The organism is Actinokineospora sp. NPDC004072 (assembly GCF_053604195.1).
On the sequence record NZ_JBSGHB010000007.1, the window covers coordinates 1 to 54091 of the forward strand.

Annotated in this window: 51 protein-coding genes; 33 read left to right on the top strand and 18 right to left on the bottom strand. The window is 72.9% G+C overall.

The window, feature by feature from the left end:
• Positions 1-276 precede the first annotated feature (276 nt).
• Positions 277-612 (bottom strand): hypothetical protein, encoded by a 336-nt coding sequence (locus ACWEPX_RS12380; protein WP_451897216.1) that lies wholly within the window; start codon positions 610-612, stop codon positions 277-279.
• A gap of 241 nt (positions 613-853) precedes the next feature.
• On the opposite strand from ACWEPX_RS12380, the gene rpmE reads away from it, so the two are divergent.
• From rpmE to prmC, 3 genes are all read left to right on the top strand, one after another.
• Entirely contained in the window at positions 854-1075 is a 222-nt protein-coding gene (rpmE, locus tag ACWEPX_RS12385; RefSeq protein ID WP_451897217.1) for a 50S ribosomal protein L31, read from the top strand.
• 81 nt (positions 1076-1156) lie between these two features.
• Positions 1157-2236 (top strand): peptide chain release factor 1, encoded by a 1080-nt coding sequence (gene prfA, locus ACWEPX_RS12390; RefSeq protein WP_451897218.1) that lies wholly within the window; start codon positions 1157-1159, stop codon positions 2234-2236.
• A gap of 289 nt (positions 2237-2525) precedes the next feature.
• On the top strand, positions 2526-3389 hold the full coding sequence (prmC, locus tag ACWEPX_RS12395; protein ID WP_451897219.1) for a peptide chain release factor N(5)-glutamine methyltransferase: 864 nt from the start codon (positions 2526-2528) through the stop codon (positions 3387-3389).
• Here the strand turns inward: prmC and ACWEPX_RS12400 are convergent.
• Complete coding sequence (locus ACWEPX_RS12400; RefSeq protein ID WP_451897220.1) at positions 3379-4074, bottom strand: hypothetical protein; 696 nt, start codon at positions 4072-4074, stop codon at positions 3379-3381. The genes prmC and ACWEPX_RS12400 overlap by 11 nt on opposite strands.
• Before the next feature lie 61 nt (positions 4075-4135).
• Here ACWEPX_RS12400 and ACWEPX_RS12405 point away from each other — a divergent pair, with 61 nt between their 5' ends.
• The 4 genes from ACWEPX_RS12405 to ACWEPX_RS12420 are packed head-to-tail and all read left to right on the top strand — an operon-like array spanning position 4136 to position 7268.
• Positions 4136-4951, top strand: a complete 816-nt coding sequence (locus tag ACWEPX_RS12405) for a tetratricopeptide repeat protein (protein ID WP_451897221.1) — start codon at positions 4136-4138, stop codon at positions 4949-4951.
• Positions 4952-4961: 10 nt separating this feature from the next.
• Complete coding sequence (locus ACWEPX_RS12410; RefSeq protein ID WP_451897222.1) at positions 4962-5612, top strand: L-threonylcarbamoyladenylate synthase; 651 nt, start codon at positions 4962-4964, stop codon at positions 5610-5612.
• 31 nt (positions 5613-5643) lie between these two features.
• Positions 5644-6798 (top strand): glycosyltransferase family 4 protein, encoded by a 1155-nt coding sequence (locus ACWEPX_RS12415; protein ID WP_451897223.1) that lies wholly within the window; start codon positions 5644-5646, stop codon positions 6796-6798.
• A gap of 20 nt (positions 6799-6818) precedes the next feature.
• A complete protein-coding gene (locus ACWEPX_RS12420; protein WP_451897224.1) occupies positions 6819-7268 on the top strand; it encodes a hypothetical protein in 450 nt (149 codons plus the stop codon).
• Here the strand turns inward: ACWEPX_RS12420 and ACWEPX_RS12425 are convergent.
• Positions 7265-7993: a class I SAM-dependent methyltransferase gene (locus ACWEPX_RS12425; protein ID WP_451897225.1), complete on the bottom strand. Its 729-nt coding sequence runs from the start codon at positions 7991-7993 to the stop codon at positions 7265-7267. The two genes, ACWEPX_RS12420 and ACWEPX_RS12425, sit on opposite strands and share 4 nt — an antisense overlap.
• A 533-nt stretch (positions 7994-8526) precedes the next feature.
• On the opposite strand from ACWEPX_RS12425, the gene atpB reads away from it, so the two are divergent.
• From atpB to ACWEPX_RS12470, 9 genes are all read left to right on the top strand, one after another.
• Positions 8527-9318: a F0F1 ATP synthase subunit A gene (gene atpB, locus ACWEPX_RS12430; RefSeq protein WP_451897226.1), complete on the top strand. Its 792-nt coding sequence runs from the start codon at positions 8527-8529 to the stop codon at positions 9316-9318.
• Positions 9319-9382: 64 nt separating this feature from the next.
• Positions 9383-9637 (top strand): ATP F0F1 synthase subunit C, encoded by a 255-nt coding sequence (locus tag ACWEPX_RS12435; protein ID WP_451897227.1) that lies wholly within the window; start codon positions 9383-9385, stop codon positions 9635-9637.
• 44 nt (positions 9638-9681) lie between these two features.
• On the top strand, positions 9682-10218 hold the full coding sequence (locus tag ACWEPX_RS12440; RefSeq protein WP_451897487.1) for a F0F1 ATP synthase subunit B: 537 nt from the start codon (positions 9682-9684) through the stop codon (positions 10216-10218).
• Positions 10219-10233: 15 nt separating this feature from the next.
• A complete protein-coding gene (locus tag ACWEPX_RS12445) occupies positions 10234-11049 on the top strand; it encodes a F0F1 ATP synthase subunit delta (protein ID WP_451897228.1) in 816 nt (271 codons plus the stop codon).
• A gap of 41 nt (positions 11050-11090) precedes the next feature.
• Positions 11091-12737 carry a F0F1 ATP synthase subunit alpha gene (atpA, locus tag ACWEPX_RS12450; protein WP_451897229.1) on the top strand — a complete coding sequence of 549 codons (1647 nt, stop codon included), beginning with the start codon at positions 11091-11093 and terminating at the stop codon, positions 12735-12737.
• A 6-nt stretch (positions 12738-12743) separates the two neighbouring features.
• Positions 12744-13694, top strand: coding sequence for a F0F1 ATP synthase subunit gamma (locus tag ACWEPX_RS12455; protein WP_451897230.1), 951 nt, complete (start codon positions 12744-12746; stop codon positions 13692-13694).
• Positions 13695-13697: 3 nt separating this feature from the next.
• Positions 13698-15131 (top strand): F0F1 ATP synthase subunit beta, encoded by a 1434-nt coding sequence (gene atpD / locus ACWEPX_RS12460; RefSeq protein WP_451897231.1) that lies wholly within the window; start codon positions 13698-13700, stop codon positions 15129-15131.
• 145 nt (positions 15132-15276) lie between these two features.
• Positions 15277-15642 (top strand): F0F1 ATP synthase subunit epsilon, encoded by a 366-nt coding sequence (locus ACWEPX_RS12465; RefSeq protein ID WP_451897232.1) that lies wholly within the window; start codon positions 15277-15279, stop codon positions 15640-15642.
• Between the two features lie 31 nt (positions 15643-15673).
• On the top strand, positions 15674-16105 hold the full coding sequence (locus ACWEPX_RS12470) for a DUF2550 domain-containing protein (RefSeq protein ID WP_451897233.1): 432 nt from the start codon (positions 15674-15676) through the stop codon (positions 16103-16105).
• Positions 16106-16215: 110 nt separating this feature from the next.
• Here the strand turns inward: ACWEPX_RS12470 and ACWEPX_RS12475 are convergent, their stop codons facing one another.
• The 3 genes from ACWEPX_RS12475 to ACWEPX_RS12485 form a co-directional block, all read right to left on the bottom strand.
• Positions 16216-16413, bottom strand: coding sequence for a hypothetical protein (locus ACWEPX_RS12475; RefSeq protein WP_451897234.1), 198 nt, complete (start codon positions 16411-16413; stop codon positions 16216-16218).
• The gene (locus tag ACWEPX_RS12480) at positions 16410-16631 is read right to left on the bottom strand and encodes a hypothetical protein (RefSeq protein WP_451897235.1); all 222 of its coding nucleotides are present in this window, start codon (positions 16629-16631) and stop codon (positions 16410-16412) included. The genes ACWEPX_RS12475 and ACWEPX_RS12480 overlap by 4 nt, the downstream gene beginning before the upstream one ends.
• Positions 16632-16920: 289 nt before the next feature.
• Positions 16921-17493, bottom strand: coding sequence for a cob(I)yrinic acid a,c-diamide adenosyltransferase (locus tag ACWEPX_RS12485; protein ID WP_451897236.1), 573 nt, complete (start codon positions 17491-17493; stop codon positions 16921-16923).
• A gap of 43 nt (positions 17494-17536) precedes the next feature.
• Between ACWEPX_RS12485 and murA the strand changes: the two genes are divergently transcribed.
• The gene (gene murA, locus ACWEPX_RS12490; RefSeq protein WP_451897237.1) at positions 17537-18823 is read left to right on the top strand and encodes a UDP-N-acetylglucosamine 1-carboxyvinyltransferase; all 1287 of its coding nucleotides are present in this window, start codon (positions 17537-17539) and stop codon (positions 18821-18823) included.
• Here murA and ACWEPX_RS12495 read toward each other — a convergent pair.
• Positions 18802-19446, bottom strand: coding sequence for a response regulator (locus ACWEPX_RS12495; RefSeq protein ID WP_451897238.1), 645 nt, complete (start codon positions 19444-19446; stop codon positions 18802-18804). The genes murA and ACWEPX_RS12495 overlap by 22 nt on opposite strands.
• Complete coding sequence (locus ACWEPX_RS12500; RefSeq protein ID WP_451897239.1) at positions 19443-20588, bottom strand: sensor histidine kinase; 1146 nt, start codon at positions 20586-20588, stop codon at positions 19443-19445. The genes ACWEPX_RS12495 and ACWEPX_RS12500 overlap by 4 nt, the downstream gene beginning before the upstream one ends.
• A gap of 135 nt (positions 20589-20723) precedes the next feature.
• Here ACWEPX_RS12500 and ACWEPX_RS12505 point away from each other — a divergent pair, with 135 nt between their 5' ends.
• From ACWEPX_RS12505 to ACWEPX_RS12515, 3 genes are all read left to right on the top strand, one after another.
• Positions 20724-21278 carry a hypothetical protein gene (locus ACWEPX_RS12505; RefSeq protein WP_451897488.1) on the top strand — a complete coding sequence of 185 codons (555 nt, stop codon included), beginning with the start codon at positions 20724-20726 and terminating at the stop codon, positions 21276-21278.
• Positions 21275-21466 carry a hypothetical protein gene (locus ACWEPX_RS12510; protein WP_451897240.1) on the top strand — a complete coding sequence of 64 codons (192 nt, stop codon included), beginning with the start codon at positions 21275-21277 and terminating at the stop codon, positions 21464-21466. The genes ACWEPX_RS12505 and ACWEPX_RS12510 overlap by 4 nt, the downstream gene beginning before the upstream one ends.
• Before the next feature lie 124 nt (positions 21467-21590).
• Positions 21591-23075, top strand: coding sequence for a chitinase (locus ACWEPX_RS12515; protein WP_451897241.1), 1485 nt, complete (start codon positions 21591-21593; stop codon positions 23073-23075).
• A gap of 72 nt (positions 23076-23147) precedes the next feature.
• Here the strand turns inward: ACWEPX_RS12515 and ACWEPX_RS12520 are convergent, their stop codons facing one another.
• The 9 genes from ACWEPX_RS12520 to ggt form a co-directional block, all read right to left on the bottom strand.
• Positions 23148-23915: an enoyl-CoA hydratase-related protein gene (locus ACWEPX_RS12520; protein WP_451897242.1), complete on the bottom strand. Its 768-nt coding sequence runs from the start codon at positions 23913-23915 to the stop codon at positions 23148-23150.
• A gap of 26 nt (positions 23916-23941) precedes the next feature.
• The gene (locus ACWEPX_RS12525; RefSeq protein WP_451897243.1) at positions 23942-25186 is read right to left on the bottom strand and encodes a lipase family protein; all 1245 of its coding nucleotides are present in this window, start codon (positions 25184-25186) and stop codon (positions 23942-23944) included.
• A 129-nt stretch (positions 25187-25315) separates the two neighbouring features.
• Positions 25316-26080 (bottom strand): ectoine/hydroxyectoine ABC transporter ATP-binding protein EhuA, encoded by a 765-nt coding sequence (gene ehuA, locus ACWEPX_RS12530; RefSeq protein WP_451897489.1) that lies wholly within the window; start codon positions 26078-26080, stop codon positions 25316-25318.
• 4 nt (positions 26081-26084) lie between these two features.
• On the bottom strand, positions 26085-26735 hold the full coding sequence (gene ehuD, locus ACWEPX_RS12535; protein ID WP_451897244.1) for an ectoine/hydroxyectoine ABC transporter permease subunit EhuD: 651 nt from the start codon (positions 26733-26735) through the stop codon (positions 26085-26087).
• Entirely contained in the window at positions 26732-27418 is a 687-nt protein-coding gene (gene ehuC / locus ACWEPX_RS12540; RefSeq protein ID WP_451897245.1) for an ectoine/hydroxyectoine ABC transporter permease subunit EhuC, read from the bottom strand. The genes ehuD and ehuC overlap by 4 nt, the downstream gene beginning before the upstream one ends.
• 4 nt (positions 27419-27422) lie before the next feature.
• Positions 27423-28304, bottom strand: coding sequence for an ectoine/hydroxyectoine ABC transporter substrate-binding protein EhuB (ehuB, locus tag ACWEPX_RS12545; RefSeq protein ID WP_451897246.1), 882 nt, complete (start codon positions 28302-28304; stop codon positions 27423-27425).
• 92 nt (positions 28305-28396) lie between these two features.
• Positions 28397-30421, bottom strand: coding sequence for a protein meaA (locus tag ACWEPX_RS12550; protein ID WP_451897247.1), 2025 nt, complete (start codon positions 30419-30421; stop codon positions 28397-28399).
• A 95-nt stretch (positions 30422-30516) separates the two neighbouring features.
• Positions 30517-30753, bottom strand: a complete 237-nt coding sequence (locus tag ACWEPX_RS12555; protein WP_451897248.1) for a hypothetical protein — start codon at positions 30751-30753, stop codon at positions 30517-30519.
• Between the two features lie 629 nt (positions 30754-31382).
• On the bottom strand, positions 31383-33125 hold the full coding sequence (gene ggt / locus ACWEPX_RS12560; protein ID WP_451897249.1) for a gamma-glutamyltransferase: 1743 nt from the start codon (positions 33123-33125) through the stop codon (positions 31383-31385).
• 185 nt (positions 33126-33310) lie between these two features.
• Here ggt and ACWEPX_RS12565 point away from each other — a divergent pair, with 185 nt between their 5' ends.
• Genes ACWEPX_RS12565 through ACWEPX_RS12590 form a run of 6 tightly spaced genes read left to right on the top strand, consistent with a single transcriptional unit; the run spans position 33311 to position 46355 of the window.
• Entirely contained in the window at positions 33311-36964 is a 3654-nt protein-coding gene (locus tag ACWEPX_RS12565; protein ID WP_451897250.1) for a DUF4132 domain-containing protein, read from the top strand.
• Positions 36961-40212, top strand: coding sequence for a DUF4132 domain-containing protein (locus ACWEPX_RS12570; protein ID WP_451897251.1), 3252 nt, complete (start codon positions 36961-36963; stop codon positions 40210-40212). The genes ACWEPX_RS12565 and ACWEPX_RS12570 overlap by 4 nt, the downstream gene beginning before the upstream one ends.
• Complete coding sequence (locus tag ACWEPX_RS12575; RefSeq protein ID WP_451897252.1) at positions 40209-41276, top strand: ATP-binding protein; 1068 nt, start codon at positions 40209-40211, stop codon at positions 41274-41276. Before ACWEPX_RS12570 ends, ACWEPX_RS12575 begins: the two co-directional genes overlap by 4 nt.
• A complete protein-coding gene (locus ACWEPX_RS12580) occupies positions 41276-43474 on the top strand; it encodes a DUF5682 family protein (RefSeq protein WP_451897253.1) in 2199 nt (732 codons plus the stop codon). Before ACWEPX_RS12575 ends, ACWEPX_RS12580 begins: the two co-directional genes overlap by 1 nt.
• Positions 43471-44577: a VWA domain-containing protein gene (locus tag ACWEPX_RS12585; protein WP_451897254.1), complete on the top strand. Its 1107-nt coding sequence runs from the start codon at positions 43471-43473 to the stop codon at positions 44575-44577. Before ACWEPX_RS12580 ends, ACWEPX_RS12585 begins: the two co-directional genes overlap by 4 nt.
• Entirely contained in the window at positions 44574-46355 is a 1782-nt protein-coding gene (locus ACWEPX_RS12590; RefSeq protein WP_451897255.1) for an SWIM zinc finger family protein, read from the top strand. Before ACWEPX_RS12585 ends, ACWEPX_RS12590 begins: the two co-directional genes overlap by 4 nt.
• A 990-nt stretch (positions 46356-47345) precedes the next feature.
• Here the strand turns inward: ACWEPX_RS12590 and ACWEPX_RS12595 are convergent.
• Positions 47346-47885, bottom strand: coding sequence for an NUDIX domain-containing protein (locus ACWEPX_RS12595; RefSeq protein ID WP_451897256.1), 540 nt, complete (start codon positions 47883-47885; stop codon positions 47346-47348).
• Positions 47886-47901: 16 nt separating this feature from the next.
• Between ACWEPX_RS12595 and nucS the strand changes: the two genes are divergently transcribed.
• From nucS to dhaM, 7 genes are all read left to right on the top strand, one after another.
• Positions 47902-48561: an endonuclease NucS gene (gene nucS / locus ACWEPX_RS12600; protein WP_451897257.1), complete on the top strand. Its 660-nt coding sequence runs from the start codon at positions 47902-47904 to the stop codon at positions 48559-48561.
• A 57-nt stretch (positions 48562-48618) separates the two neighbouring features.
• Positions 48619-49572 (top strand): hypothetical protein, encoded by a 954-nt coding sequence (locus tag ACWEPX_RS12605; protein WP_451897258.1) that lies wholly within the window; start codon positions 48619-48621, stop codon positions 49570-49572.
• A 103-nt stretch (positions 49573-49675) separates the two neighbouring features.
• Positions 49676-51349 carry a sodium:solute symporter family protein gene (locus ACWEPX_RS12610; protein WP_451897259.1) on the top strand — a complete coding sequence of 558 codons (1674 nt, stop codon included), beginning with the start codon at positions 49676-49678 and terminating at the stop codon, positions 51347-51349.
• Positions 51350-51359: 10 nt separating this feature from the next.
• The gene (locus tag ACWEPX_RS12615) at positions 51360-51596 is read left to right on the top strand and encodes a hypothetical protein (protein WP_451897260.1); all 237 of its coding nucleotides are present in this window, start codon (positions 51360-51362) and stop codon (positions 51594-51596) included.
• A gap of 92 nt (positions 51597-51688) precedes the next feature.
• The gene (gene dhaK, locus ACWEPX_RS12620; protein ID WP_451897261.1) at positions 51689-52690 is read left to right on the top strand and encodes a dihydroxyacetone kinase subunit DhaK; all 1002 of its coding nucleotides are present in this window, start codon (positions 51689-51691) and stop codon (positions 52688-52690) included.
• On the top strand, positions 52690-53286 hold the full coding sequence (gene dhaL, locus ACWEPX_RS12625) for a dihydroxyacetone kinase subunit DhaL (protein ID WP_451897490.1): 597 nt from the start codon (positions 52690-52692) through the stop codon (positions 53284-53286). Before dhaK ends, dhaL begins: the two co-directional genes overlap by 1 nt.
• Positions 53283-53945, top strand: coding sequence for a dihydroxyacetone kinase phosphoryl donor subunit DhaM (dhaM, locus tag ACWEPX_RS12630; protein ID WP_451897262.1), 663 nt, complete (start codon positions 53283-53285; stop codon positions 53943-53945). Before dhaL ends, dhaM begins: the two co-directional genes overlap by 4 nt.
• The last annotated feature ends 146 nt before the right edge of the window (positions 53946-54091 follow it).

Below are 54091 nucleotides of genomic sequence, written 5' to 3' on the forward strand. Positions count from 1 at the left end.
TCGCCGGGCGTGGACGGGCCTGCCCGCTCCGCCCTTCTCCACGCCCAGCGGTGCTTCGCTTAGGGGCCCCACGAAGGCGAATTCACCCCATCGGACCCACAACGCACATCGCGCAACCACACTCCGCACGACTCACCCGTCAGCAACCACCCACGCCCCCGCCACCCACCGCACAACCACCGCCACTCACCGAGAGGCGCCCCCAGCCCCTCGAACGAAAGTCAGCTCTCTGAGAGGCCCAGCCCTCCGAGAGGCACCCCAGCGCCGCCGCGCGCCTCACCGCTTCTGCCCCCGCCGCCACAGCAACCGAAGCAGCGTCGTCATCGCAGTCGCCCCCAGGCCCAATACCAGCCAAGTCGGCAGGATGACGCCGTCCAGCAGGAGTCCGCTCACCAGCAGGCCCACCGGATACGCGACCGACAGCACCACCCGCTGCCGCCGCGACCGCCAGCCCACCGCCTCCGCCAGCACCGCCGCGATCGCCGTCGTCGCCCCCGCGAGGCCGCTGGACACCGCCACCGGCCACGGCGCGGCGACCAGGAGGCCGCACAGCGCCGTTATCCCCAGCACGGCCGCGGCGAACACCAGGGGAGCCGCGAGCCACGCGGTCACCGAAAGCGGCCTGTCCACGACGCAGAGCACTTGGACAGTTTGCGGCGGCTGAATGGCCCAGTCGCGCAACCGTCGGTGAGTGGGCGATCACGCGCGGCGAGTGGTTGCTGGGCGGAGGTGAGTGGAATAGCTGTACCCGGCCGGGTGTTGCACGCAGAGCGTCTGGCAGACTGTCAGGTCGAAGTCCGGCTCCGGTTCACCTCCCGCGAGGACCCGGCGGCCATCCTGAGGAAGGCGACCAATGAAGAACGGCATTCACCCCGAGTACGTCCCCACCGAGGTGCACTGCGGCTGTGGGAACAGCTTCACCACGCGCAGCACCAAGAAGTCGGGGAACATCACCGTCGAGGTCTGCTCGGCTTGCCACCCGTTCTACACCGGCAAGCAGAAGATCCTGGACACCGGCGGCCGCGTCGCGCGCTTCGAGGCGCGGTACGGCAAGCGCACCAAGGCCGCGAAGTAGCTTCGCCGACGGCGCCCGCCCCGACCCGGGGCCGGGCGCCGTCGCCGTGTCCGGGGAAGCAGAGCCGAGGGAGGAACGACAGTGGATGCGTCGCAGCTGGCGGAGCGGGTGCGGGAGTACGAGGAGCTGGAGGCGGCGCTGGCCGACCCCGGCATCCACGCCGACCAGGACCGCGTGCGCAAGCTGGGCCGCCGCTACGCCGAGCTGACCCCGGTCATCCGCACCATGCGCGAGCTGGAGACCGCCCGCGAGGACCTGGAGGCCGCCCGCGAGCTGGCCCGCGAGGACGACACCTTCGCCGCCGAGGCCGACGAGCTGGCCCGGCGCATCCCCGAGCTGCAGTCCCGGCTGACCGAGCTGCTGCTGCCCCGCGACCCGCACGACGGCGCCGACGTGGTGCTGGAGGTCAAGTCCGGCGAGGGCGGCGAGGAGTCCGCCCTGTTCGCGGGCGACCTCCTGCGCATGTACCTGCGCTACGCCGAGCGCCACGGCTGGAAGTCGGAGATCCTCGACGCCACCGACTCCGACCTCGGCGGCATCAAGGACGCCACGGTCGTCATCAAGAGCAGCGGCACCGACCCCGAGGGCGTCTGGGCCCGGCTGAAGTGGGAGGGCGGCGTGCACCGCGTGCAGCGCGTGCCCGTCACCGAGTCCCAGGGCCGCATCCACACCTCCGCGGCGGGCGTGCTGGTCTACCCGGAGGCCGAGGAGGCCGCCGAGCTGGGCGAGATCCCGGACAAGGACCTGCGCGTGGACGTCTACCGCTCCTCGGGCAAGGGCGGCCAGAGCGTCAACACCACCGACTCGGCGGTGCGCATCACGCACCTGCCGACCGGCATCGTCGTCTCCTGCCAGAACGAGCGCTCGCAGCTGCAGAACAAGGCCCGCGCCATGCAGGTCCTGCGCGCCCGCCTGCTCGCCCTGGCCGAGGAGGAGGCCGCCGCCCGCGCCAGCGACGCCCGCCGCAGCCAGATCCGCACCGTCGACCGCTCCGAGCGCGTGCGGACCTACAACTTCCCGGAGAACCGCATCTCCGACCACCGCGTCGGCTACAAGGCCCACAACCTCGACGCCGTCCTGGAAGGCGACCTCGACGGCGTCCTCGACGCCCTCATCGCCGCCGACCGCGCCGAGCGCATGGCCACCCAGCAGCCCAGCTGACCCGCCGCGCAGCCCGACCGCATCCGCAGCCACCAGCCGCTCGCCCGGCGACCTCCCGCAGGCGGCAGCGCCACTCGGCGTCCTGCACCGCGGCGAGGCCGCCGTGCTCCCGATGGTCCACGAGCCCCAAGGGCGCCGATCGCCTTCACGGCCCGCGGTGGACCGGTGGTCGCCCTGGACCATCCCGCCGCCGAGCGCCCGCTGCCCTGCCTGGTCGTGCTCGGTGCGGCTGGTCGAGCTGGTGAGTGGCGTTTCGCCCCGGTGACCGGGTGCGTGCGAAGCTGGGGGTATGAACCGGCAGCCGCTCCGCCTGGCCATCCTCGACGCCGAGCGCATCCTCGCGCGGGCCGGGGTCGGGTCGCCGCGGGTGGATGCGGAGTTGTTGGCCGCGCATGTCGTCGGGGTCGAGCGGGGGCGGTTGGCGTTGGTGCCGCTGGTGGACCGCGAGGTGGTCGACGCGCTGGCCGGGCTGGTCGCGCGGCGGGCGGGGCGGGAGCCGTTGCAGCACATCATCGGCAGCGCGCCGATGGGCGTCGTCGACCTGCAGGTCGGGCCGGGGGTGTTCGTGCCGCGGCCGGAGACCGAGCTGCTGCTGGAGTGGGGCCTCAAGGCGACCGCGGGCACGTCCAACCCCCTCGTGGTGGACCTGTGCACCGGCTCCGGCGCCCTCGCGCTGGCCTACGCCGCCGCCCGCCCGGACGCCGCAGTGCACGCCGTCGAGCGCGATCCCGCCGCCCTGGCCTGGGCGCGGCGCAACGCCGACGCCCGCGCCGCCGCCGGTGACACCCCCATCACCCTGGTCGCGGGCGACGTCGCCGCCCCCGACCTGCTCGCCGACCTCGACGGCCGCGTCGACCTGGTGCTCTGCAACCCGCCCTACGTCCCCGAGGGCACCGCGGTCCCGCCCGAGGTGGCCGACCACGACCCGCACCAGGCCGTCTTCGGCGGGGCCGACGGCCTCGACGTCATCCGCCCGGTCGTCGCCCTCGCCGCCCGCCTGCTGCGCCTGGGCGGCTCGGTCGCCATCGAGCACGACGACACCCACGCCGAGGCCGTGCCCGCGCTGCTGGCCGCCCGCTCGGTGCTCGCCGACGTCGCCGAGCACCGCGACCTGGCGGGCAGGCCGCGCTTCGCCACCGCGGTCAGGGCGTAGCGTTGGCCATCATCGTGCGGTAGATGGGCTCGGTCTCGGCCCACCGGTCGGCCGTGGAGGCCGCGTAGATGAAGAACTCGACGCCCCCAGTGCGCCAGTACAGCGACTTCGCCTGGCGCCTGCCTGCCGGGTCGTCGTGGGAGAACTCCCACTCGACGGCGGGCATGCCGCGGTAGGTGACCGCGTCCAGGCGGATCGGCCGGTAGCCGGGCTTGGCCCTGCCGAACGCGGCGGCGTAGTCCACATGGGACTGGTTCAGCGACGCGGCGGGCGGCGGCGCGCCGCCGTAGCGCACGAAGCGGTTGGGGTCGGCCGGGTCGGTGGCCTGGACCGCGCCGGGGCCGGTCGAGCGGGTGATCGTCCAGCCGTCGGGCACCGTCGTGACCAGCCCGCCCGGGCCCACGACCCGCTGGTAGCCCTCCGGGATCGGCAGCGCCACCATCGACGGGCTGGGTGTGGGCGGGCGCGGTCTGGGGAAGTCCCCCCTCGACGTCGGGCTCGGCGCGAAGCTGTAGGTCGCCTGCGGGCCGCTCGACGCCGTCGGCCCCGGCGGCGCGGCCAGCAGCGTGGCCCCCAGCAGCGCGCTGACCGCGACGTAGGCCGTGACGAGGACGGATGCCAGCCTGCGCGAGCTGAGCTGGAACCCGGTGCGCTGGGGTCGGTGGCTCGTGGGGACTCCTGTCATCGGACGTCCGCCTGCGGGCGGCGGGGCCTACCGAGAGTAGCGTGCCGACCCGGGTGATCCAATGCTACGAACCTGGCAGGACGTGATCGAGAAGTGGCGGCTGGCCCCGGCCGCCGACCCGGCCGAGGCGGGCGGGCACGCCGCGCGCGGGCGGGCCGCGCTGGTCGCGGGCGAGCTGGACACCGCGCTGCGCGAGTTCCGCAGCGCGGGGGAGCTGCGCGTGCACCCGCACGACGAGGTGGGCATCGGCGACGTCCTGCTCGCCAGGGGCCGCTGGCGGGCCGCGCTGCGCCGCTACCAGCGCGCCGCGCGGGTCGACCCGCAGGACCCGCTGCCGGTGCTCGGCCGCTCCCAGGCCCTGGTGGCCGCGGGGTCGGCGCGCGTGGCCGCCGCGGAGCTGGAGGAGCGCTTCGCCGGGACCGACGACCCGGTGCTGCGCTACTACCTGGCCAGCACCTGGTGCTCGGTGGCCGACCAGGCCCGCACCCGCACCGGCGACGACGTGCTGGTCTTCACCAGCGGCGAGCAGGTGCGCCTGTGCGAGCGGGCCGCCAACCGCATCATCGACCTCGACGTCGACGACCCGGAGCTGCGCCGCGGCGCGCTGCGGCTGCGCGCCGAGGTGGCCGCGGCGCGGCGGTGGCGCTGGGAGCCCGAGGGCATCGCGGTCAGCCTCGCGGTGCTGGCGGCCTCGCTCGGCCTGCTGCTGGTGGCGATGGGCGGCTTGGCGGGCAACGTGGCGGTGGTGGTGGCCGGGGTGCTCGTCGGGGCGGTCCTGCTGGCCCTGATCGTGCTGCGCTTCCGCAGGCAGAACTGGCGGGTGGTGGCCGACCGGCAGGCCAAGGGGCGGCGGATCACCGGTCCGGCCGGGGGATAGGGTCTTGGGGGTGAGCATGGTCTTCGACTGCTCGGTCGCGCAGGAGCGCGCGGACGGGCTCGCCGCCGCGGCCGCCGCCGTGCGCGCCGGTCAGCTGGTCGTGATCCCCACCGACACCGTCTACGGCATCGGCTGCGACGCCTTCTCCGCCGATTCCGTCGTGCACCTGCTCGGCGCCAAGGGCCGCGGCCCGGACATGCCGGTGGGCGTGCTCGTCGGCTCGTGGACGACCCTGGACGGGCTCGTGCTGTCCGTGCCGCCGCAGGCCCGCGCGCTGGTCGAGGCGTTCTGGCCGGGCGACCTGTCCATCGTGCTGCCGCACGCCCCGTCGCTGTCCTGGGACCTCGGGCGCACCGGCGGCACCGTCATGCTGCGGATGCCGCTGCACCCGGTGGCGCTGGAGCTGCTGCGCGAGGTCGGCCCGATGGCCGTCTCCAGCGCCAACCGCACCGGCCACCCGGCCCCCAACAACGCGCAGGACGCGCTGGACCAGCTGGGCGGGCAGGTCAGCGTCTACCTCGACGGGGGCCCGTGCGGCGACCCCGTCCCGTCCACGATCGTCGATCTCACCGGGGACGAGCCGGTGATCCTGCGGGAGGGCGCGGTCGGCGCCGACGCGGTGGCCGAGGTCCTCGGCGCGCCGGTGCGGTCCGCCAGGTAACCCCCGCCCGAGCTGGAGAAGCGAGCCTGCCATGCCGCCCAGTGGCTACGCCGCCGCGGGCCTGCCGGTCCGGGAGTACCTGCTGGTCGCGCTGATCAGCGCCGTGATCACCTTCCTGTCCACGGGGCTGGTCCGGGTGTTCGCCATCCGCATCGGCGCGGTGGCCTACCCCCGCTCGCGGGACGTGCACGTGGTGCCGATCCCGCGCATGGGCGGGCTGGCGATGTACCTGGGGGTCTGCGGCGGCATGCTGCTGGCCCACCAGCTGCCCCTGCTGCGCCGCGCCTTCGACTTCACCCTCGACCCGGTCGCGGTGCTCGTCGGCGGCGGGCTCATCGTGCTGCTGGGCATGCTCGACGACCGCTTCGAGCTGGACTCGCTGACCAAGCTGGCGGGCCAGACCACCAGCGCGGGCATCCTGGTCCTCTTCGGCATCCAGTGGTTCATCCTGTGGGTGCCCTGGGGCGGCGGGGCCGACGGCAACGGCTCGGTGCTGGTGCTCGACCAGAACCAGGGCGGGCTGCTGACCATCCTGCTGGCCGTGGCCCTGGTCAACGCCATGAACTTCGTCGACGGCCTCGACGGCCTCGCGGCGGGCATCGGCATGATCGCCGCCGCGGCGACCCTGGCGTTCAGCCTGCACCTGCTCGACCAGTCCGGCGGCGACATCAACAACTACCCGCCCGCCCTGATCGCCGCGACGCTCGCGGGCGCGTGCCTGGGCTTCCTGCCGCACAACTTCCAGCCCGCGCGGATCTTCATGGGCGACACCGGCTCCATGCTCATCGGCCTGCTGCTGGCCGCGGCGTCCACCTCCGCGTCCGGCCGCGGGAACCCGGCGCTGTGGGGGGCCAGCGAGACCCTGGCGGTGCTCTCCCCGCTGGTCATCGTCGCCGCCGTGCTGTTCGTGCCGATCCTGGACCTGCTCATGGCCATCGTCCGGCGCACGTGGCGGGGGGAGAGCCCGTTCGCCCCGGACAAGATGCACCTGCACCACCGGCTGCTGTCCTTCGGCCACTCCCAGCGCCGCGCGGTGCTGCTCATCTACCTGTGGGTCGGCGTCATCGCCTTCGGCGCGGTCGCGGTCACCATGTTCGACCCGCTGGCGGTCACCTTCGGCCTCGTCGGAGCGGTCGTGGTGGCCTCGGCGGTGTCCTTCCTGCCGTCCGTGCGCCGCTCCAAGTGAGCCACGCCTAGACTGGGCGCATGGCCACCGAGACCCAGCCGACCACGCACGCCGAGTCGGTGCGCGTGCTCGCCGCCCGCATGGCGCGCGACATCATGATCGCCTGCGGCGCCACGGTCGCGGTCGCCCTGGTGGTCGCCCTGATCTGGGTCGGGCTGCCCGGCCTGGTCGGCGCCCTGGTCGGCGGCGTGATCGCCACCGCGTCGGCGATGGGCACCGTCATGCTCATGCTCCGCACCCGCGCGCTGGAGCCGATGATGGTCATGGCGATGGCCCTGGCCGGGTACGTCGGCAAGATCGTCATCCTGTTCGTGGTGATGACGCTGCTCAAGGGCATCGACGGCCTGCACTCGATGTCGGTCGCCATCACGATGATGGCGGTCATCCTGGTCGCCGCGGGCGCGGAGATGCGCGCCTTCAAGAAGACCAAGACGCCGACGCTGATCATCGAGGAGAAGGACGCGGCCTAGGCCTTGGCGTAGATCGAGACCAGCACGACCGGCTCGGCGGGCACCGGCTGGCGCGCCCAGCCGCCGTAGCGCTCGACCCGGCGCAGCCCCGCGAGGCGGGCCATCAGGTCCAGCTCCGACGGCCAGATGTAGCGCCCGGACTCCTCGGCCGTGTGCACGCCGGAATCGTCGTGCACGGCGAACTCCGCGGTCAGGCCTTGGTTCGGGAAGTCGGCCACCGTCGTGTAGTAGAGGACCGAGGACTCCGACAGCGCGCGCATGGTCATCATCGGGTTCTGCTGGCGGTAGAGGACGTTCGGGTCGAAGTGCTCCAGCACCAGCCTGCCGTCGTCGGCGAGCTGCTCGGCGGCCAGCGCCAGCGCGGCGAGCTGGGCCTCCTGGGTGGGCACGGCGAACAGCGTGTTCACCGCCAGCACGATGACGTTGAAGTCGCGGCCGACGACGTCGGTGGTGAAGTCGCCGAGCACCGCGGCCACCGCGTCCCCGCCGGGCCTGCCCTTGAGCACCGCCAGCATCTCCGGATCGATGTCGATCCCGTGCACGGCGACGCCGCGCTCGGCCAGCGGCACCGCCACCCGCCCGGTCCCGACCCCCAGCTCCAGCGCCCGCCCGCCCGGGCCGCACAGCTCGGCCAGGAATGCGACGATCGCGTCGACCTTCGGGCCCGCCGGGTATAGGCGGTCGTAAATGCGGGCTATTCCGGTCCGCGGGTCCGGCTCAGGCATGCGGGCTCCTCGCTGGTGGGTCCGGGGTTCGGGTAGGAGTTTCCTGACCCCGGTCGGGCCAGGGCAACCGGCAATGGCCGGACTGCCTGCAGTGCGCCGATCGGCCCGCGTAGGGTCTCCCGTGCGCAAGGTCACAGGGTCGGCGATGATCCCGGTGTTACCAGTTGGCCCGTGCCCGGACGCGAGTTCGTCGGCAGCTGTTGGGCCTGCCGTGACAATCCCGGGCAAATCGCAACGATCCGTAACCGCGCGCTAGCCCGTTGCCGCTACCGAGTACGCCCGTACGGCTGTCGGTGACGTGCTGGTAAGGTCCGCCCCAAGCGGCGGCGCTGCCATGTCGAGGGAGCCCGTCCAGCTCAACTCCGACCAGGTCAGACCCCCGATTCGCGCGTGGGCGCGAGGGTGGTGGGGCGGTGGTCGCCCGACAGGGTGGCCGCACCTGCGGGTGTCCGATTCGCGTCGGGTAGGTTGAGCACGATCGTGACGATTCCCCGGCGCGCACCTGCCTGCCCGGGGGAACCGGAAGGAGCCCAGTGGGCGCGCTGTCGGTAGCACAGGGAGGCGAGTTCGTCGCCCCCGGCGCAAAGGACTTCGACCTGGGTCCGATCTTCGGCGAGGGTACTTTCGTCACCAAGCCGATGCTGCTCGTCGTGCTTTCGGTGGTCATCATCGCGGGATTCTTCCTGATCGCCACCCGGAAGATGTCGGTCGTTCCCGGAAAGCTGCAGTTCGCCGCCGAGTCGGTCTTCGATTTCGGCCGCAACAACATCGCCCGCGAGCAGATCGGCTCGCACGACTTCCGGCCGTTCGTGCCGCTGGTGCTGTCGCTGTTCACGTTCATCCTGGTGAACAACATCTTCGGCATCATCCCGGTGATCCAGTTCCCGACGATGTCGCACTTCGGCTTCCCGTTGGCGCTGTCGTTGTTCGTGGTCTACCCGGTGTACCACTTCGTCGGCTTCCGCAGGCACGGCTTCGTGAAGTACCTGAAGAACCAGTGCGTGCCCGCGGGCGCGCCGGGCTTCGTGCTGCCGCTGCTGATCCCGATCGAGTTCCTGACCAAGTTCGTGGTGAACCCGATCACGCTGGCGCTGCGGGTGTTCGCGGCGATGTTCGCAGGCCACCTGCTGCTGCTGGTCTTCACCCTGGCAGGCGAGTACCTGCTGCTGCACGCGGGTGGGGCGCTCAAGGCGGTGTCGGTGGTCAGCTTCGCCTTCGCGATCCTGCTGACGTTCCTCGAAGCCCTGATCCAGGTCCTGCAGGCGTACATCTTCGCCCTGCTGGCCGCCAACTACATCGGTGCCGCCCTGTCGGCGGACCACTAGCGAACACCACCAAAGACCCCGATCCGCGGGACTCCCGCGGACCGAGTTTGAAAGGGAACCACAAGTGAGCGCAGTTGTTCTCGCCCAGGAAGCCGTCTCGGCTGGCATCAACCCCGGCCTGGCTGCGATCGGCTACGGCCTCGGCGCGATCGGCCCCGGTATCGGCGTCGGTCTGATCTGGGCCGCGGTCATCAACGGCACCGCGCGCCAGCCTGAGGCCCAGGGCAAGCTCATGAACATCGCGTGGACCACCTTCGCCCTGGTCGAGGTGCTCGCGCTGTTCGGCATCGTCATCTACTTCATCGCGTCGGGCGGCTGATTCTCGCCGTCGGGCGAAGGGAGGAGTCGACGGTGCTCGACACCATGATCCTTGCGGCGGAAGGCGCGCCGAACCCCGTCATCCCGCACGTGTCCGAGATCATCCTCGGCCTGATCTCGTTCCTGCTGCTCCTCTGGGTCATCGCCAAGTTCGTGGCGCCGCGGTTCGAGAAGCTCTACGCGGAGCGGACCGAGAAGATCGAGGGTGGCATCAAGAAGGCCGAGCAGGCCCAGGCCGACGCCGAGGCCGCGCTGCAGCAGTACCAGGCGCAGCTGGCCGAGGCGCGGGCGGAGTCGGCGCGCATCCGCGACGACGCGCGGGCCGAGGCCGAGCTGATCAAGGAAGAGCTGCGGGCGCAGGCCCAGGAGGAAGCGGCGCGCATCGTCGCCCAGGGCGAGGCGCGGCTGGCCGCGCAGCGCGCGCAGATCGTCGCCGAGCTGCGGGCCGACCTCGGTCGGCAGGCCGTGGCCCTGGCCGGTCGGATCGTCGGCGAGTCCCTCGAGGACGAGGCGCGGCGGCGGGGCACCGTCGACCGCTTCCTGTCCGAGCTGGACTCGGTTTCCGCTCCCGCGAACAAGTAAGAGGGGCAACAGTCGATGGCATTGCAAGCTGCGAGCCGGGAAGCCCTGGCCGCCGTCGAGCTCAAGCTGCTCGACACCCTTGAGGGCGCCGCCACCGACGACCTCGGCGAGCAGCTGTTCGCGGTCGTCGGCCTGCTCGACCGGGAGATCGGCCTGCGCAGGGCGCTGGCCGACCACTCCACCGACCCCGCGGACCGCGAGCGGCTGGTCCGGGGGCTGCTGGGCGGCAAGATCGGTGACGGCGCGCTCGACGTGGTGGCCGCGGCGGTGGCCGCGCGCTGGTCGAGCCCGCGGGAGCTGGTCGACGGGCTGGAGGCGCTGGGCACGACCGCGCTGCTGGTCCGCGCCGAGCGCGCCGGTCGGCTGGACGCGGTGGAGGACGAGCTGTTCCGGCTCGGCCGCATCATCGCCGCCCAGACCGAGCTGGAGCAGGTGCTGTCCAACCGCGCGGCGGACAAGGCGGGCAAGCTCGCCCTGATCCGGGGCCTGATCGAGGGCAAGACCGACGCCACCACGGTGGCGCTGGTGGAGAACCTGGTCGGCCAGCCGCGCGGGCGCGACGTCGTGTCCGGCCTGGAGGCGCTGGCGGCGGAGGCGGCCAAGCGCCGGGAGCGCTCGGTGGCGCACGTCATCTCGGCCGCCGCGCTCTCGGCCGAGCAGCAGGAGCGCCTGGCGACCGCGCTGCAGCGGATCTACGCCCGGCCCATCGCGCTGCACCTGGAGGTCGACCCCGGCCTGCAGGGCGGCATGGTCGTGCGGGTCGGCGACGAGGTCATCGACGGCAGCGTGGCGGGCAGGCTCGACGCACTGCGGCGCCGGTTCGCCGCCTAAGAACTTTCCACCCAGATACGAAGCGAGAGCAGGAAACCCCAATGGCGGAGCTGACGATCTCGTCGGACGAGATCCGCAATGCGATCGAAAACTACGTCTCCAGCTACTCCCCGGATGTCAACCGGGAGGAAGTCGGCGTCGTGGCCGACACCGGCGACGGCATCGCCCACGTGGAGGGCCTGCCCTCGGCCATGGCCAACGAGCTGCTGGAGTTCCCCGGCGGCGTGCTCGGTGTCGCGCTGAACCTCGACGCGCGCGAGATCGGCGCCGCCATCCTCGGCGACTACAACAAGATCGAGGAGGGCCAGGAGGTCAAGCGCACCGGCCGCGTCCTCTCGGTCCCGGTCGGCGACGGCTTCCTCGGCCGCGTGGTGGACCCGCTGGGCAACCCGATCGACGGCCTCGGCGAGATCACCGCCGAGGACGTGCGCGCCCTGGAGCTGCAGGCGCCCACCGTCGTGCAGCGCCAGCCGGTCGGCGAGCCGATGCAGACCGGCATCAAGGCCATCGACTCGATGACCCCGATCGGCCGCGGCCAGCGCCAGCTGATCATCGGCGACCGCAAGACCGGCAAGACCGCGGTCTGCGTCGACACGATCATCAACCAGAAGAAGGCGTGGGCCACCGGCGACCCGAAGCAGCAGGTGCGCTGCATCTACGTCGCGGTCGGCCAGAAGGGCTCCACCATCGCGGGCGTCAAGTCCGCGCTGGAGGACGCGGGCGCGATGGAGTACACCACCATCGTCGCCGCCCCGGCCTCGGACTCCGCTGGCTACAAGTGGCTGGCCCCCTACACCGGCTCGGCCATCGGCCAGCACTGGATGTACCAGGGCAAGCACGTCCTGATCATCTTCGACGACCTGACCAAGCAGGCCGAGGCCTACCGCGCGATCTCGCTGCTGCTGCGCCGCCCGCCGGGCCGCGAGGCCTACCCCGGCGACGTCTTCTACTTGCACTCGCGCCTGCTGGAGCGCTGCGCGAAGCTCTCCGACGCCGAGGGCGGCGGCTCGATGACCGGCCTGCCGATCATCGAGACCAAGGCCAACGACATCTCGGCCTACATCCCCACCAACGTCATCTCCATCACCGACGGCCAGTGCTTCCTGGAGTCGGACCTGTTCAACTCCGGCCAGCGCCCCGCGGTCAACGTCGGCACCTCGGTGTCCCGGGTCGGCGGCGCCGCGCAGACCAAGGCGATGAAGAGCATCTCCGGCACGCTGCGCCTGGAGCTGGCCCAGTACCGCGAGCTGGAGGCGTTCGCCGCCTTCGCCTCCGACCTCGACGCCACCTCCAAGGCCCAGCTGGAGCGCGGCACCCGGATGATGGAGCTGCTCAAGCAGGGCCAGTACCAGCCGATGCCGGTCGAGGAGCAGGTCGTCTCCATCTTCGTCGGCACCAAGGGCTACCTGGACTCGGTGCCGGTCGCCGACGTGCGCCGCTTCGAGGCCGAGCTGCTGGAGAACGTGCGCCACCGCAACGCGGGCATCCTCGACGAGATCCGCACCACCGGCAAGCTCACCGACGAGAACACCGAGCGCCTGGTCGCGGCCATCGAGGAGTTCAAGCGGGGCTTCCGCGCCTCCGACGGCTCCCCGGTCGTGGTGAACGAGGCGGCGGCGGAGGCCATGGACGCGGGCGCGGTCGGCCAGGAGACCGTCAAGGTCGCCAAGACCGCGCCGAAGAAGTGACGCGCTATGGCCCAACTCCGTGAGATCCGCGCGCGGATCAAGTCCGCGCAGTCGTTCAAGAAGATCTTCAAGGCGCAGGAGCTGATCGCCACCTCGCGGATCAGCAAGGCGCAGGCGAGGGTCGAGCAGTCCAAGCCGTACTCCGACGAGATCACCAAGGTGCTCAGCCTGCTGGCGGGCGGCGTGGCCAACGTGGACACGCCGCTGCTGACCGAGCGCCCGCAGCCCAAGCGGGCTGGCGTGATCGTGGTGACCAGCGACCGCGGCCTGTGCGGCGGCTACAACGCCAACGTGCTGCGCGCGGCCGAGGAGCTGCAGTCGCTGCTGCGCGAGCAGGGCAAGACCCCGGTGCTGTTCGTGATCGGGCGCAAGGGCCTGAACTTCTACCGGTTCCGCCAGCGCAAGGTCACCGAGTCGTGGACGGGCTTCTCCGAGAAGCCCTCCTACGCCGACGCGGCCGCGGCGGGCGAGACCGTCGTCAAGGCGTTCCTCCAGGGCGCCGACGACGTCGGCGACGACCCCGGGCCCGACGGCGTGCTGGGCGTGGACGAGCTGCACATCGTCTACACCGAGTTCGTCTCGATGCTGTCGCAGAAGCCCCAGGCCAAGCGCATCGCCCCGATGGTCCTGGAGTACTCCACCGAGGAGGAGGCGGCCGCGGCCCGCAAGGACCTGAAGTCGGCCTACTCCTTCGAGCCGGGTCCGGAGAAGCTGCTGGACGACCTGCTCCCGAAGTACATCAACACCCGCATCTACGCCGCCCTGCTGGAATCGGCGGCGTCGGAGTCGGCGGCCCGGCGCACCGCGATGAAGTCGGCGACGGACAACGCCGACGAGCTGGTGCGCAGCTTCACCCGCGTGGCCAACCAGGTTCGCCAGGCGCAGATCACCCAGGAGATCAGCGAGATCGTCGGCGGTGTGGAGGCTCTCGCCGCAGCCGCAGGAAGTGATGACTAAGCCATGACTGCCATTCAGGAAACCAAGAACGCCGTCGGGCGCGTCGTCCGGGTCATCGGTCCGGTCGTCGACGTCGAGTTCCCGCGCGACTCCGTGCCCGACCTCTACAACGCCCTCAAGGCCGAGGTCACCTTCGAGGCGCTGCGCAAGACGCTGACCCTGGAGGTCGCCCAGCACCTGGGTGACAACCTGGTCCGCACCATCTGCATGCAGCCGCAGGACGGCCTGGTGCGCGGCACCCCGGTGACCGACACCGGCGAGGCCATCTCCGTGCCCGTCGGCGACGCGGTCAAGGGCCACGTGTTCAACGCCCTCGGCGACTGCCTGGACAAGCCGGGCCACGCCGCGGACGCCGAGCGCTGGGCCATCCACCGCAAGCCCCCGGCCTTCGACCAGCTCGAGGGCAAGACCAAGATGCTGGAGACCGGCGTCAAGGTCCTGGACCTGCTCACCCCGTACGTCGAGGGCGGCAAGATCGGCCTGTTCGGCGGCGCGGGCGTCGGCAAGACGGTGCTCATCCAGGAGATGATCACCCGTATCGCCCGCAACTTCGGTGGCACCTCGGTGTTCGCCGGCGTCGGCGAGCGGACCCGTGAGGGCACCGACCTCTTCCTGGAGATGGAGGAGATGGGCGTGCTCCCGGACACCGCGCTGGTGTTCGGCCAGATGGACGAGCCGCCGGGCACCCGCATGCGCGTCGCCCTGTCCGCGCTGACGATGGCGGAGTACTTCCGCGACGTGCAGAACCAGGACGTGCTGCTGTTCATCGACAACATCTTCCGGTTCACCCAGGCCGGTTCCGAGGTGTCGACCCTGCTGGGCCGCATGCCCTCGGCGGTCGGCTACCAGCCGACCCTGGCCGACGAGATGGGCGAGCTGCAGGAGCGCATCACCTCGACCCGGGGCCGCTCGATCACCTCGATGCAGGCGATCTACGTCCCCGCGGACGACTACACCGACCCGGCCCCGGCGACCACCTTCGCCCACCTGGACGCGACGACGGAGCTCTCCCGTCCGATCTCCCAGAAGGGCATCTACCCGGCGGTCGACCCGCTGACCTCCTCCTCCCGCATCCTCGACCCGGCCATCGTCGGCGAGGAGCACTACCGGGTGGCCCAGGAGGTCAAGCGGATCCTGCAGAAGTACAAGGAGCTGCAGGACATCATCGCCATCCTCGGCATGGACGAGCTGTCCGAAGAGGACAAGGTGACGGTGAACCGGGCCCGCCGCATCGAGCGGTTCCTGTCGCAGAACTTCTTCGTCGCGCAGAAGTTCACCGGCGAGGAGGGCTCCTTCGTCAAGGTCGCCGACACGATCGAGGCCTTCGACAAGGTGGCCAAGGGCGACTACGACCACGTTCCGGAGCAGGCCTTCCTGTCCATCGGCGGCCTGGACGACCTGGAGCGCAAGTACCAGCAGCTGACCGGCAAGAAGTAAGGTCCGGCGCGTCGGGGGGCCGGTGTCCGCTGTGGACACCGGCCCCCCGTGCTCCGGCCCCGGGGCGAGCGACCCCGGGTGGCCTCGGACGCCGGTCCGGCGGCCGACTAGACTCCGCGTTAACCGCGAGCCGAAGGAGAGACCCGTGGCTGAGATGTCCGTCCAGCTGGTCGCCGTGGAACGCCGCCTGTGGTCGGGCACCGCGTCGTTCGTCGTCGCGCAGACCACCGAGGGCGAGATCGGCCTGATGGCCGGGCACGAGCCGGTGCTCGGCGCCCTGGTCGAAGGCGGCGTCGTCAAGATCACGACCACCGACGGCGAGACCATCACCGCCGCGGTGCACGGCGGCTTCCTCTCGGTCAACGCCGACAACGTCAGCATCCTGGCCGAGTCGGCCGAGCTCTCCGGCGAGATCGACGTCGACGCGGCCCGCCGCGACCTGCAGGCCGAGGACGCCGACGCCCGCGCCCGAGCCGCCGCCCGCCTGCGCGCCGCGGACTCAGCGGCCTGATGCGACGCTGACGAGCGGGGAGGCGGCCGGGGTGGACATCAGCGACGCGGTGGTCCTGGCGCTGGCCGCGGTCCTGCTCGCCCTCCTCCTGCTCGTCCTGCGCCGCGTCCGCCTGCTGCGGATGGGCGGGGTGCACGTGTCCATCCGCACCCGCGTCGACGACTCGGGCAAGGGCTGGCACCTCGGCGTCGGCCGCTACCAGGGCGACGAGTTCGCCTGGTTCCGCGCCTTCAGCCTGCGCGCCGGACCCAACCTGGTGATCCGCCGCGACCGCCTGGAGATCGCCGAGCGCCGCGACCCGCAGCGCGCGGAGATCCCGCTGGTGCCGCTGGGGGCGCGCGTGCTCAGGGTGACCCTGGGCGAGACCCGCTACGAGATCGCGATGGGCCCGGACACCCTGACGGGCTTCCTCTCCTGGCTGGAGAGCGCCCCACCCGGCCGCCGCCTGCCCTGGGCCTCCTAGGCCCCCTCCCGGTCGCCGCGTGCCCCTGGGCTTTCTGGGACCTCGCCCGGCCGCCGCGTGCCCCTGAGCTTCGTAGGCCCCTTCCCGGTCGCCGCGTGCCCCCGGGCTTCCTAGGTACCCGCCCGCACCGAGACGGCCGAGGACAGCACCGCCGAGCAGGCGCACAGCGTGCAGACGCACCGCCGCGAGCTGATCACGAACGAGAAGCCCCCGGCGTCGATCGTCTGCTCGACGGCCGCGGACCACACGTGCGCCGTGGCCGAGCACTGGGCGCACACGTCCATCCGCACGGCTCCTGGGCTGCTCACCCCAACGGCTCCCTTCCGTCGACCCGGACGTACCTGCCCTCGTCGAGCAGCACGCGCAACCGGTCGATCACGACCCCCGGCACCGACCGCTCATCCCACGCCGCGCAGCACCGCTGGCACAGCACCGCCAACCGCGGCGCAGGCCTGGAGCCGAACGACCACAGGAGAGCCCCGGACGGATGCGGGCATTCCACCCCCGGCGGCAGCCACAGCTCCATGTGATCACTCCTCACCGTCTCCCTGCGCAAACGTAGGCCGAATAACCCTGCGTCCGCGGTCCGATGCACAGAGTGAAAGGGTGAAAGGGAAAGCTAGGAGCCCTGACGATGACCGGAGCCAATTGATGCGCGAATACGAGCAGCCTGCGCGCTAATTCGACAATGGTGTCGATGTCCGTCGGGGCGGGACCTGCGCCGATCTTCGTTCGGGTGCGGCACTCATGCGCACAGCTGAATATCGGCGGAACCCCGGGGAGTGAATACCGCGATGCGGAAAGCGGGTCGCCTGCTAGCGACCTGCTCCCGGCTGCCAGAGGACGTCGCCGTCGGGGTTGGCGGTGCGGCCGAGGACGAAGAGGAGGTCGGAGAGGCGGTTGAGGTACTTGGCCGCCAGGGTGTTCGTCGTGGTGGGTTCGGCTTCCAGTTGGGCCCAGGCGTGGCGTTCGGCGCGGCGGGTGACGGTGCGGGCCTGGTGGAGGAAGGCGGCGGCCGGGGTGCCGCCGGGGAGGATGAAGGAGTTGAGCTTGGGCAGGCGGGCGTTGAACTCGTCGATCCAGCCCTCAAGGCGGGTGATGTACGGCTCGGTGATGCGCAGGGGCTCGTACGGGGGGTTCTCGGCGATCGGGGTGCACAGGTCGGCGCCGACGTCGAACAGGTCGTTCTGCACCGCGCGCAGGACGGCGGCGACCTCGGGGGCCGGGTTGCCGAGCGCCAGGACCAGGCCGATGGCGGCGTTGGCCTCGTCCACGTCCGCGTAGGCGGCCAGGCGGGGGGAGGTCTTGGGGACGCGGGTGCCGTCGCCGAGGGCGGTGGTGCCGTTGTCGCCGACCTTGGTGTAGACGCGGGTGATGTGGACGGACATACCCACAGCCTAGGCTCTGGAGCGGTCAAGGCATGATGCTTGCGTGACTGAGCATTTCCAGGTGCACGGCGGCGCCCGGCTCGTCGGTGAGGTCGAGGTCGTCGGGGCGAAGAACAGCGTGCTGAAGCTGATGGCGGCCGCGCTGCTCGCCGAGGGCACCACGACGGTGACCAACTGCCCGGAGATCCTCGACGTCCCCCTGATGGCCGATGTGCTGCGCAGCCTCGGCTGCGAGGTCGCCATCGACGGCGACACCGTCGCCATCACCACCCCGGCCGAGCTGAACCACCGCGCCGACTCCCCGTCGATGGGCAAGCTGCGGGCCAGCGTGTGCGTGCTGGGCCCGCTGGTGGGCCGGTGCAAGCGGGCCGTCGTGGCGCTGCCCGGCGGCGACGCGATCGGGTCGCGGCCGCTGGACATGCACCAGAGCGGCCTGCGCCAGCTCGGGGCGCGCACCGAGATCGAGCACGGCTGCGTCGTCGCCGAGGCCGAGGGTCTGCACGGGGCCCAGATCTGGCTGGACTTCCCCAGCGTGGGGGCCACCGAGAACATCCTGATGGCCGCCGTGCTCGCCGACGGCACCACGGTGATCGACAACGCCGCGCGCGAGCCGGAGATCGTCGACCTGTGCGTGATGCTCCAGCAGATGGGCGCCAAGATCGAGGGCGCTGGCACCTCGACGCTGACCGTGCACGGGGTGACCTCGCTGCGCCCCACCGAGCACCGCGTCGTCGGCGACCGGATCGTGGGCGCCACCTGGGCCTTCGCCGCGGCCATGACCCGCGGTGACATCACCGTCCGCGGCGTCGACCCGCACCACCTCGACCTCGTGCTGGAGAAGCTGCGCACCGCGGGCGCTGAGGTGTCCCTGCTCGACCACGGCTTCCGGGTCGTGCAGCGCGAGCGGCCCACCTCGGTCGACTTCGTCACCCTGCCCTACCCCGGCTTCGCCACCGACCTGCAGCCCTTCGCCATCGCGCTGAGCGCGATCTCCGACGGCACCTCGATGATCACCGAGAACCTCTTCGAGGCGCGGTTCCGCTTCGTCGAGGAGATGGTCCGCCTCGGCGCGGACGCGCGCACCGACGGCCACCACGCGGTCGTGCGGGGCGTCCCGGTGCTCTCCAGCGCGCCGGTCTGGGCCTCCGACATCCGCGCGGGCGTCGGCCTGGTCCTGGCCGGGCTGTGCGCCGACGGGGTGACCGAGGTGTGGGACGTCTTCCACATCGACCGCGGCTATCCGCGGTTCGTGGAGAACATGCAGCGCCTGGGCGCGGACGTGCGGCGGGTCAAGACCGACCCGGAGCGTCACACCAGCCCGGCCTCCTGAGCCAGCACCGCCGCCTGCACCCGCGAGCGCAGGTCGAGCTTGGTCAGCACCCGGGAGACGTGCGTCTTCACCGTGGCCTCGCCGATGCCCAGCTTGCGGCCGATCTGCTGGTTCGACAGGCCCTCGCCGAGGCCGACGAGCACCTCGCGCTCGCGGTCGGTCAGCAGGTCCAGGCCCGGCGGCGGCTCGGGCACGCGCGGGGCGGCCTCGGCGAAGGCGCGGATGAGCCTGCGGGTCACGCTCGGCTCGATCACCCCGTCGCCCGCGGCCACCAGCCGGACGGACTCGATCAGCCGGGCTGAGTCCACCGACTTGAGCAGGAAGCCCGCCGCGCCCGCGCGCAGCGCGCCGTAGACGTACTCGTCCATGTCGAAGGTGGTGAGCACGAGCACGGGGCAGATCCCGTCGCCCACCAGCCTTCGGGTGGCCTCGATGCCGTCGACGTCGGGCATGCGCACGTCCATCAGCACCAGGTCGGGGCGCAGCGCGCGGGCCTTGCGAACGGCGGCGGCGCCGTCGCCCGCCTCGGCGACGACCTCGATGCCCTCGGCGCCGTCGAGGATCAGGCACAGCCCGGCCCGGATGGCGGCGTGGTCGTCGGCGACCAGGACGCGGATGCTCACGGTTCCTCCAGCGGCAGTTCGGCGCGCACGTGCCAGCGGTCGCCGCGCGGCCCGGCCGACAGCGCGCCGCCGACCGCCGCGGCGCGCTCGGTCATCGACAGCAGCCCGGTGCCCGAGCCGCGCTCGCGGGGCGTCAGGACATCGTTGACCACCTCGACCACCAGCCGCCCGTCGGCCTGGCGGACGCTGACCTCAGCGCGGGCCCCGCCGTGCTTGACCGCGTTCGTCAGCGCCTCCTGCACGATCCGGTAGGCCGAGAGGTCGACCGCGGCGGGCAGCTCGCCCACCTCGGCGCTGGCCGCGACGTCCAGGCCCGCCGCGCGGGCGGAGCCGATTAGGTTAGCGAGGTCGCGCAGCCGCGCGGGGGCGGTCAGCGCGTCCGGGGACTCCGAGCGCAGCAGGCCGATCATGGCGCGCATCTCGGTCAGCGCGGCGACGCTGTTCTCCCGCACCGAGCGCAGCACCGCGCGGGTGGTCGCGTCGCCCCCGTAGCGGGAGAGCAGCGCCTCGGACTGGATGGCGACCGCCGAGACGTGCCCGGCGATGACGTCGTGCAGGTCGCGGGCCATCGCGGCGCGCTCGCGCTGCACGGCGGCGGCGCGGTCGAGCTCGGCGATCTGGGCGAGCTGGTCGGCGCGGGCGCGCTCGGCCTCGGCGGCCTCGCGCTGGCGGCGCACGTTGGCCGCCCACCAGACCGGCACCAGCGGGATGGGCGCGAGGGTGAGGAAGTACATCGTGGCGTCGCGCAGGTCCCGGCCCAGGGTCAGGGAGAACGCCGCGGCGACCACCACCCCGGCGAAGGCCATGGCCAGCAGCACCCGGCTGGCCCGGCGCGACCCGTTGAGCACCGCCGAGTACAGCAGGTCGCCCGAGGACAGCAGGGCGGCCAGCGACAGGCCCATCGCGGCGTCGACGGCCAGCAGCGGCTGCGCGGCGACGAGCACGGCCACCGGGTGGCGGTGGCGGGCCAGGTGCAGGGTGGCCAGGGCGCCCAGCACGAGCAGCCGGGCCCAGTCCGGGGCGGGCACCAGCGCCTCGTCGACCACCAGCGGCACGTCCAGGGCCAGCAGGACGCTGCCGAAGCCGAACCAGATGGCCGCGTGCCAGACCGGCGTCTCCCACGGCCTCCTCCTGCGTTCCACGCGGTCATCACAGCACAGCGGCCCGCGCGCGGCGTCCGTCGTTCGTCGGACGTCCGCCGAAGTGATGAGGTCGGGTCGCCAGGTCGTCCGACGCGGCGGGCGGGGGCCCGCGGGCACGCTGGGGTCGTGGAATGGATGGGGGAGAACCCGCTGGTCACCTTGATCGGGGCCTGCGAGGTCGGATTCTGGGTGCTGCTGGGGGCCGGGCTGGTCGCGCGGTACGCGCTGCGGTGGCGCCGGGTCGGCGCGGCGCTGCTGATCGGCTCGCCGGTGCTCGACGTGGTGCTGCTCGTGGCCACGGTCATCGACCTGCGCCGGGGCGGTGAGGCCGGGACGGCGCACGCGCTGGGGGCGACCTACCTCGGCTTCACCGTCACCTTCGGACACAGCGTGGTCCGCTGGGCCGACGTGCGGGTGGCCCACCGCTTCGCGGGCGGTCCGCCGCCGGTGAAGCTGCCCAAGGCGGGGCCGGTGCGGGTGGCCCACGAGTGGCGGGAGTGGGGCAAGTGCGTGCTGGCGTGCGGGATCGCCGCCGTGCTGATCCTGTTCCTGTCGTTCGTCGTCGGCACGCCGGAGCAGACCGAGCTGCTGTGGCGGGACTGGCTGCCCAACCTGGGGTACCTCACCGGGCTGTGGTTCCTGTTCGGTCCTGTGTGGAGCTTGACGGCCCGGGAGGGGGCGCGCGCATGAGGGAGGGCATCGGGCTGCTGCTGTGCATCCAGGCGGTCGGCGGGGGGCTGTCGGCGCTGCTGGACGGGTCGCGCAGCTGGTTCCTGCAGCGGTACATCGTCCCGGAGGCGGTGCAGGTGCCCGCGAGCGTTGTCATGCTCGGGCTCGGGTTGGTCCTGCTGTGGTCTGCCTGGGAGCGCAACCGCTGAACCGGGCGTACCGGATTGTCTCGCTGGTCAAGCTACGGACGTCCGGCCAGCGGGCGCGGGGCTTGACACCGGCAATGGTCTAGTCCATTTTGAGGGCACCCTGCATGCCCTCTGGAGGCAAGCCATGACGTCCCAAGCCAAGCGGGCGATCGCCGCCCTCGTCGCCGCCGTCTCGGTGTGCGCCGGGTTGGTGCTGTCCTTCTCCGGCAGCGCCGCCGCGGCCAACCTGCTGCTCAACCCCGGGTTCGAGACCGGGTCCCTGACCGGGTGGACCTGCTCGGGCTCCGGGTCGGCCTCCTCGGCCGACAAGAAGTCCGGCTCCTACGCCCTGACCGCGACCCCGGCCGGGCAGGACAACGCCCGGTGCTCGCAGACCGTCACCGTCCAGCCCAACGCCCGGTACACGCTCTCGGCGTGGGTCAAGGGCTCCTACACCTACCTCGGCGCCAGCGGCACCGGCACCGGCGATGTCAGCACGTGGTCGTCGTCGACGGGGTGGTCGCAGCTGACCACCTCGTTCACCACCGGCGGCGCCACCCGCCAGGTCACGGTGTACCTGCACGGCTGGTACGGCCAGCCCGCGTACTTCGCCGACGACGTCAACCTCGACGGCCCGGGCACCGAGCCCACGCTGACCACGACGCCGACCACCTCGGTCACCACCAGCACGACCACGACGACCACGTTGACGACCACCACCCAGGTGCCGCCGACGGGCCTGCCCAAGCACGTGCTGACCGGCTACTGGCACAACTTCGACAACGGCGCGCGCGTGCTCAAGATCGCCGATGTGCCCACCACGTACGACATCATCGCCGTGTCCTTCGCCGACGCCGTCCCGGGCGTGCAGGGCGCGGTGGACTTCAACCTCGACCCGACCCTGGCCAGCAAGCTCGGCGGCTACACCGACGAGCAGTTCAAGGCCGACATCCGCACCGCCCAGGCCCGCGGCCAGAAGGTGATCATCTCCGTCGGCGGCGAGAAGGGCACGATCTGGGTCGGCTCGTCCTCCGCGGCGACGGCGTTCGCCAACTCGGTGGTCGCGCTGATCCGCGAGTACGGCTTCGACGGCGTGGACATCGACCTGGAGAACGGCATCAACGCCACCTACATGGCCCAGGCGCTGCGGGCCATCCACGCGGGCGGCGGCAAGATCATCACGATGGCGCCGCAGACGATCGACATGCAGTCCACCCAGGCCGCCTACTTCCAGCTCGCGCTGGCGGTCAAGGACATCCTGACGATCGTCAACATGCAGTACTACAACTCGGGCACGATGCTCGGCTGCGACCAGGGCGTCTACGCCCAGGGCACGGTCGACTTCCTGACCTCGCTGGCCTGCATCCAGCTGCAGAACGGCCTGCGCCCGGACCAGGTCGGCCTCGGCCTGCCGTCCTCGACCCGCGCGGCGGGCGGGGGCTACCAGTCCCCGGCCAACGTCAACCGGGCGCTGGACTGCCTGACCCGCGGCACCAACTGCGGCAACTTCCGCCCATCGACCACCTACCCGTCGCTGCGCGGTGCGATGACGTGGTCGATCAACTGGGACGCCTCGAACGGGTACGCATTCGCCAACTCGGTGGCTGCGCACCTGGACACCCTGCCGTAAGAGAAGAGGCAGTCCCGGGGGGACGTGCGCGGCGGTTCTCGAGGGCGTCCGCCGCGCACGTTCGTTCCCCAGCTAGTCCGGCCACACCGGGGCGCGTTTGCCCAGGAAGGCGGCCATGCCCTCCTGGGCCCCGGGCAGCTGGGCCGCCTCGGCCATGACATCGAGCGCGATGTCGTAGGCGTCGTCCTCGGGGCGGTCCAGCTGGGCGTAGAGGGTGCGCTTGCCCAGGGCCTTGCTGGCCCGGCTGCCGCGGGTGGCGCGGGCCAGCAGGTCGGCCACCGCGGCGTCGAGCTCGGCGGCGGGGACGGCGTAGTTGACCAGGCCCCAGTCCCGGGCGGTCGCCGCGTCGATCGGGTCGCCGGTCAGGGCCAGCTCCATCAGCCGCTTGCGGCCGACCGACCGCGCCACCGGGACGGCCGGGGTGTGGCAGAACCACCCGCCCTTGCCGCCCGGCAGCGCGAAGGCCGCGGTGTCCGCGGCCACGGCCAGGTCGCAGGAGGCGACCAGCTGGCAGCCCGCCGCCGTCGCCAGCCCCTGCACCCGGGCGACGACGACCTGCGGGATGTCCTGGATGGTCCGCATGACCTCGGTGCACAGCCGCAGCAGGTCCCGCACCCCGACCACGTCCCGCGCGGCCACGTCGGCGAAGTCGTGGCCCGCGGAGAACACCGGCCCGGCGGCGGCCAGGACCAGCCCGGTGGCGTCGGTCTCGCCCGCCTGCTGGAAGGCGTCGAGCAGCTCGGTGAGGTGGTCGGCGGAGAGGGCGTTGCGGCGGGACGGCCGGTTCATGGTGATGCGGACGGTGTCCTCGGCGCGGTCGACCAGGATGTGCTGGTACATGCGCTCGACGGTAGCGCGTGCCCGCGCTACAGCACCGGGGCCGCCCAGCAGTTGTCCGGGGCGGGCAGGCCCGCGAAGCGGCCCTCCAGCCAGCCGAACACCGCCGGGTAGGCCGCGACGGCCCCGCCGACGTGGGTGGGGGCCAGGTTCGGGGCGAACAGGACCCGGGCGCCCTTGCCGCACCAGTCCAGGACCGCCTTCTTGCCGACGCCGTACGGGATCACGTCGTCCAGCCTGCTGTGCGAGACGAACATCGGCGCCGCGGGCTTGGCCCGGCCGATCAGCTGCTCGTCGACCATCGCCTTGAGCTGCGGGTTGGTCTTGAGCAGGTCGGTCAGGGGCTTGCCGTCGGCGGTGAGCGTCGAGGAGCGGGTGAAGGCGAACCGCGCCACCGCCTCGATCGTGCAGTGGTCCTCCAGCTCGGCGAACAGCGCCCGGCCGCGCGCGTTGAGGAACGGGTCCATGTCGATGCCGTAGCCCGCGCCCAGGCCGACGGCGGCGTAGCCGAGGAAGGCCGCGTACAGCCCGCCGTCGAGGTTCGCGCCCACCTGCTGCAGGTCGGCGGGGATCGCGCCCGCCGCGACGCCCTTGAGGTCGAGCTCGGGGGCGTAGCCGGGGGCCAGCTCGGCGGCGGCCGCGGCGGCCCCGCCGCCCTGGGAGTACCCGGCGATGGCGACCGGGCCGTCGTCGGGCAGGCCTGCCTCGGGCAGGCGCTGGGCGGCGCGGATGGCGTCGAGCACCGCGCGGCCGGAGACGACGCGGTTGACGTAGGTGTGGGTGCCGGGGGTGCCCAGGCCCTCGTAGTCGGTGATCGCGATGCCGTAGCCGCGCAGCAGCAGGCCCTGCAGGAACGGGCCCTCGTACTCGCTGCCCACCGCGAGCTGGCGGGAGGGCGCGCAGTGGTCGCCGAGGCCCTGGGTGCCCGCGGCGTAGCCGATGATCGGGCGCAGGCCCGCGCCCCGCCACGCCGCGCGCGGCGTGATGACCGTGCCCGTGATGGCGATCGGGGTGCCGTCGCGGTCGGTGGTGCGGTACATGACCCGGTTGACCTCGGCGTCGACCTGCACCAGCTTGAGCGGGTCGAGGTAGAAGGCCGCGGGCTCGGACCGCACGACGTCGCCGTCGCGCGCGGGCAGGGTGGCGGGCGGGTCGTAGAACGAGGGCTGGGCGGGGGACGAGGGCTGGGCGGGGGACGCCAGGGCGGCCGGGGCGGCGAGCAGGCCGGTGGCGGCGGCGAGCGCGATCAGCCCGAGTCGGGAGCGCAGGGCCACGGGGACTCCTTGGTCGCGGAACCGGAAGCTACCCGGGAGTAGGGTTAGCTCCGCCACCGTCGCGCCCCGCCGTCGGCGCTGTCAATGCCGGCCCGGCCGCGTTGTTCGCGGGAACAACGGCCGTTGTGCTCAGGACCTGTCGAGCACCGCGTGCAGGAACTCGCGGGTGCGGGCCTCGCGCGGCTCGGTGAACAGCTGCTCGGGCGGCCCGTGCTCCACGATCCGGCCGTGGTCGAACATCATCACCCGGTCCGACACCTGCCGCGCGAAGCCCATCTCGTGGGTCACGCACAGGAAGGTGATGTCGGTCGTCCTGGCGATGTCGCCGAGCAGGTCGAGCACGCCCGCCACCAGCTCCGGGTCCAGCGCCGAGGTCACCTCGTCGAGCAGCAGCACGTCCGGGCGCATCGCCAGCGCCCGGGCGATCGCCACCCGCTGCTGCTGCCCGCCGGAGAGCCGGGTCGGGTGCTCGTCGGCCTTGTCGGTGAGCCCGACCAGCTCCAGCAGCTCGCGCGCGCGGTGCTCGGCCTCGGCCGCGGTCAGCCCGAGCACGTGCACCGGGGCCTCGGTGATGTTGCGCAGCACGCTCATGTTCGGGAACAGGTTGAACTGCTGGAACACCATCCCGATCCGCCGCCGCGCGCGGGCCAGGTGCCGGTCGTCGGCCGGGACCAGCCGCCCGCCGCGGCGCATGTGCGACAGCGGCTCGCCGCCGACGGTGATCACGCCGTCGGTGACCCGCTCCAGCGTCATCAGCAGCCGCAGGATCGTCGTCTTGCCCGACCCGCTCGGCCCGATCAGGGACACGAACTCGCCCGGGGCGACGGTGAGGTCGAGGTGGTCGAGCACGGTGTTGTCGCCGAAGCGCTTGACCACGCCGTCGAATCGGACCATCGGCTCATCGGTGTGCGACACGGCGCTCCAGTTTCCGGACCAGCAGGGACGCGGGGTAGCTCAGCAGCAGGAACAGCAGGCCCGCGATCGTGTAGACCTCGACGAACCGGTACGCCTGGCTGCCCTCGGCCTTGGCCGCGCTGACCAGGTCCACGACGCTGATGGCCAGCAGCAGCGGCGTCTCCTTGAACATCGAGATGGTGTAGTTGCCCAGCGCGGGCAGCACCCGCGGCACCGCCTGCGGCAGGATGACGGCCGTCCACATGCGACGCCGCGGCAGGCTCAGCGCGCACGCCGCCTCCCACTGCCCCTTCGGCACCGCGTCGATGCCCGCGCGGTACACCTCGGCGGTGTAGCAGGCGTAGTGGATGCCGATGACCAGCACGCCGGTGGTGAACGCCGACATCCGGATGCCCAGCGCCGACGGGAAGAGGTAGTAGACGGCGAACAGCTGCACCAGCAGCGGCGTGCTGCGGACGAACTCGATGAACGCCTGCATCACCAGCCCCGCGTACGGCGCCCGGCGGACCAGCGCGAACACCAGGCCCAGCGAGTAGGCCAGCAGCGAGCCGAGCACGGTGATCTCCAGCGTGGTCAGCAGACCGCGCAGGATGGCGGGCATCGACGCCCAGACGAAGTCCCAGTCCCAGGTCACGCGCTCACCCCCGCCTTGACCGGGGCCCGGCCGACCCGGCGGGCGAAGACCCGCTCCAGCAGCCGCATCACCTGCGTGATCAGCAGCGCCAGCACCAGGTACATCAGCAGCTCGACGCCGTAGATGAAGCCGATGTCCGCGCCGAAGACCGGCACCAGCGTCTGGCCGCGCTGCACGATCTCCTGCACCTGGACGAACGACAGCAGCGCCGTGCTCTTGAGCAGCTGGATGAACAGGACGTTGAACGGCGGCGCCATCTCCACCAGCGCCTGCGGCAGCACCACGCGCCGCATCCGCTGCGCGGCGGTGAAGTTCAGCGCCACCGCGCCTTCCACCTGGGCCTTGGGCACCGACCGCACGGCCCCGCGGACGATCTCCGCGCCGTAGGCGCCGTGGTTGAGGCCCAGCACGAGCACGCCCGCGAACAGCGGCACGAGCTGCAGGCCGACCAGGACCGGCAGGGCGAAGAAGATCCAGAACAGCTGGACGACCTCGGACGTGCCGCGGAAGACCTCCACGTAGGCCCGGCTGACCGCGCGCACCGCCCGCGAGCGCGACAGCATGGCCAGCCCCGCCACCAGCGAGAGCACGATGGTCAGCGCGATGCCGCCCAGCGTGGCCACGACGGTGAAGGGCAGTCCTTGGAGCAGTACCTCGACTATGCGCGAGTGGTTGTCGGACACGGGATCAGGCGGCGCAGAGCTTCTCGGTCGTCAGGTCGGGGCCCGGCAGGTTGTCCGCGCCGAAGCCGAACGGCTCGACGATGCGCAGCCATTCGCCGCTGCTGTGCAGCTTGGCCAGCTCGGCGTTGAAGGCGTCGCGCAGCGCGGTGTCGCCGCTGCGGAAGACGAACCCGCCCGCGGAGACCACGTCCTGCCCGTCGGACTTGGGCACGAACCCGGGGGTGACCTCGACGGCCACGCCCGCGTTGGTCTTGACCAGGTGCTTGAGCGAGATGTCGGTCAGCGCGGCGGCGTAGACGCGGCCGTCGGCCACCGCGCGCAGCAGGGTGTCCTGCGTGTCGAGGGTCTGGATGTCGGTGACGCCCGCGGCCTCGGCGTAGCCCTTCTCCACCGCGGCCGACAGCACGGCCAGCGACACGCCCTTCGCCTTCACGCTGGCGAAGTCGGTGACGCCCTCGGGGTTGCCCTTGGGCACCAGCAGCGCGGTCAACGCTGTGTAGTCGGGGATGGAGAAGGCGACCTGGCCGCAGCGCTCCGGGGTGATGTTCATGCCCGCGGCCACCATGTCGAACTGGCGCGCGTTCACCCCGGGGATCAGGCCGTCGAAGTTGGTGGCGACGGCCTCGACGTCGTTGATTCCCAACGCCTTGAACACCGCGCGGGCGACCTCGGGGGCCTCGCCGGTGACCCGGCCGCCCGCGTCGGTGAAGCCGTAGGGCGCCTCGTTGGCGATGCCGATGCGGATCTTCCCGTTCTGGCGCGCGGTTTCCAGGGTGTTCCCGGGCTCGGCGACCTGGCTGCACGCGGAGAGCACCGGCACCGAGATGGCCCCCGCCAACGCTGTTCTCCGGAAGAAATCCCGGCGCGTCCAACCCTGGTAGACCATCGCTCGCCCCTTTTCGTGCATGCGTGTGCGTTCCGTGTCTGGGCACCGAACGTAACGGCATACTCCGATCGGGTCAACCGAATCGGCACAAATCAGGCGTTGACCAGGCCGTTCGCCTCCCGGATGACGTCGACGACCGCGTTCATGATCTCGGTCATCTCGTAGTCCTTCGGCGTGAAGACACGGGCAACACCCTGTTCGAGCAACGATTTCGCATCATCTGGCGGCACGATGCCGCCCACCACAACGGGAATGTCGCCCGCGCCCGCCGCGCGCAGTCCCTCGACCACCGCGGGAACGGCCTCCAGGTGCGAGCCGGAGAGGATCGACAGACCCACCACGTGCACGCCTTCCTGCACGGCGGCGGCGACGATCTGCTCCGCCGTAAGGCGAATCCCCTGGTACACGACCTCGAAGCCGGTGTCGCGGGCGCGCACGGCGATCTGCTCGGCGCCGTTGGAATGCCCGTCCAGGCCGGGTTTGCCGACGAGCATCCGCAGCCGCTCGCCCAGCTCCTCGCCGGTCGCCTTGACCCGCGCGCGCACCGCGCCGAGCGCCGCGCCCGCCTCGCCGGAGGCCGACACGCCGGAAACCCCGGTGGGGGCGCGGTATTCGCCGAACATCTCGCGCAGGGCGGCCGACCACTCGCCGGTGGTCACGCCCGCGCGGGCGCAGGCCAGGGTGGCGTCCATGAGGTTGGCGTCGGTCTTGGCCGCGGCCTTGAGGTCGGCGATCGCCTTGGCCACCGCGTCGTTGTCGCGTTCGGACCGCCAGGCGGCGATCGCGGCGACGGCCTCCCGCTCGGCCACGGGGTCGACGGTCTCGATGGCCTTGACCCCGCCGGCCTGCAACGGGCTCGGCTCGGTGCCCTCGAACCGGTTCACCCCGACGATGATCTCCTCGCCCGCCTCGATCCGCCTGCGGCGCTCGGCCAGGGAGGACACCATCTGCGTCTTCATGTAGCCGTTCTCGACCGCCGCGACCGCCCCGCCCATCGCCTGCACCCGGTCGATCTCGGCCTTCGCGCCCGCGACGATCTCGTCCACTTTGGCCTGGATCACCGGGGAGCCGTCGAAGATGTCCTCGTACTCCAGCAGGTCGGTCTCGTAGGCGAGGACCTGCTGCATGCGCAGCGCCCACTGCTGGTCCCACGGCCGCGGCAGACCCAGCGCCTCGTTCCACGCGGGAAGCTGGATCGCCCGGGCGCGTGCCGTGCGCGACAGCGACACGGCCAGCATCTCCAGCACGATCCGCTGGACGTTGTTCTCCGGCTGGGCCTCGGTCAGCCCGAGGGAGTTGACCTGCACGCCGTAGCGGAACCGGCGCTGCTTGGGGTCGGCGATGCCGTAGCGGTCGCGGGTGATCTCGTCCCACAGCTGGGTGAAGGCGCGCATCTTGCACATCTCCTCGATGAACCGCACGCCCGCGTTGACGAAGAAGGAGATGCGCGCGACGACGTCGCCGAAGCGCTCCTCGGGCACCTGCCCGGAGTTCTTCACCGCGTCGAGCACGGCGATGGCCGTGCACATCGCGTAGGCGACCTCCTGGACGGGGGTCGCGCCGACCTCTTGCAGGTGGTAGCTGCAGATGTTGATCGGGTTCCACTTCGGCACGTTGGCCACGGTCCAGGCCACCATGTCGGTGATCAGCCGCAGGCTGGGGCCGGGCGGGAAGACGTAGGTGCCGCGGGAGAGGTACTCCTTGATGATGTCGTTCTGCGTGGTCCCGGCCAGCTTGCCGACCACGTCGTGCCAGTCCTGCCCCTCGGCCTCCGCCTGCTCCTGGGCGACGGTCACGTAGAGCGACAGCAGCCACATCGCGGTGGCGTTGATCGTCATGGAGGTGTTGGCGCTGTGCAGGGGGATGCCGTCGAACAGCGCCCGCATGTCGCCGATGTGGCTGACCGGCACGCCGACCTTGCCGACCTCGCCGCGGGCGAGCTCGTGGTCGGGGTCGTAGCCGGTCTGGGTGGGCAGGTCGAAGGCCACCGAGAGCCCGGTCTGCCCCTTGGCCAGGTTCCGCCGGTACAGCTCGTTGGACTTCCTGGCCGACGAGTGCCCGGCGTAGGTCCGCATGACCCACGGCCGGTCTCGCTCGCGATCAGCGGGGTACGGCACCGTCAACCTCCGTTCACACGCCTTTCGGCGAAGCGTACTGGCCAGTAACGCAAGCCCGCCGGTGCAATACCTCACAGGATCGGTCGAGAACCCGACTACGGAGCGTCGTCGAGCAGCGTGTCGATCGCCCGCCGCTCATCAGCCGGGAAGACCAGGATGCGCAGCGACTCCCCGTCGGGCGAGGGCACCGTCGTAGCCCGCACCCCAACCTCCCGCAACCGCTCGGAAACCACCTCCGCAGCCCGCCGACTAGGCACCTTGGCGACCTCCCGCAACATGCCGTAGTCCCGCTTGCGGTCCCCCGCCATCGCCCACCGCAACACCAACCCCAACAGACCGATGACAACCAACGACACAAGAGTCAGAAACGGCCCGGGCAAATTCACCCCCCAATCATGCGCCCCCACCCCCGCCCCCAACACCCCCTCCACACCAGCCACCCCCGCCCCCAACCCTCACACCGGCCACCCCCCGACCAGCCACCCCCGCCCCCACCAACCCAAGGTGACGGTCTGTGAGCCCGCCGCCTCACCCGCACCAGGCGCTCGGCAGCCCAGCCCCACTCCACCTCAACCAACCTGAGGTGCCCGCACCCAACCAACCCACAGCCACCCATCCCGACAACCCCCCGCCCAACCATGCCCACTCGGACACGCCAGCCCAGCCAAACCCCGTCCGGCCGGTTCGAGTTGCCAGGCCCGCCCAAGCCCTGCGCGGGCAGCGCGGCCGGGCCGGACGAGCCAGGCCCTACCTGGCCTGCGTGGCCGTCCCCGCCCAAGCCCTCCACGCCCAACCATGGCCGGGTAGCCCGTGGTGTGTCTGGACTGGACCGGTCCGGCGGTTGGCGTGCTTGGCACGGTGTGGTCGGACTGACATGGCTCGACCGGCCTGCCGTAGTCGCGCTGGCCCCGTTGACCGCCGTGGTCGGGTGGCTGTCGTTTGGGGGTGGGGAGGGGAGTGATTAGGGCTCGGGGGTTACTACGGCTGCGTGGGTGCCGCCGCGGCGGTGGGGTTCGCCTACTGCTTTGGTGTGGGTTGGGGTGAATTCGAGGGCTGCGGCGGCGCCGATGGCGGGTTGTTGGGTGAAGCGGTGGCCTAGGTGGGTGAGGTGGTCGGCGGTGGCGATGAAGGCGGGTTCGGCGAGGGTGGTGGGGGTGTTGCGCTGGGAGGCGCGGGGGGCGGCTACGGCCTCGCGGAGGGTCATGCCGAAGTCGATGCGGTTGACCAGGATTTGCAGGACCGTGGTGATGATGGTGGAGCCGCCGGGGGAGCCCAGGGCCAGGAAGGGCTTGCCGTCGTGCAGGACGATCGTGGGGGACATGCTGGAGCGGGGGCGTTTGCCCGGGGCGGGGAGGTTGGGGTCGGGGGCGGTGCCCTGGGTCGGGGTGAAGTTGAAGTCGGTCAGCTCGTTGTTGAGCAGGAAGCCGCGGCCGGGGACGACGATGCCGCTGCCGCCGACCTCCTCGATCGTGTTGGTGTAGGAGACGATGTTGCCGCGGGCGTCGGAGACCACGAAGTGGTTGGTGTGCACCTCGTTCTCCATCGACGGCGCGCTCGGCGGGGCCGGGGTGCACTCGTGGTCGCCGTACGGGTTGCCCGGGGCAGCGGGGGCCGGGAGGACGCGGATCGGGTCGATCAGGCAGGCGCGGGCCTGGCCGTAGGACTCCATGAGCAGCTGGCGCTGGGGCACGCGGACGAAGGCCGGGTCGCCGATGTAGCGGTTGCGGTCGGCGTAGGCGAGCTTGCTGGCCTCCAGGTAGTAGTGCAGCGCCTGCTGGCGGTCCAGCGAGCTGAGGTCGAACCGCTCCAGGCTGTTGAGCGCCATCCCGACGGTCATCCCGCCGCTGGACGACGGCGCCATCCCGTACACGTCGTACCCGCGGTAGTTCACGTGCGTCGGCGCGCGGTCGATCGTGCGGTAGCGGCGCAGGTCGTGGATCGTCATGCGGCCCGACGGCGGGTCGATGGTGGCGTCGGGGGCCAGCGGCGGGTGCTGCACCGCGTCGACCACGTCGCGGCCGATCGCCCCGCCGTAGAAGGCGCGGGTGCCGTGCCGGGCGATCTCGCGGTACGTCGCCGCCAGGTCCAGGTTGCGCATGAGCGTGCCGACGGCGGGCACCGAGCCGCCGGGCAGGAACAGCTCCGACGACGACGAGAACTGCCGGAACCGGTCCTGGTTCGCCACGATCTCCTCGCGCAGCGTCGGCGTCAGCGGCCAGCCGCGCTCGGCGACATCGATGGCGGGGGCCAGCGCGTCGGCCAGGCCGAAGCGGCCCCACCGGTGCAGGGCGCGCTCCCAGGTGGCCAGCATCCCGGGGGTGCCGACCGAGAGCCCGCTGGTCACCGCCTCCTCGTGCGGGTACGCCTGACCGGTCGCCGGATTGATGAACATCCGCTCGTGCCCGGCGTGGGGGGTGGTCTCGCGGCCGTCGATGGTGGACACCCGGCCGGTGCGCGCGTCGTAGTGCACCCAGTACCCGCCGCCGCCCAGGCCCGCCATCATCGGGTCGGTGACGCCGAGGGTGGCCGCCACCGCGACCGCGGCGTCGGCCGCCGTGCCGCCGCGGCGCAGCACCGCCAGCCCGGCCGCGGTCGCCTCCGCGGTGTCGGAGACCACGGCCCCGCCGCGCCCGACGGCGTAGTCGGTCGACGCCGAGGCGACCGGAGCGGCGACCAGCCCGATGGCCAGCAGCAGCGTGGTCAAAAGCGTTGTGGCGCATGGTTTTCGCATGACCTTCCCCGCTTCCTGTCGAGAGGTCCGTGCTTCCATCCTCGCCCCGGGGCGGGGGGCGGGGCCACAGGAAGGTCACGGCCTGTGGATAACTTCGCCGGTGTCGGTGCGGGCGGCTAGCGTCCGGGCGGACAAGCGGAAGTGAGAGAGGGGCAGCGGTGCGGCTGGAGTACGTCGGCGGCGGTTCGGCGAAGTTCTGGGAAGCCGAGCGGACGGGCGCGTCGGTCGTCGTCCGCTGGGGGCGCATCGGCACGGCCGGGCAGGCCAAGACGCGCGACTTCGCCGACGAGCCCAGCGCCCGCGACTTCCTGGACAAGCAGGCCGCCGAGAAGACCCGCAAGGGCTACCGCCCGGCAGGCCAGGCCCAGTCGACGCAGGCCGACCAGCAGCCGCAGGCTGGCCAGCAGACCGCGCCGGGCGGACAAGAGGGGCAGCAGGCCGCACAGCAGAACGGGCTGGGCGGGCAGCAGGCGGTGCCGGTCGGGCAAGGGGTGGTGCCGGACGGGCAGCAGGTGGAGCCGGTCGGGGGAGGGGTGGCGGTGGTCGGGCAGCAGGAGATGCCCGATGAGGACGCCTTCGCGCCGGGGCTGCTCGCCCAGGCCCTTCCTCGCCGCGACCAGGGTGTTCAGCCCCGCAAGTCGGACACGCGGCGACGGCAGAAGTTCGTCGAGTTCCTTGATGAGCGCCGCGGCACGATCCGCGGGGCCGTGGACAACGCCGATGCCAGGCTGCGCGAGGCCGCCCTGCGCTACCTCGACGGCGAGGCTGATCCGCTGGGGGCTGCCGCCGTCGCCACCGCCATCGAGGACGCCCGCGGGTGGCGCGGGGTGGACATGTCGGGTGTGGTCGGCGCGGGGTGGGTCGAGGTGCACGGGCCTGCTTTCGCGGCCGCGGCGTGCTCGGATCTGCTCCTGGTCGAGGCCCAGCACGCCCGCAAGGGCTTCCGGCTGGGCTTCCGCTCCGGGGACAGCGCCCGGTTGTGGCAGTGGGTCGGCGACCATCCGGTCGTGACGGCCAGGATCGCCCTGGCCGGGGCGTCCGAGGACGAGCACGCCGCCGCCGTCGCCGCGCTGGCCGAGCGCCGGGAGACCCCGCGCAGGCGGGCTGTCGCCGCCTTCCTCGCCCCCACCGAGACCGCCTGGGTGGAGGACTCGCTCGCCGACCTCGCCGCCGCGGACGCCCAGGACCAGTTCGCGCTGGCGATGCTGCTCGTCTGCGCCGTGAGCACCCCCGACCAGCTCACCCGGCTCGCCGACCAGATCACCCCCTGGCTGCTCGGCTCCAACCCCCGCGCGATCGCCACCCTGCTGCGCTCGGTCGGCCCCGCGGCCGTCCCATCCATGGCAGCGCACCTGGCCGACGCCTACGCCGAGCAGGCCCGCAAGATCCTGGCCGCCCTGGCGGGCACGCCGACCGACGAGGCGTTCGACCTGCTGCTGGACCGCATCGACCAGAAGTACGTCCCGACCGCGGTCCAGGAGGCGATGAAGCGCTACCCGAGGCGCGCGCTGCGCCTGCTCGCCGCCCGCAGCACCCGGTCCGCCGCGCAACTGCTGCGCGCCCACCTGGTCACCTTCCCCGACCTCGACGTCGACCTGCCCGCCGGGTCCGCGGCCCGGGTGGCGGCCGCGCGGGAGGCGGGCAAGCGCTTGCCCGACGCCCCGGTCGAGGCCCTGCCGCCCGTGCTGGCCACCCCGCCGTGGACGCGCAAGCGCGCGACCGCCAAGCCGATCGTGCTGGACCTGCCCGTCCCCGACGTCTCGGAGGTCCGGTGGGCCGAGGGCGAGCACGAGGAGTGGACGGCGCTGGTGGCCCGCCACCGCTACAACCCCCGCGGTCAGGACTGGCGGAGCGTGATCGGGTGGTTCCGCGCGGGCAACGCGCCCTACTACGTCGCCGCCGACATCCTCCTCAGCGCGCCGATGGAGCTGGCGCTCCCGGCTGTGCGGGAGTGGCGCCCGTCGGACACCTGGTCGATCGAGCGGTGGGGCCGCGCCCTGGTCGCCCGCTTCGGGGTCGACGCCATCGAGCCGCTGCTGTCCTCGCTGGCGAACTTCCCCTTCGCGGGCGGGGTCGCGGCGCTCGGGCCGGTGTTCGACGCCCGCGTCGCGGCGCTGATGGCCGACTTCCACGTCCGGTTGAAGTCCGTGCGGCCCGCCGCGGCCGCGTGGCTGGCCCGGCACGGCGCGGCCGCGGTGCCGCTGCTGGCGCCCGCGGCCCTGGGCGCGCCGGGCAAGGCCCGCGTGGCCGCGGAGAGCGCGATCCGGGCGATCGCCAGGCAGGTGGGCGACGAGGCCGTCCTGGCGGCGGTCGACCCGCAGGCCGAGGCGGGCATCGCCGCGCTGCTCGCCCGCGACCCGCTGACCGAGCTGCCCGCGCGGCTGCCGAAGGTCGGCGACTGGGCCGACCCGGCGCTGCTGCCGCAGATCAAGCTGCGCGGCGGCGGCACGGCGCTGTCGGTCGCGGCCACCAAGGACGTGCTGACGATGCTCGCCCTCGGCAAGCCCGGCGAGCCGTATGCGGGGGTCGAGCAGGTCGTCGCCGCGTGCGAGCCGCTGTCGACGTTCGCGTGGGGGGTGTTCGAGCGCTGGCAGGCCGCCGGTTACCCGTCCAAGGACGGCTGGGTGATGGCCGCGCTGGGCGTCCTCGGCGACGACGACACCGTGCGCGCGCTGGCCCCGCTCATCCGGACGTGGCCGGGCGAGGGCGGGCACCAGCGCGTCGTGGCCGGGCTGGACGTGCTGGCCGCCATCGGCACCGATGTCGCGCTGCTGCACCTCAACGGCATCGCCCAGAAGGTCAAGTTCAGCGGCTTGAAGACCCGGGCCAAGGAGAAGATCGCCCAGGTGGCGGCCGACCTCGGGCTCTCGGCCGAGCAGCTGGCCGACCGCCTGGTGCCCGACTTCGGCCTGGAAGCCGACGGCAGCATGGTCCTGGACTACGGCCCGCGCCAGTTCACCGTCGGGTTCGACGAGCAGCTCAAGCCCTACGTGTCGGATATGGACGGAACGCGCCGCAAGGTGCTGCCCAGGCCCGCGGCCAAGGACGACCCCGACCTCGCTCCCGCGGCCTACCAGCGGTTCGCCGCCCTGAAGAAGGACGTGCGCACCGTCGCCGACGACCAGATCCGCAGGCTGGAGCAGGCGATGGTGGCGCAGCGGCGGTGGAGCGGCCAGGAGTTCACTGATCTGTTCGTCAAGCATCCGCTGCTCTGGCACGTCGTGCGCAGGCTGGTGTGGGCGGTCTACGGCGAGACCACCACGGGATTCCGGGTCGCCGAGGACCGCACGCTCGCCGATGTGGACGATGAGCCGTTCACCCTGCCCGCCGACGCCCAGGTCGGTGTGGCGCACCCGCTGCACCTCGGCGAGAGCCTGCCCGCCTGGGCGGAGTTGTTCGCCGACTACGAGATCCTGCAACCCTTCCCGCAGCTGGGCCGCCCGATCCACGCCCTGACCGACGACGAGCGCAAGGCGGGCCTGACCCGGTTCGACGGCGCGAAGGTCTCGACCGGCCGGGTGCTCACCCTGGTCCGCCGCGGCTGGCAGCGGGGCGAGCCGCAGGACGCGGGCGTGGAACCGTGGATCATCAAGCCGTTGCCGGACGGCCGGGTCGTCGTGGCCCACCTCGACCCGGGCATCGTCGTCGGCGAGGTCATGGCCTTCCCCGACCAGGTGCTGGATTCCGTCCGCGTCGGCGCGGCGGACGCGGGCTACTACTGGCCGGACCGCCAGACCCGCGAACTCACCGACCTCGACCCGGTTACCGAGTCGGAGCTGCTGGCCGACCTCACGGAGGTGTTCACCGCATGACCGCGCTGTCCGAAGAGGACGTCTTCGCCCTCCCGCCCGCCCTGGCCTCGCGGGCGCTGCCCCGGCGCGACCGCGGCAAGCGCCCGGCCCAGCGGGCAGGCGAGCACCGCGACCTGATCGCCGAGCGCGGCAAGCGGGTCATGGAGGTCGTCGACAACCCCGAGACCGCGCCCGACCTGCGGGCCGCGGCCCACCGCCACCTCGGCGGCGACCCCGACCCGGTGGGTGCGGCCGCGCTCGCCACCGCCCTGGGCGTCGCGGTGCGCTGGGACGAGGACGAGCTGGTCGCCGCCGTGGGCGCGCGGTGGGTGGCCGAGCACGGCCCCGTCTTCGCCGCGGCCGCCGGGGCCGAACTCGCCGGGATCGCGCTGACCACCGTGGCGCACCGCGGGCCGGGCGGCATCGTGACTCCCCAGTACCACCTGCGCCCGCGCGGCGCGGACGAGGAGTTGGGCCATAGCTGGACCGGCATGCACCCGCTGGCGGCGGTCCGCGCGGGCTTGGCCGCCGCGGACGACGCCGAGTACGCCGCCGCGCTGGCCGAGCTGGCCGCGCGGCGCGGCACCCGGCTCCGCCGCGCCGTCGCCGCGTTCCTGGCGCCCACCGAACAGGCCTGGGTCGACGAGGCGTGCGCGGAGGTCGTCGGCAAGTCCGACGCGCACTACCCGCTCGCCTGGCTGCTGCTCTGCGCGGCCAGCACCCTCGACCAGCTCACCCCGGTGCTGCCGCTGGCCACCGCGTGGACGATCGGCCGCCACCCGCGCACGCTGCCCACGATGGTGGTCGGTGTCGGCCCCGCGATCGCCCCGGTGCTGGCCGAGTACCTGGCCGACGCGGACGCCGACCTGTCCCGCAGGCTGCTGCGCATGCTCGCCGAGATCCCCACCGACGAGGCGTTCACCCTGATGCTGGACCGCCTGGACCGCAAGCACGTGCGGCCTGCCTTGCAGGAGGCGATGAAGCGCTTCCCCAACCGCGCGCTGCGGCTGCTCGCCCGCCGCAACGGCGTCGAACCGCTGCTGCGCGCCCACCTGCTCGCCCACCCGGACCTGGTCGCCCCGCCGGAGGCCGCCGCCGCGGTCGAGGCCATCCGGCGCGCGACGGTCCGGCTGCCGGACGCGCCGGTCGAGGCGCTGCCGCCGGTCCTGGCCGCGCCGCCGTGGCGGCGCGAGCGGCGGGCGGCCAAGCCCGTCGTGGTCGACCTGCCCGTGCCCGAGGGCACCGAGCTGCGCTGGGCGCCGGGCGAGCAGGAGCGGTGGAGCGGCCTGATCGACCGGCGGAACCGCCCCTTCCGCTCCGACTGGTCCGAGCAGAAGTTCGCCGACGGCACGATCCCCACCTTCCGGGCCGTGGCCGCCCTGCTCACCGAGCCGGTCGAGCGCGCGCGGGAGCTGCTGCTGCAGTGGCGCCCGCGCACCCCGGTGCACGCCGAGGAGGACGGCCGGATGCTGATCGCCCGCTTCGGCGTCGACGCGGTGCCCCCGGTGGTGGCCGCGGTCGCGGCCGCGCCGACCCGGGACGCGGTGGCCGCGCTCGGGCCGGTGCTCAACGCCGAGGTCGCCGCGCTCATGGCCGACTGCGCCGCCCGGCTCAAGTCCGCGCGGGAACCGGCCGTCGCCTGGTTCGCCCGGCACGGCGCGGCGGCGGTCCCGCTCCTCGTCCCGGCCGCGCTCGGCAAGCCCGGGCCCGCGCGCGCCGCGGCCGAGGCCGCGCTCCGGCTCATCGCCCGGCAGTCCGGCGACGAGGCCGTGCTCGCCGCGACGGACCAGCCCGCGATCAAGGACCTGCTGGAGCGCGACCCGCTCACCGAGCTGCCCGCCCGCATGCCGACCGTCGGCGCGTGGGCCGACCCGGGGCTGCTGCCGCAGATCCGGCTGCGCGGCGGCGAGCACGCGCTGTCCCTGGCCGCCACCGCCGACCTGCTGACCATGCTCGCCCTCGGCAAGCCGGGCGAGCCCTACGGCGGCGTCGCGCAGGTCGCCGAGGTCTGCGCCCCCGGCGAACTCGCCGCGTTCGCCTGGGAGCTGTTCCTGCGCTGGCAGGCGGCTGGCTACCCGGCCAAGGACGGCTGGGTGATGGCCGCGCTGGGCGTCCTCGGCGACGACAGCACCGTGCGCGCGCTGGCCCCGCTGATCCGCGCGTGGCCGGGCGAGGGCGGGCACCAGCGGGCCGTCGCCGGGTTGGACGTGCTCGCCAGCATCGGCACCGAGGTCGCGCTGCTGCACCTCAACGCCATCGCGGGCAAGGTGCGCTTCGCCGGGCTCAAGGCCCGCGCCCAGGAGAAGATCGCCCAGGTGGCCGCCGGGCTCGGGCTCTCGGCCGAGCAGCTGGCCGACCGCCTGGTGCCCGACTTCGGCCTGGAAGCCGACGGCAGCATGGTCCTGGACTACGGCCCGCGCCAGTTCACCGTCGGGTTCGACGAGCAGCTCAAGCCGCACGTCAGCGACGGGCGGCCCCGCAAGTCCCTGCCCAAGCCGGGGGCCAAGGACGACCCGGTCCTCGCCCCTGCGGCCTACCAGCGGTTCGCGGCGCTGAAGAAGGACGTCCGCACGATCGCCGACGACCAGATCCGCAGGCTGGAGCAGGCGATGGTGGCCCAGCGGCGGTGGAGCGGCCAGGAGTTCACCGACCTGTTCGTCAAGCACCCGCTGCTGTGGCACGTCGTGCGCAGGCTGGTCTGGGCCGTCTACGGCGAGACCGTCACCGGGTTCCGCGTCGCCGAGGACCGCACCTTCGCCGATGTGGACGACGAGCCGTTCACCCTGCCCGCGGACGCCCGGGTCGGCGTCGCGCACCCGCTGCACCTCGGCGAGACCTTGCCCGCCTGGTCGGAGGTGTTCGCCGACTACGAGATCCTCCAACCGTTCCCGCAGCTGGGCCGCCCGGTCCACGCCCTCACCGACGCCGAGCGCGCCGAGCCGGTCCTGACCAGGTTCGACGGCCAGAAGACGCAGGCAGGCAGGCTCATGGGCCTGCTGCGCAGGGGCTGGGAGCGCGGCGACCCGCAGGACGCGGGCATCGTGCACTGGTTCACCAAGCCCCTGCCCGACGGGCGCGCCGTCGTGGCGAACATCGAGCCGGGCATCGCCGTGGGCGACCTGGCGATGTTCGAGGAGCAGGCCTTCGACGGCGTGCACATCGACGACACCGGCCTGGGCTACCACCGCGCGGGCAGCGCGCTGGGCACCCTCGACCCGGTCACCCAGTCCGAACTGATCACCGACCTCACCGAGGTGCTCGCCCCATGAACCCCGGATCCGCGCAGCGGCCGCCCGCCGAAGTCCGCCACGCCGCCGAGCTCGACCGGCTGCGCGCCGCCGACACCGCGCCCCGCCCGCCGGGGTGGGCGCTGAGCCTGGACGCCGCCCGCCGGTTCATCGTCGGCGACCCCGCGCTCGACGTGGCCCGCAAGTTCGTCGGCGACCCGTCGCTGGTCGACCGGGCGCTGATCACCCTGGCCACCAGCCGCGGCCTGCTGCTGGTCGGCGAGCCGGGAACGGCCAAGTCGCTGCTGTCGGAGCTGATCGCCGCGGCCGTCAGCGGCGACTCCACGCTGACCATCCAGGGCGGCGCGGCGACCACCGAGGACCAGATCCGCTACTCGTGGAACTACGCCCTGCTGGTCGCCGAGGGGCCGTCCCCGCGGTCGCTGGTGCCCGCGCCGCTGCTGCGCGGCATGGCCGACGGCAAGGTCGTGCGGTTCGAGGAGATCACCCGCTGCCCGCTGGAGGTGCAGGACACGCTGCTCTCCCCGCTGTCGGACCGGGTCATCGCCATCCCCGAGCTGACCGGGCCGGACGCGATGGTCTACGCCCGCGAGGGGTTCAACGTCATCGCCACGGCGAACTCGCGCGACCGCGGGGTCAACGAGATGAGCGCGGCGCTCAAGCGCCGGTTCAACTTCGAGACCGTCTTCGGCATCCCGGACCTGGCGACCGAGCTGGCCCTGGTCGAGGCCGAGTCGGCGGCGCTGCTGGCCCGCTCGGGGGTGCCGGTGGCTCAGCGGCCGGAGGTGCTGGAGGTGCTGGTCACCGCCTTCCGCGACCTGCGCACCGGCGGCGAGCGGCTCTCCACGGTGATGAGCACGGCCGAGGCGGTGTCGGTGGCGCACGCCGTCGGCCTGCGCGGCTGGTACCTGCGCGGGGAGCCGGGCTCGCCGGAGGACGTGGTGGAGTGCCTGGCGGGCACCGCGGCCAAGGACAGCCCGGACGACCTGGCCAAGCTGCGCCGCTACCTGGAGCAGCAGGTGCCGCGCAAGAACGGCGCGCACTGGGCCGAGCTGCACCGCGCGCGGCTGCGGCTGCCGGGCTGATGGGCGCGACCTTCCTCGGCGTGCGCCACCACAGCCCGGCCTGCGCCCGGTTGGTGGCCGCCGCCATCGCCGAGCTGCGGCCCGCGCATGTGCTCATCGAGGGCCCCGCGGACTTCCCCGTGGAGCAGCTGCTGCTCGGGCACACCCTCCCGGTGGCGATCTTCAGCTACGTGCGCGGCAGGCACATGTCGTGGTCGCCGTTCTGCGACTACTCCCCGGAGTGGGTGGCGCTGACCCGCGGCCACGCCGCGGGCGCGCAGGTGCGGTTCATCGACCTGCCCGCCTGGCACCCGGCCTTCGACCTCGACAACCGCTACGCCGACGCCGAGCGCCGCTACAGCGCCGCCATCGACGCCCTGTGCCGGTCCTTCGCCGTGGACAACGTGGACACGCTGTGGGACCACGTCGTGGAGTCCCAGCCAGACGAGGGCCTGGCCGAGCGCCTGGAGGCGTACTTCGACCTGATCCGCGGCGAGGTGGCCGCGGGCGCGTCCGACGCCGCGCGCGAGGAGTACATGGCCCGCTGGGTGCGGGCGGCGCTGCGGACCGGGGACGGGCCGGTGCTCGTGGTCACCGGCGGGTTCCACCGGCCCGCGCTGGTGGCGCTGTGCGCGTCCGACGACGGGGCGGCTGGCTGGCCGGAGGTGCCGCGGGTCGAGGACGGCGGCAGCTACCTGGTCCCGTACTCACACCAGCGGTTGGACGCCTTCACCGGCTACCAGTCGGGCATGCCGTCGCCGGGCTACTACCAGCGGCTCTGGGAGTCCGGGCCGCGCGAGGCCGCATGGGGCCTGGTGGCCGACGTGGTGACCCGGCTGCGGCAGCGCAAGCAGGTCGTGTCCACAGCGGACCTGATCGCGGCCCGCACGATGGCCACCGGCCTGGCCGCCCTGCGCGGGCACGTCGAGCCCGCCCGCGCCGACGTGCTCGACGGCCTGGTCAGCGCGCTGGTCTCCGACGGGCTGGACCAGCCGCTGCCCTGGTCGGTGCGGGGCCCGCTGGCCGCGGGCGCGCACCCGGTCGTGGTGGAGATGGTGGCCGCGCTGACCGGCGACCGGGTGGGCGAGCTGCACCCGGACACGCCCGCGCCGCCCCTGCTGGCCTCCGTCACCACGCTGCTGTCCGAACTGGACATCGCAGGCGCCGGGGAGATCGAGGTCGACCTCGCCGCAGACCGCGAGCGCAGCCGCGTGCTGAACCAGCTCCGCGTGCTGGACGTGCCCGGCTTCCAGCGGTTGAGCGGGCCGAGTGGCGGCGGTGACCCGGTGTGGGTGGAGCGCTGGCGGCTGGCCCCGTCGGACCTGCGCCTCCCGGCGCTGATCGAGGCCGCGGCCCGCGGCGCGACCCTGCCGGAGGCGGTGACGGCCGTGCTGGCCGAGCGCGCAGCCGGGGCGGGCGTCGACGCGCTCGCCGCCGTGCTGTTCGACGCGGTGCTCTGCGGCATGGCAGAGGTGGCCGACCGCCTGGGCGCGGCGCTGGCCGAGGCCATCGGCGAGGCCCGCGACCTCGCCGCGGTCGGCGCTGCGCTGGCGACCGCGGTCGGGCTGTACCGGCACGACCGGCTCCTCGGCGCGGCGGGCGGCGCGCTGCTCGCCGCGGTGATCGAGGCGGGTGTCCCCCGGGCGCTGTGGTTGGCCGAGGGGGTGCGCGGCGGGCCGGGCCCGGCCGAGCCCGCCCGGCTGGTCGCCCTGGCCGCCGTGCGCGACGCGGTTCGGCACACGCCGTGCGGGACACCGGTCGAGGTGGTCGTGGGCGTCGCCCGGCGCATCGGCGCGATGGCCGACGTGCCGCCGGACCTGCGCGGCGCGGCGCTCGGGCTGTGCTGGGCGCTGGGCGCCGAGGTCGACAGGTCGGTGCCGACCGCGGCCGGGGTCGTCGGCGACTGGCTCGCCGGGCTGTTCGCCGTGGCCCGCGCCGAGGTCCTGGCCGACGAGCCCGTGCAGGCCGCGCTGGACGAGGTCGTCTGCGCGATGACCGAGGACGAGTTCCTCATCGCCCTGCCCGCGCTGCGGCAGGCGTTCGAGTTCTTCCCGCCCGCCGAGCGGGAGGCGATCGCCGCGGGCCTGCTGCGGCGGCGCGGGACGGGCGGATCGGCGCGGGCGCTGACCCGGGTGCGCACCGATCCGCTGGTGGTGGCCAGGGGCGCGGCGCTGGAGGCCGCGGTGGACCGGGCGTTGGCGAAAGCGGGGCTGCGATGACATCGGACCTGGAGCGGTGGCGGCTGGTCCTCGGCGCGCCCGCCGCGGGCGTGACGGGGCTGGACGGGGAGTGCGCGGCCCGCGACGCCGCCCTCGACTGGCTCTACGGGCGCGATCCGGAGCTGGCCAGGCGCGGGGTGCGCCGGGGCGGCAGCCAGGGCTCGCAGATGACCACCGTGGACTGGCTGGACGACGTGCACCGGCTGTTCCCCAAGGAGACCATCGAGCGGCTGGAGCGCGACGCGGTGGAGCGCTACGAGATCCACGAGGTGGTCACCGACCCGGAGGTGCTGGCCCGCGTCGAGCCCAACCCGGCGCTGCTGCGGGCCGTGCTGCGCACCAAGCACCTGATGAACCCCCAGGTGCTCGCGCTGGCCCGGCGGATCGTGGCCGAGGTCGTGCGCGAGCTGGTGGCGCGGCTGGCCACCGACGTGCGCCGCGCCTTCACCGGCACGCGCCAGCGCACGCCGTCGAACTTCCGGCTCGCCCGCAACTTCGACTTCCGCGGCACGATCCGGGCCAACCTGGCCCACTACCAACCCGAGAGGAAGCGCTTGCTCATCGAGCGGGCGCGGTTCATCTCGCGCACCAAGCGGCACGTCGAGCCGTGGCAGTTCGTGCTGCTGGTCGACCAGTCCGGCTCGATGGCCGGGTCGGTGATCCACTCCGCGGTGACCGCCTCCTGCCTGTGGGGCGTGCCGGGGCTGCGCACCCACCTGGTCGCGTTCGACACCGAGGTCGTCGACCTGACCTCCGACGTCACCGACCCGGTGGAGCTGCTGATGAAGGTCCAGCTCGGCGGCGGCACCGACATCGCCAGGGCCGTGCGGTACGGGGCCGCGCTGGTCGACGCGCCGCGGCGGGCCATCGTGGCGATCGTGTCCGACTTCTACGAGGGCGGCGACGAGCACGCCCTGGTGCGCACGGTGCGCGGGCTGGTCGGGCAGGGCACGCACGTGCTGTGCCTGGCCGCCTTGGACGAGGACGCGCACCCCGCCTACGACCGCGAGCTGGCCCAGCGCCTGGCCGGGGTCGGCGCGCACGTCGGGGCGATGACCCCGGGGCGGCTGGCCGAGTTCGTCGCCGAGCGGATCGGCCGATGAGCCGGGCGGACCTGCTCGCGCTGACCCAGGACGCGCTGGCGGCGCTGGCCAACCGCGGCCTGGTCAAGCGCGCGGCCAAGGAGGCGGCGGGGGCCGCGGTCACCTGCGTGGACGACGTGGTCGAGGCGCGGTTCGCCGACGGGACGCGCACCACCCTGCCGCCCGGCGTCGGCCTCGACGGCGGGACCTGCTCCTGCGGGGCGCCGGGGCTGTGCAGGCACCGGATCGCCGCGGTGCTGGCCTACCAGGAGACGGGCGCGGCGCCTGCCGCGGCGGCGTGGTCGCCGGGGGAGTTCACCGACGACGAGCTGACCGCCCGCTTCGGCGCGCGCGTGGTGAAGGCGGCCCGGCGCACGATGGCCGCCGGGTACTCGGCGCGGGTGCGGCGCGACCCGGTGTCGGTGGCGATGGCCGCGGCGACCGTCCGGTTCCTGGTGCCCGGCGACCTCGCCTACGTCGACTGCGACGCCCGCGACGGCGGCGAGCTCGTCGTGCTGGCCGTGTGGGCGTTCCGGGTGGCCGACGCGGAGCACCCGGGCGAGGCCGACGTCACCGTGGACATCGGCGTGGTGGAGCGCGGCTCCGACGGCGACGTGCTGTCCATTGTGGATGACCTGCTGGTCGACGGGGTGGCCACCGCGGGACCGGTGCTCGCCGCGGCCCTCGGCCGCGAGCGCGACGCGCTCGACCGGGCCGGGCTGCGCTGGCCTGCCGCGGCGGCCGACGACCTGGTCCAGCAGCTGACCGCCTACGCCGAGCGCGGGGCCGCGCACAACCCGGTGCGGGTGGCCGAGCTGATCACCGAGCTGCACGCCCGCCACCGGGTGCCGCCATCGCCGCGGGCGCTGGGCACCGAGGAGCCGGCGCGCACCCCGCTCAAGCAGGTCCGCATGGTCGGCCTCGGCGCGCGCGTCACCGAGGCGGGCACCGAGGTCTACCTGGCCCACCCGGCGACCTCGACGGTGCTGGTGCTGCGCGCCACCGGCCGCCGGGTGGCCGGGACGACGGTGGGCGCGCTGGCGACGGGCAACGTCGTCAGCGAGGCCGCGGTCCGCAGCGCCAGCCGGGTCGTGCGGTTCTCCGCGGGCGCGTTGGCCCGCACGGCCGTCACCCCGCTCGGCGACGCCTGGCAGCGGCTGCCCCCGGGCCTGCTGGTCGAGGACGTCCCCGCCCTCCTCGCCGACCTCGCCGACCTCCCACCCCGCCTGGTCCGCGCCCGCGTCGAAGCCGAACACGTCCGGGTGATCCCGCTCGCCGAGATCGGGGGCGTCGAGTACCACCCGGGCGCCCAGCGCCTCACCGCCACCGCGACCACTCCGGACGGCGCGACCATCACCATCACCCTCGACCACCGAGCCCCCGCCCCCGCCGCGATCGACGCCCTGGCCCGCGCCCTCGCCACCACCCCCACCGCCATCACCGGCCCGGTCCGCCGCGGCCGGGAGGGCCTGGAGATCACTCCCCTCGCCGTCCTGACCAGCACCGGCCCCCTGGTCCCCGACCTGGCCCCCGCCGACTCGGTTCCCCTCCCCCCATCAGCCACCCCAGAGCCCGACCCCCTGTCCTCCGCCCTCACCCTCCTCGCCGAAGCCGCCCACCGCGGCCTCCACCACCTCCCCCCGACCTACCCCGACCGGGTCAACGAAGCCGCAACCGCCCTAACCACCATCGGCCTCCCCCAATGCGCCCACCTCCTCCACACCTGGGGCGCCGACCCCACCCCCACCACCTGGATCAACGCCGCCATCCGCCTCTTCACCGCCGCCGAACTCCGCTAACCAGCCCACCCTGGCGGTCCCGATCCAGGGGGCCGCTGGAGCTGGGGTGTTGGCGTGGGGAGGTCGCACGCCACCTGGTGGAGTGGGCTCGTCGTCCGCGACTGTCCCGTTGCGCCCCCACGGTCCGCACCGCTGCTGGACTGGCTCGGTCGGGCAGCGGTGCGCTTGCGGCCGACGCGCATCAGGCCGACTGCGCGCCCGCCGGCGTTGCCCCGTCGGCCCCGATCCCTGGCCGCCGCGTCTGGCTGGCTACGCGCAGGTCCTTGCAAACTGCCGTGAGAGTTCCCGCGCCCCCGTCCCCACGGTCGAGGACGGGCGCGTTCGTCGTGCGCACCTCCTCGTTCAGGCGGTTCCAGGGCCGTCATCGAAGGGCGCCTCGCCGCTGGAGACCAGGCTGGCGACGGTGTCGTAGGGGACGCGGGTGTTCGCGATGGCGGGCCCTCCCCCGGAGCGGCCAGCGTGGACTTCCAGGTGGGGTTGGGGCGGAGGAAGTCGACAACCTCTTGGCCCTGCACGTTGGTGAATGGGGCGAAGATGTCGGCGAGGTCAACGAGGTACTCCTGGCCGGGGCGCGCCACGAGGTCGCGCCGGGATTCGGGCCGCTACCAGGTCGCGGAAGGAGTACAGCAGTCCGTATCACCTGTTCGAAGTAACCAGGGGGCGTCGTTGGACGTTCGCCTCCTACGAGTCCGAGTGGCTTCATAGGTTGGCCCGTCGGCCCCGGAATGGATCGGCGGCTTGGCCGCGGAGTTTCCGGTGAGTTTCCGGTGGAACGAGTGAGGTTCCGTCCATGCCGGACCGGGCCTCACCTGCACCTATGTGCGCGACCAAGGGCTCCAGCCCCGAACCCGCTGGTTAAGAGCCACGGGCTGCCAGGCGGGCTTACCCCTCGCGGCTGGCCCATTCGCCGCGGGGCGTCTAGCCCTGCAAGGCGGACTCCGCGCTTCGCGGCCGCTGCGAGCAGTGTCCCGCCTATCTGGCGGGCGGCGCTCAGCGGGGGTGGGTCAGCAGGAGCAGGGCGTAGGCGGCGATTGACTGGGCGTCGGTGATTTCGCCGGTGCGGATCATTGACTCGAAGGTGGGGCGGGGGAACCAGGCGCTGCGCATGTCTTGTTCTTCGGGTTCTCGGGCGTGGGGGCCTTGGGTGAGGTCGGTGGCCAGGAAGACGTGGCCGCGCTGGCTGGACATGCCGGGGGCGCAGTCGAGGCCGCCGAGGCGGGTGATCGTGCCCGCGAGCAGGCCGGTCTCCTCGCGGAGCTCGCGGGCGGCGAGGGCCTCGGGGGCGAGGTCGGCGCGGTCGGGGGCGGTGCCCTGGGGGAACTCCCAGCGGCGCTGGCCCAGCGGGTAGCGGTACTGCTCGACCAGCATCATGCGGTCGCCGTCAAGGGGGATGACCAGCGCGTAGTCCGGTTTGTCCACCACCCCGTAGATGCCCGTGCTGCCGTCGGCGCGGCGGATGTCGTCCTCGCGGACGGTCATCCACGGGTTCGCGTACACCTGCCGTGTGCCCAGGGAGTCCACGGACGCCATTGTTAACCTGCTCGCCGTGCGCCTCGTGATCGCCCGGTGCCAGGTCGACTACGTCGGCAGGCTGACCGCCCACCTCCCCATGGCCAACCGCCTGCTCCTGGTGAAGGCCGACGGCTCCGTCTCCGTCCACTCCGACGACCGCGCCTACAAGCCGCTGAACTGGATGACGCCGCCGTGCTGGCTCATCGAGGACCGCGGGATCTGGACCGTGCAGAACAAGGCGGGTGAGAAGCTGGTCATCACCATCGAGGAGATCCGCCACGACTCCGCCCACGAGCTGGGCCCCGAGCCCGGCCTGGTCAAGGACGGCGTCGAGGCCCACCTGCAGGAGCTGCTGGCCGAGCACATCACCACCCTCGGCGACGGCTACACCCTGGTCCGCCGCGAGTACCCCACCGCCATCGGCCCGGTCGACATCCTCTGCCGCGACAGCACCGGGGCCGCCGTGGCCGTGGAGATCAAGCGCCGCGGCGAGATCGATGGGGTCGAGCAGCTGACCCGCTACCTCGACCTGCTCAACCGCGACCCGCTGCTGTCCCCGGTCCGCGGGGTCTTCGCAGCCCAGCAGATCAAACCGCAGGCCAGGACCCTCGCCGAGGACCGCGGCATCCGCTGCGTCACCCTCGACTACGACGCCCTGCGCGGCATCGAGCCCGACGAGTTCCGGCTGTTCTGAAACGGCGGGCCGCCCCCGCGCGACATACGTAGACATCGCGTGGGGGAGGGGGAACCCATGATCGCGGGGGACTCGACGGCGGGCGGCGAACCGGTTCCGGACTACCTGTGGTCCGGGGATGCGGAGTGGTCGGCGGACTACAACCCGCGGCTGGCCCTGCTCAAGCAGAGCTGGGTGATGATCGACCACATCGCCCGCTCCGGCATCCAGCCGCCCGCGGCGGCCTTCGACGTGGTCGAGCGGGCCCGCCGGGAGTGCCTGGGCGAGCCGCCCGCGGGCGAGCCGGTGACCCTGGGCGAGCTGGCCGAGGCCCACGGCCTGCTGGCCAAGGCCGTCGCGCCTGCCACGCCGAGCACCATCCAGCTGCTGGCCGACGAGCGCCCGGGCCGCATCGGCCGCTACTTCGGCCCGACGAAGTACGCCCGGCTGATGTCCGTGGTGGCGATCATCGCGTTCGCCCTGTTCGGCATCGGGCAGGGCGTGCTGGCCACCGGCACGGCCACGGGCTGGCTCGACGTCGGGCTCACCGCGCTGGCCTCGATCATCGGCGGCCTGTTCTACGTGATGTTCGACCTGAGCAGGCAGCTCAAGAACGGCTCGTTCCGCCGCTCGCTGGAGGGCCACTACACGATCTTGGTGATCCTGGGCGGGCTGTCCGGCACCGTGCTCGCGCTGCTGGTCATCCAGCCGCAGGACGACCAGGCGGGCGTCGCCGTCCTGCTCACCCGGCCGCTGATCGCGCTGGTGGGCGGCTTTTCGGCCGAGGCGGTCCACCGCATCCTGCAACGCCTGGCCAGCACCGTCGTCGCCCTGGTCAACGGCTCGGGGGAGGAGCTGGTCGAGGCCGCGCGCACCCGCGCCGACGCGCAGGTCCTCACCGCGAAGACCGCCACCGTGCAGGACCTCATCGCCCTGAACGCGACCCTGACCGACCCCGCGGCCCGCGCCGAGGTCGACAAACTCGTGGCCAAGGTCCTCAGCGGCCTGCCCGCGGGTCAGCCGGGCGGGTAGCCCGCGCGCGCTCTCGTCGTGCGGGAGCGCGGCCAGCGGGCCATGCTGGCCCTGATCACGGCTGACCCCGGTCACGGGCTGGCGCTGGTCTCGGGAGGGATGCATGGCGGTCCTGGCGCAAGCGGACCTGCGGTTGGACGCGAACTGGGTGGACTACACCCTGCTCGCGATCTACTTCGCCGTCGTGCTCGGCATCGGGTACATGGCCCGGCGGTCGGTGTCGAGCAGCTTGGACTTCTTCCTGTCCGGGCGCTCGCTGCCCGCATGGGTGACGGGCCTGGCGTTCATCTCGGCCAACCTCGGCGCCGTCGAGATCTTCGGCATGACGGCCAACGGGGCCCAGTACGGCATCCCGACGGTGCACTACTACTGGATCGGCGCGATCCCGGCGATGGTGTTCCTCGGCCTGGTGATGATGCCGTTCTACTACGGCTCCAAGGTCCGCAGCGTGCCGGAGTTCCTGCTGCGCCGCTTCGGCAAGCTCGCCCACCTGGTCAACGGCCTGAGCTTCGCCACGGCCCAGGTGCTCATCGCGGGCATCAACCTCTTCGCCCTGGGCACCGTGGTCAACCTGCTGCTCGGCTGGCCGCTGTGGCTCTCGGTCGTGGTCGCCGCGGCGATCGTGCTGGCCTACACCTCGCTGGGCGGGCTCAGCGCCGCGGTCTACAACGAGGTGATGCAGTTCTTCGTCATCGTGGCGATGCTGCTGCCGCTGACCTTCATCGGCCTGCACCGCGTCGGCGGGTGGGACGGGCTGGTCGACAAGATCGCAGGCGACGCGGCCGACCAGGTCAGCAGCTGGCCCGCGACCAACCTGACCGGCATCGGCGACGCCACGCTGTCGGTGCTGGGCATCGTCTTCGGCCTCGGCTTCGTGCTCAGCTTCGGCTACTGGACGACGAACTTCGCCGAGGTGCAGCGGGCCATGTCGGCCAAGTCGATGTCGGCGGCCCGGCGCACCCCGCTGATCGGCGCGTACCCGAAGACGCTGATCGCGCTGATCATCGTCATCCCGGGCATGATCGCCGCGGTGCTGTCCCCGGAGCTGGCCGCCTACAAGGCGGGCGCGGACACCGGGGTCGACTACAACGACGCGATCATGCTGCTGATCCGCGACCTGCTGCCCAACGGCATGCTCGGCATCGCCATCACCGGCCTGCTGGCCTCGTTCATGGCGGGCATGGCGGCCAACGTCAGCTCGTTCAACACCGTCTTCACCTACGACCTCTGGCAGAGCTACATCGTCAAGGGCAAACCCGACCACTACTACCTGCGCGTCGGGCGCATCGTCACCGTCGTGGGCTGCCTGGCTGCCATCGGGACCGCGTTCATCGCCGCCGGCTACAACAACATCATGAACTACCTGCAGGCGTTGTTCAGCTTCTTCAACGCCCCGCTGTTCGCCACGTTCATCCTGGGCATGTTCTGGAAGCGGATGACGCCGCTGGCAGGCGGCCTCGGCCTGATCGCGGGCACGCTGTCGGCGGTCACCATCGACGTGCTGAACCGGGCGGGCGTGCTGGGGCTGGCCGGGCAGGGGGCCAGCTTCGTCGCCGCGATCACCGCCTTCGTGGTCGACATCGTCGTCAGCGTCGCCGTCACCCTGGTGACCCGGCCGAAACCGGACCGCGAGCTGGTCGGGCTGGTGTGGTCGCTGACCCCGCGCGACCAGTGGCGGGAGACCCACGGCGACGCGAGCGGCTGGTACCGGCGGCCGGGCGTGCTGGCCGCGGGCGTGCTGGGCCTGACCGCCGTGCTGAACATCATCTTCTGGTGAGGGGGAAACCGTGGCCGCCAAAGCCGGGCTGTTCGACCTGCGGGGCATCTTGGCCCTGCTCTTCACCATCTACGGAGTGGTCCTCACCATCATGGGGCTGTTCGCCACCTCCCCGGAGGACCTGCGCAAGTCGGGCGACATCAACGTGAACCTGTGGGTGGGCCTGGGCCTGCTGGTCGCCGCGGCGCTGTTCGCGCTGTGGCAGCGGCTGCGCCCGCTGGCGATCCCCGAGGAATCCGAGGGCTGATCCACTCGATAGCTTGCACGCTGAATCGGGCGCTACCGCCACGCCGGGCCCCGGGTGTAGGAACGAAGCCGGGACCAAGGAGGCGACCGTCGATGAAGAAGATCATCAACCGGGCGGACGCGGTGGTCGCCGAGAGCCTGCGCGGCCTGGCCGCCGCACACCCCGACCTGCTGCGGGTGGTCGCCGACCCGGCCCAGGTGCTGCGGGTGGACGCGCCGGTCGCGGGCAAGGTCGCGGTGGTCTCCGGCGGCGGGTCCGGCCACGAGCCGCTGCACGGCGGGTTCGTCGGCCCCGGCATGCTCGACGCCGCGTGCCCCGGCGCGGTGTTCACCTCCCCGACGCCCGACCAGGTGCACGCCGCGATCACCGCGGTGCACGGCGGCGCGGGCGTGCTCCTGCTGGTCAAGAACTACACCGGGGACGTGCTGAACTTCGAGACGGCCGCGGAGCTGGCCGCCGCCGACGGCATCGACGTGCGCACCGTCGTCATCGACGACGACGTCGCCGTGCGCGACTCGACCTTCACCGCCGGGCGGCGCGGGGTCGGCGGGACGGTGCTGCTGGAGAAGATCGTCGGGGCGGCCGCGGAATCCGGGGCCGACCTGGACACCTGCGAGCGCGTCGCCCGGTCGGTGGTCGCCGAGGTCCGGTCGATGGGCATGGCGCTGACCGCGCCGACCGTGCCGCACGTCGGCTCGCCGAGCTTCGAGCTGGGCGCGGCCGAGATGGAGGTCGGCATCGGCATCCACGGCGAGCCCGGCCGGGCCAGGACGCCGCTGGTCGGCGCCGACGAGATCGTCGACGGGCTGCTCGACCCCATCCTGGCCGACCTGCCGTTCGCCGAGGGCGACGACGTGCTGCTGTTCACCAACTCGATGGGCGGCACCCCGCTGCTGGAGCTGTACCTGGCGCACGGCATCGCCGAGGACCGGCTGGCCGCGCGCGGCATCGAGGTGCGGCGGCGGCTGGTGGGGCCGTACATCACGAGCCTGGAGATGCAGGGCATGAGCCTGACGCTGCTGCGCATGACCGACGAGCTGCTCGCCTACTGGGACGCGCCGGTGCGCACGGCAGCCCTGCGGTGGGGGTGCTGATGCGCTGCGGCACCGCCGGGGTCGTCGCGGGCGTGCGGCGCGCGGCGGCCGCGGTGGCCGAGCACCGCGACGAGCTGGTGGACCTGGACAAGGCCATCGGCGACGGCGACCACGGCGAGAACCTCAAGCGCGGCTTCGGGTTCGTCGTCGCGGCGCTGGACTCGTCCACTTTCGACACCCCGGGCGCGGTGCTCAAGCTGGTCGCCACGACGTTGATCTCCAAGGTGGGCGGCGCGTCCGGACCGCTGTACGGCACGGCGTTCCTGCGCGCGGCGACCCAGGCGGGCGACGCGCCGGAGCTGGACGTCGTGGCGGCGCTGCAAGCGGCCCTCGGCGGGATCGTGGACCGCGGCAAGGCCGTCGTGGGGGACAAGACGATGGTGGACGCGCTGACCCCCGCGGTCGAGGCCGCGCTGGCCGGGGCCACGCTGGCCGGGATCGCCGACGCCGCCGCCGAGGGCGCCGCGTCGACGGTGCCGCTGGTGGCCCGCAAGGGCCGCGCGTCGTACCTCGGGCAGCGCAGCGCCGGGCACCTGGACCCGGGCGCGCGCTCGACGGCGATCATCCTGCGGGCCTTCGCCGAGGCCGCGTCGTGAGCCGGGTGGGGCTGGTGCTGGTCTCCCACAGCGCCCGGCTGGCCGAGGGCCTGGCCGAACTGGCCGCCCAGATGGCCCCGGACGTGGCGATCATCCCCGCGGGCGGATCCGAAGGCGACCTGGGCACCGACTTCGACCTGGTCTCCGACGCCCTGGCCAGAGCCCAGTCCGGCGCGGGCGTGATCCTGCTGTACGACCTGGGCAGCGCCAAACTCGTCGCCGACGTAGCCGTCGAGATGCTGGGCGACCCGACGACCGCGGCCGTCGTGGACGCCCCGCTGGTCGAGGGCGCGATCGCAGCCGCGGTGGCCGCCCAATCCGGCGCCGACCTCGACGCGGTCCTCTCCGCCGCCGCCGCAGCCCTGAGCACCAGGTCCGACGGCCCAGCGGGCTCAGGCAGCAGCGTCGAGATCCACCTGACCAACGACGTCGGCCTCCACGCCCGCCCAGCCGGACTGCTCGTCCGCGCCCTGTCCGACCTCGACGCCGACGTCACCCTCGAATACCAGGGCCGCACAGCCGACGCCCGCAGCGTCCTAGCCCTCCTCTCCCTAGCCGCCCCCGCAGGCGCCCGCCTAACCGCCACCGCAACCGGCCCAGACGCCCCCGAAGCCCTCCACCGCCTCCAATCCCTCGCGTCCCGCAGCTTCGCAGGCTAATCCCACCCACCCCAACCCCCTGCGCCGTCGCCCGAGCCGCCCCCACTGTCATGCCCGCCCGACCTAGGGCGACACGCAGCCTGGCGAGCGAACCCGCCCATCCCGAACCGCACTGTCGACCGGCCACCCGCCGGCGCCCCGGCCCG

What these genes read in the sequence shown, in the direction of transcription:
- rpmE (WP_451897217.1), top strand. Translation starts at nt 854, where the DNA reads ATGAAGAACGGCATTCACCCCGAGTACGTCCCCACCGAGGTGCACTGC.
- prmC (WP_451897219.1), top strand. Translation starts at nt 2,526, where the DNA reads ATGAACCGGCAGCCGCTCCGCCTGGCCATCCTCGACGCCGAGCGCATC.
- ACWEPX_RS12400 (WP_451897220.1), bottom strand. Translation starts at nt 4,074, where the DNA reads ATGACAGGAGTCCCCACGAGCCACCGACCCCAGCGCACCGGGTTCCAG.
- ACWEPX_RS12405 (WP_451897221.1), top strand. Translation starts at nt 4,136, where the DNA reads ATGCTACGAACCTGGCAGGACGTGATCGAGAAGTGGCGGCTGGCCCCG.
- ACWEPX_RS12415 (WP_451897223.1), top strand. Translation starts at nt 5,644, where the DNA reads ATGCCGCCCAGTGGCTACGCCGCCGCGGGCCTGCCGGTCCGGGAGTAC.
- ACWEPX_RS12420 (WP_451897224.1), top strand. Translation starts at nt 6,819, where the DNA reads ATGGCCACCGAGACCCAGCCGACCACGCACGCCGAGTCGGTGCGCGTG.
- ACWEPX_RS12425 (WP_451897225.1), bottom strand. Translation starts at nt 7,993, where the DNA reads ATGCCTGAGCCGGACCCGCGGACCGGAATAGCCCGCATTTACGACCGC.
- ACWEPX_RS12440 (WP_451897487.1), top strand. Translation starts at nt 9,682, where the DNA reads ATGATCCTTGCGGCGGAAGGCGCGCCGAACCCCGTCATCCCGCACGTG.
- ACWEPX_RS12445 (WP_451897228.1), top strand. Translation starts at nt 10,234, where the DNA reads ATGGCATTGCAAGCTGCGAGCCGGGAAGCCCTGGCCGCCGTCGAGCTC.
- atpA (WP_451897229.1), top strand. Translation starts at nt 11,091, where the DNA reads ATGGCGGAGCTGACGATCTCGTCGGACGAGATCCGCAATGCGATCGAA.
- ACWEPX_RS12455 (WP_451897230.1), top strand. Translation starts at nt 12,744, where the DNA reads ATGGCCCAACTCCGTGAGATCCGCGCGCGGATCAAGTCCGCGCAGTCG.
- atpD (WP_451897231.1), top strand. Translation starts at nt 13,698, where the DNA reads ATGACTGCCATTCAGGAAACCAAGAACGCCGTCGGGCGCGTCGTCCGG.
- ACWEPX_RS12480 (WP_451897235.1), bottom strand. Translation starts at nt 16,631, where the DNA reads ATGGAGCTGTGGCTGCCGCCGGGGGTGGAATGCCCGCATCCGTCCGGG.
- ACWEPX_RS12485 (WP_451897236.1), bottom strand. Translation starts at nt 17,493, where the DNA reads ATGTCCGTCCACATCACCCGCGTCTACACCAAGGTCGGCGACAACGGC.
- ACWEPX_RS12505 (WP_451897488.1), top strand. Translation starts at nt 20,724, where the DNA reads ATGGGGGAGAACCCGCTGGTCACCTTGATCGGGGCCTGCGAGGTCGGA.
- ACWEPX_RS12510 (WP_451897240.1), top strand. Translation starts at nt 21,275, where the DNA reads ATGAGGGAGGGCATCGGGCTGCTGCTGTGCATCCAGGCGGTCGGCGGG.
- ACWEPX_RS12515 (WP_451897241.1), top strand. Translation starts at nt 21,591, where the DNA reads ATGACGTCCCAAGCCAAGCGGGCGATCGCCGCCCTCGTCGCCGCCGTC.
- ACWEPX_RS12520 (WP_451897242.1), bottom strand. Translation starts at nt 23,915, where the DNA reads ATGTACCAGCACATCCTGGTCGACCGCGCCGAGGACACCGTCCGCATC.
- ehuA (WP_451897489.1), bottom strand. Translation starts at nt 26,080, where the DNA reads ATGGTCCGATTCGACGGCGTGGTCAAGCGCTTCGGCGACAACACCGTG.
- ehuB (WP_451897246.1), bottom strand. Translation starts at nt 28,304, where the DNA reads ATGGTCTACCAGGGTTGGACGCGCCGGGATTTCTTCCGGAGAACAGCG.
- ACWEPX_RS12570 (WP_451897251.1), top strand. Translation starts at nt 36,961, where the DNA reads ATGACCGCGCTGTCCGAAGAGGACGTCTTCGCCCTCCCGCCCGCCCTG.
- ACWEPX_RS12575 (WP_451897252.1), top strand. Translation starts at nt 40,209, where the DNA reads ATGAACCCCGGATCCGCGCAGCGGCCGCCCGCCGAAGTCCGCCACGCC.
- ACWEPX_RS12580 (WP_451897253.1), top strand. Translation starts at nt 41,276, where the DNA reads ATGGGCGCGACCTTCCTCGGCGTGCGCCACCACAGCCCGGCCTGCGCC.
- ACWEPX_RS12585 (WP_451897254.1), top strand. Translation starts at nt 43,471, where the DNA reads ATGACATCGGACCTGGAGCGGTGGCGGCTGGTCCTCGGCGCGCCCGCC.
- ACWEPX_RS12590 (WP_451897255.1), top strand. Translation starts at nt 44,574, where the DNA reads ATGAGCCGGGCGGACCTGCTCGCGCTGACCCAGGACGCGCTGGCGGCG.
- ACWEPX_RS12595 (WP_451897256.1), bottom strand. Translation starts at nt 47,885, where the DNA reads ATGGCGTCCGTGGACTCCCTGGGCACACGGCAGGTGTACGCGAACCCG.
- ACWEPX_RS12605 (WP_451897258.1), top strand. Translation starts at nt 48,619, where the DNA reads ATGATCGCGGGGGACTCGACGGCGGGCGGCGAACCGGTTCCGGACTAC.
- ACWEPX_RS12610 (WP_451897259.1), top strand. Translation starts at nt 49,676, where the DNA reads ATGGCGGTCCTGGCGCAAGCGGACCTGCGGTTGGACGCGAACTGGGTG.
- dhaK (WP_451897261.1), top strand. Translation starts at nt 51,689, where the DNA reads ATGAAGAAGATCATCAACCGGGCGGACGCGGTGGTCGCCGAGAGCCTG.
- dhaL (WP_451897490.1), top strand. Translation starts at nt 52,690, where the DNA reads ATGCGCTGCGGCACCGCCGGGGTCGTCGCGGGCGTGCGGCGCGCGGCG.